The following is a 56047-nucleotide window of genomic DNA, read 5'->3' as shown; positions in this document are numbered from 1 at the left end:
CACGATGTCGAACGGGTAGGCGGCAAGAACGCCTCGCTCGGTGAAATGATCAGCAACCTTTCCAATGCCGGCGTGTCGGTTCCCGGCGGCTTCGCCACCACGGCGCAAGCCTATCGCGATTTCCTCGAACAAAGCGGCCTCAACAAGCGCATTCACGACATCCTGGAAACCCTGGATGTCGAAGATGTGGTGCAACTGGCCGAAGTCGGCAAGCAGATCCGCGAATGGATCGTGGCGACGCCGTTGCAACCGGCCCTGGAAAAAGCCATCCGTGAAGATTTCACCAAGCTGACCGGCGGTGATGAAAACGTGCCGGTCGCCGTTCGCTCTTCCGCCACCGCCGAAGACCTGCCGGACGCTTCCTTTGCCGGCCAGCAGGAAACCTTCCTTAACATCCGCGGCATCGAAAACGTGCTGATCGCCGTCAAGGAAGTGTTCGCCTCGCTGTTCAACGACCGCGCCATTTCCTACCGCGTGCACCAGGGCTTCGAACACAAGCTGGTGGCCCTGTCCGCCGGTGTGCAGCGCATGGTTCGCTCCGAAACGGGCGCTTCCGGCGTCATGTTCACCCTGGACACCGAATCCGGATTCCGCGACGTTGTCTTCATCACTTCGTCCTACGGTCTGGGCGAAATGGTGGTGCAGGGCGCCGTCAACCCGGATGAATTCTATGTCCACAAACCGACGCTGGAGGCCGGTCGTCCCGCCATCCTGCGCCGCAACCTGGGCAGCAAGGCGCAGAAGATGATCTACGGCGCCAGCGGCGCTACCGGCAAGTCCACCCAGATTGTGGATGTCGACAAGGCCGAACGCCTGAAGTTCTCCATCACCGACGACGAACTGGCCGACCTGTCCCGCCAGGCCCTGATCATCGAGAAGCATTATGGCCAGCCGATGGACATCGAGTGGGCGAAAGACGGCGACGACGGCAAGCTCTACATCGTGCAGGCCCGCCCCGAAACCGTGAAGAGCCGCCAGAATGTCGGCACCATGGAACGCTACCTGCTGAAGCAGAAGGGCACAGTGCTGTGCGAAGGCCGCTCCATCGGTCAGCGCATCGGCGCCGGCCGCGTCAAGGTCGTGACTTCCATCAAGGAAATGGACAAAGTCCAGGATGGCGACGTGCTCGTCTCCGACATGACCGATCCGGATTGGGAGCCGGTGATGAAGCGGGCTTCCGCGATTGTCACCAACCGTGGCGGCCGCACCTGTCACGCCGCCATCATTGCGCGTGAACTGGGTGTGCCGGCCATCGTCGGTTGCGGCAACGCCACCGAGTTGCTAGCTGACGGTCAGGAAGTGACCGTGTCCTGCGCTGAAGGCGATACCGGTTATATCTACGAGGGCATGCTGGATTTTGAAATCCAGAAGAACTCGATCGACTCGATGCCCAAGCTGACCTTCAAGATCATGATGAACGTCGGCAACCCCGACCGCGCTTTTGACTTTGCCCAAATTCCCAACCAGGGCATCGGTCTGGCGCGTCTGGAGTTCATCATCAACCGCATGATTGGCGTGCACCCGAAGGCGCTGCTCAACTACGACACCCTGCCGCGCGACATTCGTAACGCCGTTACCGCCCGCGCCGCCGGTTATGCCTCGCCGGTGGAGTTCTACGTCGAGAAGCTGGTGGAAGGCATTGCCACGCTGGCCGCTGCGTTCTATCCGCAGCGTGTCATCGTCCGCATGTCCGACTTCAAGTCGAACGAATACGCCAACCTGATCGGCGGCAAGCTGTACGAACCGGAAGAAGAAAACCCGATGCTGGGCTTCCGCGGCGCGTCGCGTTATGTCTCCGACAACTTCCGCGACTGCTTCGATCTGGAATGCCGCGCGCTGAAGAAGGTCCGCGACGAGATGGGCCTGACCAACGTCGAAATCATGATTCCCTTTGTCCGCACCGTCGGCGAAGCATCCCGCGTCATCCAGTTGCTGGGTGAGAAGGGCCTGAAGCGCGGCGAAAACGGCCTGAAGGTGATCATGATGTGCGAGCTGCCGACCAACGCCTTACTGGCCGAGGACTTCCTGCAGCACTTCGACGGCTTCTCGATCGGCTCCAACGACCTGACGCAGCTGACGCTGGGTCTGGATCGTGACTCCGGTATTGTCTCGCACCTGTTCGACGAGCGTGATCCGGCCGTGAAGTTCCTGCTCTCGCGCGCCATCCAGGCTTGCCGGAAGGCCGGAAAGTATGTCGGCATCTGCGGTCAGGGCCCCAGCGATCACCCGGATCTGGCGAAGTGGCTGATGGATGAAGGCATTGATTCCGTGTCGTTGAACCCGGACTCGGTGCTGGATACCTGGTTCTTCCTGGCGGAGAACCACGGGGAATAACCGGTTTCCCGCTCCATGAAAAAGGCGTCCATCAGGACGCCTTTTTCTTTTTAAAACAAATCATTGGAACTGATAATTAATGCCGAAGGTGAAGATCCCTTCACGTTTGTTCTGGCTGCCATGTTCGTAGCGATAGTCATGATTAACGGTCATCCCAATCACTTTCGTCACATTCTGCCTGAACTGGTTGCTGATACGCGTGACGGTGCTGTCTTCCGCTGATTCGACGGTGCCTTTGTGAGTGAAGCGGGAGACATCACTGATTTTCCAGTCATAGTCCCAGCTGAGCAGGCCCATCGCATTATTCTCGGTCGCCGCTTGGCTCCATTCGGTATGGCGAACCCCCGGACCCAGTTCGATCTTCAAGAAATGGTGGTCCGTCTTGATCAGCTCACGACCCAGCCCCAGCGATACAAAGGCCTGATACTCGCTGGCACTGAGCAAGTCTTTTTCCCATTGGCCGCGAAACGTGAAAAACTCGAGCGGGTTCAAGTAGTGACGCGCCTTGTAGTTCAGCAGGTAGTGCTCGGTGTCATTGGTGGCGGGATACTCGTCACGGACACTGATGCCTTCACCCGAAAAGATGTTGATCCAGTATTCCCCCGTGTTCGTCAGCATGACCTTGCCGCGAAAAGTATCCTTGCTGCCGCTGGTCGTGCCCATGCTGCTGATATAGCCGATATCGACCATGCCGCTCAGGTTGGGAACGGGTTCGTCGGCAGCACTGAACACCGGAAATCCGAGGCACAGCAAGGCAAGGGCGGGGTAACGCATGATTTTCTCCATGATTTCAAGGCCGCGCATGATAGCAGCCGTTTGTCCGATTGACGTTAACGCCGGTCTGGCGCACAAAGGCGGCACGACTTCGGAGAACTGACAATGATGGACTGGCTGCTGGAAAAATCACTGCTGGGCTACACCCGGTTGGGTTATCAATGGCGTCAGCGCCGGGATTGGGAAGAACTGTCGCGACTGGAGGGGCGAGTCGCCATCATCACCGGCGCGACCGGGGGACTGGGCGCGGCGGCGGCAAAGCAACTGTGTGGATTGGGCGCGACGGTGGTCCTGGTCGGGCGCGATGCCGGCAAGCTGGCGGTGATGCGCGAGACGCTGACTCGTCTGCCGAACGGTGGACCGGTGGAGTGCGAAATCGCCGACCTCTCGAACATGCAGGCGGTGCTTGCCTTAAGCGAGCGGCTGCGCCAGCGCGGCAACATCGACATCCTGTTGAATAATGCCGGTGTGCTGCTCAACGAACGCCGGGAAACGGCGGAAGGTCTGGAGGCGACATTTGCCACCAACCTGCTGGGGCATTACATCCTGACCGAGAAACTGCTGCCGTCACTGGCCGGCCGGGTGGACGCGCGGGTGATCAATGTCTCTTCCGGGGGCATGTATACGCAGCACATCCGCGTCGATGACCCCGAAACGCGGCAACTGACGTACAAAGGGCCGGATGTCTACGCGCGCACCAAGCGTGGCCAGGTGATCATGACCGGGCGCTGGGCGGCCAAGTTTCCGTCAGTGGGCGTGTACAGCATGCATCCGGGCTGGGCGGATACGGTGGGCGTGCAAACGGCGCTGCCGGGGTTTCGCAAGCTGACCCGGCCGCTGCTGCGTAATGCCGAGGAAGGGGCGGACACCATGACATGGCTGGCCGCCGCCCGTCGCGACAGGTTGCAAAGCGGGGCGTTTTACCATGACCGGCGGATCTGGCCGGAACACCGCATGCGCGCCACGCGGGAGACACAGGCGGATCGCGAGGCGCTTGAGGCGCTGTTGAGTGATTATGCCCAGCGTTTGCTGGGCAAGGACTGGCTGAACTAGTCAGTCCCGCCTAGCGGTTATCCGCCCGGCCGACTGGCAATTCCCCCAGGGCCTTGAAGCGGCTGACCGTTTCCTCGCAGGCCGCGCGGTGATCCACCATCGGCAGCGGGTAATCCAGCAGGAAGTCGCGCTGCTTCTCGTGCGGGGCATGGATGCGCTTGTTGTCGAGCCCGGCCAGTTCCGGCAGATAGCGCCGCAGGAAATTGCCTTCCGGATCAAAACGTTCGCTCTGTAACTTCGGGTTGAATATGCGGAAATAGGGCGCGGCGTCATTGCCGGTGGACGCGCTCCATTGCCATCCGCCGTTGTTCGCGGCCAGATCGCCGTCCACCAGGTGCTGCATGAAGAAGCGTTCACCCTTGCGCCAGTCGATGAACAGGTCCTTGGTCAGGAACATGGCCGCGATCATGCGCAGACGGTTGTGCATCCAGCCGGTGGCACGCAGTTGCCGCATGGCCGCATCAACGATGGGAAACCCGGTTTTGCCGTCGCACCAGCGCTGGAACGCCTCTTCGTCGTCATTCCAGCGCAACTGCTCCGTTTCCAGGCGGAAGGGCCGGTGCTTGTTGACGCGGGGAAAACCGACCAGGATGTGCTTGTAGAACTCACGCCATCCCAGCTCGCTGACCCAGTGGTCAATGTCCGCGGACGGGCCGTAAGCCGCCAATTCATTGGCTGCTGCCTGCCAGCACTGACGCGACGAAATCGCGCCGATCGCCAGATAAGGCGACAGGCCGCTGGTGGCTTCCGACAAGGCCGGAAAATCGCGCAACTCGCGATAACGGCGGGCATGCTTGTCCGTGAATACCTCCAGCCGCGCCAACGCCGCCGATTCGCCGCCCGGCCACAGCCGTTCCAGCTCCGGCAACGGCACATGTGACTCGAAACCGGGAACCGACGTTGGAACCGGATCAGGCCTGGTCCACGCGGACTGCCGTTTCAACGGCGCAGGGTGCACCCGCACGCCGCGCTCGTATATTTGCGAAAGCCAGTTCCTTTTGAACGGGGTGTAGACCGAATAGAAACGACCGTCACCGGTCAGCACCTCGCCGGGACCGATAATGCATTGGTCGGCATGCATCTCGACCGTGATGCCATTGGCGCGCAACAGGTCAGCGGCAGCCTTGTCGCGAACGCGCTCGTTCCATTCGTACTGCTTGTTCCAGTAGACGCGGTCGATACCTTCGGCCTGACACAGGGACAGCAGCAAGGCGGGAATGGCCGCAAAATCGGGAACCTCGCGGATCAGCAGCGGGATGTTCAGCGCTTCCAGTGTGACGGATAGCTCGCGCAGGGTGCGCAGTTCCAGATCCAGCTGGCAACCGGCCTTGCCATGCCGCCGCCATTGCTCCGGCGTCACCAGCCACAGCGCCGCGACCTCGGCTTCGGGGTCGCGGCAGGCTTCGCTCAAGGCGGTATTATCGATGCTGCGCAAGTCCGCGCGCAACCAGACCAGATGCCGGCTCATGCCGCGCGATTTCCCTTGATGCGCTTCCATTGCACCACGCCCTGACGCACGCTTTGCAGGTCGTTGAATATCTGCACGGCCTCGATGCTGCGCCGGGTGGTGCGCATGCCGCCGCCGCCCGCCCAGATCTGCACGCCCAGCGGCAGGCGGAAACGCAGCTCCTCCAGGAACTCGATGGCGCGGTTGCTGGGGAAGGCGGCGCTGAAGGAGAGGATGACGATGTCCATCTTGTGCCGGGCCACTGCCTGGGCGATATCCCGCACCGGCATCTGCGCGCCGAAGGACACCGCATCCACCTGATCCAGCCGCAACAAGGCTTCCACCATCAGGATGCCCAGCGTGTGATGCTCATCGGGTGCGGTGGTCAGCATGATGCGGGGCGTCGACGAAGCCGGGCGCAAGGAACCGATGGTCTGCCGGATCAGGGCCTGCAATTCCTCGGTGTAGAGATGCTCTTCGAAAATCTCGATCTTGCCGCTCATCCAGGCATCGCCGACGATGGTGTTCGCATGCTGCATCAGATCAAGGATGAACGATTGCAGCCCCATGCGCACCATCTGGTGGTTCAGGTATTCGCGCACCTTGTGCGGCTCGCGGCTGCGCAGGATCTCGATCAGCTCCTGTTCCAGATCAGGGGGTAATATCGGACTGGGATTACCGTGGCTGGAAGCGACCAGCTTTTCCAGTTCCGGCATTTCCAGCGTGATGATCTTGCCGGGACGGAAACCGGCGTCGAGCAGGCGGCGGATGACGCGCAGCTTGTTGATCTGGGCCGGGCCGTAAACGCGGTCGCCCTGGGCGTCGCGGTCGGGATTGGGGAAGCCGTAGCGACGCTCCCACATGCGCAGCAACTCTTTCGAGATGCCGGTTTCACGTTCCACGGCATTGATCGGCAGCAGGCCGGGAGCACCGGCGGCCTCGGACGCTTGCGAATTCAGGAATTCGATCATGATCATACCCTCGGGTCAGGCCAGTTTTTTCAGTTGCCGGATCAGGAATCCGATACCGGGCAGTTTTTCGTAAAGCTCTTCAGCGGCGTCCCAATAATCGCGATGGTATACCACGCGTCCCTGCCCATCGAATTTCAGGTGCGAACAGCCCTTGATGGTCATGGCGCGGCCGCGTACCGCGAAATCAAAATCCCAGACCAGGAAGGCGCCCTGATCCTGACGCACGGTTTCCCGTATCACGAAACGGGGTTCCTGCAATTTGCGGAACATATCGGCAAACAAGGTTTCCACCTGCTCGCGCCGGTCAAACTCGTTGAACGGATCCTTGAAATAACAGCTTTCCGCATAAAAGGTACGGATGGCGCTCAGGGAGTCCGGCGTCAAACGTTCGTACCAGGCGGTCAGGGCGGTCAGGGAGTCAGCGTTCATTTTTCCAGCACCACTTGGCAAACATCGGTGCGGCCGGTCAGGAAACCGGCTTCGCAGTACCAGTAATAGAAACGCCACAGGCGGATGAAGGCGCTGTCAAAGCCCTGGGCGCGGATGGCGGGCAGTTGCCGGTCGAAGGCATGCCGCCACTGCTTCAGGGTTTCGGCGTAGTCCGGGCCGAAGAAGAAACGGTCACGTTCGCTCAGACCGGCATCGGCGATTTCCCGGCCCAGACGTTGCGGCGAGGGCAGCATGCCGCCGGGGAAAATGTATTGCTGGATGAAATCGGTCTTGCGACGGTAATCATCAAAGCGTTCATTGGCGATGGTGATGGTCTGGATCGCCGCGCGGCCGCCGGGCTTCAGCAACTGCTTCACCTGCCTGAAGTAGGTCGGCCACCATTCCTCACCTACGGCTTCCAGCATTTCCACCGAGACAATCGCGTCGTATTGCCCCTTCAGGTCGCGGTAATCGCAGAAACGGAACTCCACCTTGCCTTCGGCAGCAGTGCCGAGCACGCGTTGGTTGGCCCAGGCCAGTTGCTCGGTGGACAACGAAACACCGGTGACGAAGCAGCCATAACGGGTTGCCGCATACTCCGCAAACGCGCCCCAGCCGCAACCGATTTCCAGAATATGCTGCCCCGGTTTCACGTCCAGCGCCTGCAGCAAACGATCGTACTTGGCGGTTTGCGCATCGCTCAGGCTCTGTTCGGGATGCGTGAAAAGGGCCGAGGAGTAGGTCATGCCGGGATCCAGCCAAAGCCGGTAGAAATCGTTACCGATATCGTAATGGGCATGGATGTTGCGACGACTGTTGCGGCGGGTGTTTCGGTTCAGCAGGTGACGCACACGGTAGAACACCGTGCCCAGGAAACTGCCGTGCAACGCGCGATCCAGCACCGCCTCGTTGGCCAGGGCCAGTAACAGCACCTGCAGCATGTCGCTGCTGTCGATCTGGCCGTCGCGATAGGCTTCCGCCACGCCGATGTCGCCGCCGGACAAGATGCGACCTAGGCCAGACCAATCACGTACCTGCAGGTCGGCATGCGGGCCGGGTTGCGGACCGTTGAAATGCAGGATTTCACCGCCGGGCAGGGTCAGCTTCATCGATCCGGCCTGCAGCTTGTCCAGCATGCGGATGAACAGGGCGGCCTTCAACGGCATCGCGGCGGAGGGCATCGTGCTTTGCAGGGTCATGAGGAAATCTCCAGGGTCGGGGGCGACGGTTTGCGATGAAAGACAGCGCCCTTGCGCCAGAGCTTCAGGGCTTGCAGATGAATACGGACGACAACCAGCAGCGTGCTCCAGCCTTGCGCGGCCAGCACCTTCAGCAGCTCCGGCGAAGTCAGCGGCCGCGACTGTCCGGTCAGCACCGTTTTCAGCACGGCGTCACCGGCGCGGTCATAACGGATCGATACGGTCAGGCGGTCGTCGCGGCGGTGGAAACGGAACCGGTACTCGCCGTCCACCGGGAAGAATGGGGACACATGAAACAGCTTGCGGCACTGCAATTCCGCGCCGTCGCCGATCACGCCCTGGTCCGGCGCGGTCAGCAGGTAACCGTGATGCTCGCCGAAGGTGTTGTTGACTTCGGCCAGCACAGCGCGCAGGTCGCCTTGCCGATCGTGGCAGTACCAGAAGCTAACCGGGTTGAAGACAAAGCCGAACATACGCGGTTGCGTTTGCAGCCAGACTTCGCCGTCGGCCAACCGGGCCAATCCCGCTTCGGCCAGCACCTGGCGGATCCAGGCTTCGGCATCGCGGCCGTCGCCGTGGTCGGCTTCATGAAAGCTGAACAGGTTGAAGCGGTTGTAGCCGAACAGGGGATTCGACAACGCCGCGCGACGGCTGAGCGGGAAGCACAGGAACAGCGCCGGATAGCGGAAGGCGTGCGCCGCCAAGCCCAGACGGCGGTGAAAGACTTCCCCGGTATACAGCCAATTGCGCGCGTCGATCGTCATGGCGGGTTTCCTCAATCCAGCACGGCGTGCCAGGGAATGTTCGCTCCCAGGAGTTGCGCCACGCGGATGCCGGACTTCAGCCCGTCCTCGTGGAAGCCGTAGCCGGTCCAAGCGCCGGCGAACCACGTATGGTTTCGGCCCTGGATCGACGCCACGCGCTGCTTCGCGGCATAGGCGGCCTGATCCAGCTGCGGATGGTCATAGTCAAAGCGGCGCAGCACCTTGTCGGCGGCGATCGGCTCCGGCGGATTCAGCGTCACGAAAACCGGCGTGTTGAAGGGCAGGGGTTGCAGCTTGTTCAGCCAATAGGTCACGGCCACCGGGCTGTCCGTGCCTGCGGAAGCCGTCGTGTAGTAATTCCAGGCCGACCAGGCGGCTTGCCGCGTCGGCATCACCGAGGCATCTGTATGCAGCCAGGCGGTATTATGGGCATAACGGATATCGCCCAGGATGGTGCGTTCATCTTCATCGGCATCAGCCAGCAGCGCCAGCGCCTGATCGGAATGGCAGGCCAGCACCACGGCGTCAAAACGCAGGTCTTCGCCGCCAACACGGATGATGGCGCCGTCCGGTTGCCGCCGCACCGACTCCACCGGCGCATTGAGCCGCACGTCACCGATACCGGCAACCAGTCGACGGACATATTCTCGGGAACTGCCCACTACTGTCTTCCACTGCGGCCGGTTGCTGATTTGCAGCAGGCCGTGGTTCTGGCAGAAACGAATGAAGGTGGCGGCGGGGAAGTCGAGCATGCCGCTGACCGGCGTCGACCAGATGGCCGCGCCCATCGGCAGCAGGTACCAATGAGCAAAGGACTCGCCAAAGCCTTCGGCGGCGATCAGTTGACCCAGCGTCAGTTGCTGCTGTTCCGCCTTCAGCCGCAAAGCTTCCGCCTGACGGTTAAAGCGAAGGATGTCGGCAATCATCCGCCAGAAGGCCGGACGCAGCAGGTTGGACTTCTGCGCAAAAAGACTGCCGAGGTTGCTGCCCGCCCACTCCAGGTTTTCTGCGGGCAGCTTCACGCTGAAGCTCATGTCACTGTTGAACTCGCTGACGCCGATCTTCTCGAAGAGGGCGATCAGGTTGGGATAGGTGCGCTCGTTGAACACCAGGAATCCGGTGTCCACCGGATGGGTATGACCGTCCAGCGTCACGTCCACGGCGTTGCTGTGGCCACCGGCATAGCTGCCGGCTTCGAACACCGTGACCTGATGCCGGTTCGCCAGCAGCCACGCGGCGCTAAGACCTGAAATTCCCGAACCAATAACGGCGATCTTCATTTTGTATAGTACATAAGTGGCGATGTGGTCAATTTAGACCAATCCTTGCCCCATATCAATACTTTGTACTGTACAAATCTGTAAATCAGTTCCGCTGACCGTATTTGCTCCGGCGGGGTGGCCTGAATGGTTCTGGACAGTTTTACGGGCTTGGCGCAAAGTGCGGTAATCCTGAACTAACGTGCCAGATTGATCATGACCGACGCCAAGACCGTACACGCCTTTTGTGATGACGCCCTCGGCGGCCTGGATGCCACCGCCATCGCCACGCTGATTGCCCGCGGCGAGCTGAGTCCCCGCGAGGTGGCGGAAGCCGCCATTGCCCGCGCCAAGCGGCTGGAGCCGTACATCAACGCCATCGAACTGCCGCTGTTCGACACTGCGCTGGATGCCGCCAGCGCAGCGGCCAGCGGCGCCTTCGCCGGGGTGCCCACCTTTATCAAGGACAACACCGACCTGAAAGGGCTGCCCACCAACCAGGGTTCAGCAGCGGTCAACGCCCGTCCCGCCAAGGAGGATGGCGCGTTCGCCAAACAGTTGCTGGCGCAGGGCTTTGTCACCTTGGGCAAGAGCCGCATGCCGGAATTCGGCTTCAACGCCAGCACCGAATACATGGGCCTGAATCCGGTGCGCAATCCCTGGCATCTGGATTATTCCAGCGGCGCCTCTTCGGGCGGGGCGGCGGCGCTGGTGGCGGCCGGGGTGGTGCCGATCGCGCACGCCAATGACGGCGGCGGCTCCATCCGCATTCCGGCGGCGGCCTGCGGGCTGGTCGGCCTGAAACCGACGCGAGGCCGCTTCATTGATGCCGAGGCGTCAAGTTCGTTGCCGGTGAACATTGTCGGGGAGGGCGTAGTCACCCGCACCGTGCGCGATACCGCCCGCTTCTTTGCCGGGATGGAGCAGGTCTACCGCAACCGGCGTCTGCCCGGCGTGGGCGCGGTAGAAGGGCCGGGCAAGCGGCGGCTGCGGGTCGGACTGGTGCTGGATTCGATCAACGGCGCCCCCACCGACGCCGCCACGCGCGAGACCGTGCTGCAAACTGCCAGGCTGCTGGAAAGCCTGGGCCACCGCGTTTCGGAAATGCCGCTGAACATCAAGCCCAGCTTTGCTGACGACTTCAGCATCTACTGGGGCATGCTGTCATTTCTGGTGTCGACCTTCGGCAAGCAGTTGATGAGCCCGGACTTCGACAAGCGGATGCTGGACAACCTCAGCGTCGGGCTGGCACGCCATTATCGCAAGAACGCCTTGAAAACGCCGGCGGTGCTGTACCGGCTGAAGAAGTCGCAGGATGACTACGCTCGGAATTTCGGCGATTACGATGTAGTGCTGTCGCCGGTGTTGTCGCACACAACGCCGAAACTGGGCTGGCTGTCGCCGGAACAGGATTTCGACTCGCTGTTCGAGCGATTGCTGCAATACGTCAGCTTCACGCCGCTGAACAACGCCACCGGCAGTCCCGCCATTTCCCTGCCATTGGGCGCCACCGCCGAGGGCCTGCCCATCGCGGTGCATTTCTCCGGCGCGCACGGCGATGAAAAGACCTTGCTGGAGCTGGCCTTCGAACTGGAACAGGCGAAGGGCGGTTTCCGCCGCATTGAAGACTTCGCCCGGGCCTGATGTACCGGAGAGGGGAAACGTTCACAGTTTCCCCGTGTCATGGAACTGTCAATATTTCAGCAATGAGGTATGCTGTCTTTCTTATCATCGCCGAGTCTCTTCGATGTCTGACATCCCCCCCTTGCTGGGCCGGGACGACCCCTCCGTTTTCGACGTTGAACGCCCGGCGGGAACGTCTCCCTTCCTGCTCATCGCCGATCACGCCGGTCGCCACATTCCCCGCCAGCTGGGACAGCTCGGGCTGACGCCGGCCGACCTGCAGCGCCATATTGCCTGGGACATCGGCATCGCCGGTCTGGCCGGTCAGATGGCGGCGCGACTGGACGCCTGCCTGATCCGCCAGAATTACTCACGGCTGGTCATAGACTGCAACCGGCCGCTGCTGGCGCGGGACTCCATCGCCGCCCATAGCGAAAACACCACTATCCCCGGTAATCAGGATCTGACGCCAGCCGATGGCTCGGTAAGGGCCCATGCCATCTTTCATCCCTATCACAACCGCATCCGCCAGGAACTGCAGGCACGGAAGCAGGCGGGGCGGGTCACCATCCTGATTTCGCTCCACAGCTTCACGCCGGTCTATAAAGGCGTCAACCGACTGTGGCATGCCGGAGTGCTCTACCACCGCGACACCCGCCTCGCGCTGCCGCTGCTGGACCTGTTGCGCCGCGAACCGGGACTGGTCATCGGCGACAATGAGCCTTACGCCGTCAGTGACGCCACCGACTACAGCATTCCGGTACACGGTGAGCGCAACGGCCTGCCGCATGTCGAACTGGAAATCCGCCAGGACCTGATCAGCACCGCCGCCGGTCAGCGCGCCTGGGCCGATCGTCTCATCCGGTTGCTGCCGCTGGCGGCGGAAATCGCCTTGTCGCAGAACGCCTGATCCGCCGTCACGCCATCCTTTCCGGTTGCAATGGCCGGAAACTGGCCCCGTTCTTGCTTTCTTCTTGATGATCTTCCGTCTTTCCCGCATCCATCGCCCCCGAGGTTTTCCCCATGCAGCTTCGCGTTGGTTACGAATTGGTCTACCAATGTCCCCAGCCTACTCCCATGATCCTGATGCTGAACATTCATGACAGCCGTTCCGGGGACATTGTCATCCCGGATCAGCTGATCACCGAACCGGCCATTCCCTTCACCAGTTACCGTGACGGCTTCGGTAACCGTTGCACCCGCATCGTGGCCCCCGCCGGACGACTGCGGCTGACCACCGAAGCCCTGGTCAACGACACTGGCCTGCCGGATACCCTTGTGCCGCAAGCCATTCAGCACCCCATTCAGGATCTTCCCCAGGAAACGCTGGTCTATCTGCTGGGCAGCCGCTATTGCGAAACCGACGTACTGTCCGCCACCGCCTGGCAACTGTTCAGCCAGACGCCGCCAGGCTGGGCGCGGGTGCAGGCCATCTGCGATTTCGTCCATCACCATATTGCCTTTGGCTACGAACACGCCAGCGCCACCAAGACCGCCTTGCAGGTCTTCCACGAGAAGCGGGGCGTCTGCCGCGATTACGCGCATCTGGCGATTGCCTTTTGCCGGTGCATGAACATACCGGCGCGCTACTGCACCGGCTATCTGGGCGATATCGGCATGCCGCCGCCCTACGGACCCATGGATTTTGCCGGCTGGTTCGAAGCCTATCTGGGCGGCCGGTGGCATACCTTTGACGCCCGCAACAACGTGCCACGCATCGGCCGGGTGCTGATGGCGCGCGGCCGCGACGCCTCCGATGTCGCCTTGACCACCACTTTCGGTCCCAATGTGCTGGAACGGTTCATCGTCCGCACCGATGAGGTGCTTCCCACGGCTGTCGCCGCCATCGCCTGACCGTTTTTGCGATTTGTCCGGCCTCCGGCGAGCAGCATTTATGCTACATTCGCCGGATTCCCGCGACCGAATCCATCACGATGCTGCATCCCGAACTTGAACGCTCGCTGCTGATCCTGCCGGAAGACAAGCCGGTGATCCTGCTGACCCGGCACTCGCTGCGCGAAACCACCCAGGATCCCAACGGGGTGCCCGGTTACGACCTGCCGCTTACCCCGGAAGGCGTCGCGCTGGCGGAAAGCTGGGGCGGGCGGCTGCCGCGACCGGTCTCCGCCTTTCACAGCAGTCCGGTCGGACGCTGCGTCGATACCGCGTTGGCGATGGCGCGCGGCGCCGGCATCGCGGAACCGGAGGTGAAAACCACTTTCCTGCTGGTGGAACCGGGCTGCTATGTGCAGGACATCCGCCGCGTCGGACCGCTGTTCCTGAAACTGGGGCCGCTGGCCTTCGCCAACCATCACATCAGCACCCCGCAGGAAGGCCTGCTCAGTCCGCAGGAAGGCGCGGCGCGGCTGATCCGCCATCTGCACGAACATCAGTCCGAACCCGGCGAACTGACGGTTCATGTCACCCATGACACCATCCTCGCCGCTTTCATATATCATTTGCTCGGCCGCGACGAACTGCGCGACGAAGACTGGCCCTGGATGATGGAAGGGGCCTGGCTCTGGTTCGATGACGAGCAATTGCACTGGATCTGGCGCGGCCAACCCGGCTCCCGCGCCCTCGACCTTTATCTGTGAGACCCGTATGACCGAGGCCCTGATCCTCCGCGACCTCAGCAAGACCTACCGCAACGGCTTCCAGGCCCTGAAGGGCATCAACCTGACGGTGCAGGAAGGCGACTTCTACGCCTTGCTCGGCCCCAACGGGGCGGGCAAGTCGACCACCATCGGCATCATCAGCTCGCTGGTGCAGAAGACCACCGGCTCGGTGAAGATCTTCGGCCACGACATCGACACCGACCTGTCGTTGGCCAAGCAGCAACTGGGCGTGGTGCCGCAGGAATTCAACTTTGGCATGTTCGAGAAGGTGATCGACATCCTGATCACCCAGGCCGGCTATTACGGCATTCCCGCCAAACTCGGCCGCGAGCGCGCCGAGAAATACCTGCACAAGCTGGGATTGTGGGAAAAACGCGACGCCGCGGCCCGCATGCTGTCCGGCGGCATGAAGCGCCGCCTGATGATCGCCCGCGCCATGGTGCATGAACCGAAACTGCTGATCCTGGACGAACCCACTGCCGGGGTGGATATCGAACTGCGCCGCTCGATGTGGGATTTCCTGACCGAGCTGAACGGGCAGGGCACCACCATCATCCTGACCACGCATTACCTCGAAGAAGCCGAGATGCTGTGCCGCAACATCGCCATCATCGACAAGGGCAGCATTGTCGAGGACACCGACATGAAGTCGTTGCTGGGCAAGCTGCAGGTCGAGCACTTCCACCTCGACCTGCGCACGCCGCTCAGCGCCGCGCCGGTGCTGGACGGCTATGACGTGCGCCTGCTAGACGAGAACACGCTGGAAATCGCCGTGGCCAAGAGCCAGTCGCTGAACCGCGTGTTCACGTTGCTGAGCGAACAGAACATTGAAGTATTGAGCCTGCGCAACCGCGCCAACCGCCTGGAGGAACTGTTTGTCTCCATGGTGGAAAAGAACCTGAAGACGGCCTGAGTTTCCATGAATCGCGACCAAACCCTGATTGCCCTGCAAACCATCCTCGTCAAGGAAGTGCGGCGTTTCACCCGCATCTGGCCGCAAACGCTGCTGCCGCCAGCCATTACCATGACGCTGTATTTCGTCATTTTCGGCAACCTGGTCGGCAGCCGCATCGGCGAGATGGGCGGCTTCCACTACATGCAATACATCGTGCCCGGCCTGATCATGATGGCGGTGATCACCAACTCGTACTCGAACGTGGTCTCCAGCTTCTACAGCGCCAAGTTCCAGCGCAGCATCGAGGAACTGCTGGTATCGCCGGTGCCGCACCATGTCATCCTCTGCGGCTACGTGCTGGGCGGCATCGCGCGCGGGCTGGCGGTCGGCGCCATTGTCACCGTACTGTCGCTGTTCTTCACCAGCCTCGACATCCACCACCTGTTCGTCATCATCTACACCATCCTGCTGACGGCGGCGCTGTTCTCGCTGGGCGGGTTCGTCAATGCAGTATTCGCCAAGTCCTTCGATGACATTTCCATCATCCCGACCTTCGTGCTGACGCCGCTGACCTACCTCGGCGGCGTCTTCTATTCGATGGACCAGCTGTCGCCGTTCTGGCAGACGCTGTCACTGCTCAACCCGATCGTCTACATGGTCAACGCCTTCCGCTACGGCATCCTCGGCGTCAGTGATGTCAATGTCTGGGTATCGCTGGCGATGGTGACACTGGTGACCGTCGGGCTGTACATCTACTCCTACCGCCTGCTGAAAAGCGGCCGCGGCATGCGGGAGTAAGTCATGGCCTGGTATGAAAAGACCCAGCTGGGCGTCAAGACCGACTACATCCATGCCTACGATCCCGGCCTGCTGTGCCCGCTGGAACGGCGCGAAGGGCGCGAGGCTCTGGAACTGACGGGAGCGCCGTTGCCATTCCACGGCGTCGATATCTGGCACAACTACGAAGTGTCCTGGCTGGACCCACACGGCAAGCCGCAGGTCGCCATCGCCCGCATCACCGTTCCCGCTGACTCGCCGTGCCTGATCGAATCCAAGTCGATGAAGCTGTACTTCAACTCGCTGAACCAGCATCGCTTCGCCGACCGGCAAGCGGTCATCGACTGCGCCGCCGCCGACCTCAGCCACTCAGCAGGAGCATCCGTCCGTGTGGAACTGCTGCCGGTCAATGCCGCCTGCAGCCTGACGACGCTGGAAGGAACATGCCTGGACGACCTGCCGCTGGAGGACTGTGACTTCACACCCAATCCCGGCCATCTGAAAGCGGATCAGGCGGAGCATGTGGAAGAAACCCTGCATTCCAACCTGCTGCGCAGCAACTGCCCGGTGACCGGCCAGCCGGATTGGGGCAGCGTACAGATCCGTTATTCCGGCCCGAAGATTAACCGGGAAGGGCTGCTGCGCTACCTGATTTCCTTCCGCGAGCACAATGATTTCCATGAGCAGTGCGTCGAGCGGATTTACCGCGACATCCTGCGTCATTGCACTCCGGAACAACTGACCGTTTTCGCCTGTTACACCCGGCGCGGCGGGCTGGACATCAATCCGTGGCGCAGCAACGCCGAAGCCTTGCCGGACAGACTGCCGCGCCTGTCGCGGCAATAAAGAAGAACGATTGAGAATACTTGCCATTAGCGGGTACAGCCGCCACAATCACGCCTGACAATTTAACTGAAGCAACACTCAACAGGGAGAACGCCGCATGACCGCCTACCTCGGTTTTGTACCCAGCGAATCGCTGCAAAACGACATCCGCACCTTGCTGGGCAATCTGGACCGCAAGGTTTCCGATCCGCAATTCCATCTGGCGAACGGCATTGCCGCCAAGATGACGGATGAAATCATCGACAACCTGCTGTTGAACATGGTCAACAACATGGGCAGCGGCGAAGGCAGCAACATGATCAACTTCCTGGGCGGCTTCCTGAAGAAGACCATGCATGTCATGCTGAAGATGATGCTGGGCAAAGCCAGCAATGGTGAAGTCGCCAAGCGCGCCGTTTTCATCCGCGCCCGTTTCCTGAACCTGCCGAATGATACCCCGCGCCTGGGCTTCCCGCTGCCGCACGACCTGTATGACGAGTTCCAGAAGCATTTCGCCGCCGTGGACGCCGGGCAGGGCCGTGAACATATCGAAGCCATTGTCCAGGCCATGATGCGTTTCTCCGACCTTTCGCTGGTGCACTACTACGACGAGTTCATCGCCACCCTCGACCTGGGCATGATCCTGCGCAAGACCACCGAAATGACCCGTTCCGCCCTGCACAAGGAACTGCACTCGGTGCTGCCGAAAATGGTGCGCGCCCTCAAGAACGAAGAACTGAAGCATCTGGCCGACTACATCCGCGGCATGCTGGTTGAGCGTTAAGGAGCCGCCATGACAACGTATTACGCGATTCCCTGCCCGGACAAACTCCGTGACAATTTTGCCCGGCTGATTGACCATCTGGATCAGGGAACGCGTGATCCGCTGGCTCCGTTGCTGATTGAGGTCGCCAACGACTACACGGACGTCATCGTGCAGGTCATGGTGCTGGGCAACAGTGAAATGATGCCGCACGGCAGCATGGCGCGCAAAGTCCTGGAAGGCGTGGCCTCCATCATCAAGGGCACGTCGCACACCATGAACCGTCAGGTGCTGCACAAGATGTCCAACAGCGACATGACGCCGGTCGCCAACCAGATCCGCGCCCGGCGACTGGAAGTGGACGGGAAAACCTATATCAGCTTCCCGATTCCGACCGACCTCGCCGCCGCTTATCGTCGCTGCTTCGCCGCGATCCGGCAGGGCGATATCTCCGTGCAGCACGATTTTACCGAAGCGGTGTTGCGGTTTTCCCGACTGGCGCACCAGCATTTTTATGTGGAATCGATGCACTCGCTGAAACTGGGCATGATCGCCCGGAAACTGGTGGATATTGGCGGCGCCGGCATTGAAAAAGCCTCCGAGGCCGCCGTTCGCAAACTGGTTCCCGCCCTGAACGCTCAGGAATTGCTGGAGTTCGTGGACTATCTTGAACCCCTGTATATTGATGTTTGATATCAGGTCGCGGCAATAACCCTCGGCCATCGATCGCTGACATGGCGATACGCTGCCGGGGTATCCACGGTCACCACATAAACCCGCACCTCATCGCCAACCCTGGCCGCCAGGCCCTGTAAATATTCCCCTTCATTCAACCGCACCCAATACGGCTTGTTACGGGCATTACGCTCCATATAGCGCCGTACCGGCAGTTTTACAGGGACCGGCTGGTAACGATCCCATTTTCCCGCCTGGATGCTGTCCAGCCGCGCGCAGGGCCCGGCGATCCAGGGTGATGGGACGCCATGACGTTCACCCCAGCGCAGCCACCGAACATCACCATTTCTCAGCAGTACCGGCAAGATTTTGTGGTCGCCGAAACTGATAATATGATCATTTACTTCTATCGCCGAGCACATGATTTTATGTTTGCCCCCACGCCCCAAAAATCGATATCGACTTGCCGCTCAAGGCTCCGGTTTCCTGCATCATATTGATGCATCTTCAACAATATAAATAATGAAGTCAGGCCCATGTATATCACTTTCGCAATCCCCTTCCGAAAGAATGTGTTTATGCCTATAATTTGAGAACTCCATCATAAAACATATTCAGGATTCGCTTATGAGCCGTGAAAATCCCTCCCGGTTTGGCCTTGAGGAACTGTCCTATTCCGAATTGCAGGACATTATTGTTGAGGCCCGGGAAATGATCGGCCTGAAACAGCAGGCTGAAATTCGCAAAGCGTATATTGATGCATTACAAGCCGCATCCCGTGTTGGTCTGGGAATTGATGAATTGATTGCCTGGGGACGGAAAGACCATCGCAAGCGTGGCTCAAATAAATAAATCGCCGACGTATTCAAAACGTAAAGGGATTTACATAGGCGGACGCCGGCCCAGTCTTCACAAGGGCTGGAAAGCGCGAATCAGGGAAAGGGCAGGGATGGCGGATGGTGCCTGGAGCCGGAATCGAACCGGCACGACGGTCACCCGTCGAGGGATTTTAAGTCCCTTGTGTCTACCGATTTCACCATCCAGGCAGGAGGGGCGCAGCAGAATAAGTGGAGGCTGGGACCGGATTCGAACCGGTGTACGCGGAGTTGCAGTCCGCTGCATGGCCTCTTTGCTACCCAGCCAAGAGACGGTGAATAATAGTAACGCCTCTTTGTCCCGTCAAGAAAAAATCGTTTTTTCAACAATCAATTGCATAGGATTTGGCCCCTGACGGCCGGTTATGCGACAATCCGCCCCCATTGCCGAAACCGGTTGTATTTCAGGAACCTCCCATGTCACCACTCATTCTTGACGGAAAAAAGCTGGCCACTCTGGTTGAACAGGATTTGTCCGCCCGCGTAGCGGCCTTGAAGGAGCGTACCGGCCGTACGCCGATTCTCGCCACCATTCTGGTTGGTGACGATCCGTCGTCCGCTACCTACGTCAAAATGAAGGGCAATGCCTGCCGTCGCGTGGGTATGGACTCGCTCTCGGTGGTCATGCCATCCACCACTACCACGGAAGAACTGCTGGCCCGCATCCAGGAACTGAATAACGATCCGCTGGTGCAGGGGATCCTGCTGCAACACCCGGTCCCGCATCAGATTGATGAGCGTCAATGCTTTGATGCCATCTCCATCGAGAAGGACGTGGACGGTGTAACCTGTCTGGGCTTCGGGCGGATGAGCATGGGCGAACCGGCCTACGGATCGGCCACACCGCAGGGCATCATGACCATCCTCAAGCACTATGGCATCGAGATGTCCGGCAAACATGCCGTGGTGGTGGGCCGCAGCCCCATTCTGGGCAAGCCGATGGCGCTAATGTTGCTGGCGGCGGACGCCACCGTCACGGTCTGCCATTCGCGCACCCGCAATCTGGCCGACCATGTCCGGCAGGCCGACATCATTGTCGGGGCTGTCGGCAAACCCGAGTTCATCAAGGCGGAATGGATCAAGGATGGCGCCGTGGTCGTTGATGCCGGCTACCATACCGGCGGCGTCGGCGACATCCAGTTGTCAGCGCTGGGAGACAGGATCAGCGCTTTTACCCCGGTTCCCGGCGGCGTCGGCCCGATGACCATCGCCACACTGATGACACAAACAGTCATGGCGGCCGAGAAGCAGTGGAAGTAAGCAAACCGGCGGCATAAAAAAACGGGAGCCTTGGCTCCCGTTTTTTTATGCCGCGCAAATCAGCTCCAGAAGTAGCTGTTCGAGCGGCGGATAATGTTGTCGGCAATATAATGCGCCATCGCCGCAACAGTCAGGAGCGGATGCTGCACGACAATGGACGGCAGAATACTTGCGTCCGAAACAAACAGACCGCTGATCTCGTAGGTTTCGCCATAGGGATCGACAATCGCCGTGGCGCTGTCCGCACCCATCCGGCAACTGCCTTGGGCATTCAGCGACAGCAGGCGCATCGAGAAAATGCCCAGCGAACCATAATCGATTGAGTCAACCACCTGATCCAGCTCTTCAAGCGAAGTTACCTGGGTGCGCTGGTAGGTCGGCATGTAAACGCGTTCCGCACCGGCGGCAAAGAAGATCCGTCCAGCGCGCTTCAGGCCGATCTTGAATTGTTCGAACTCTTCACGGGTCATGTTCCATTCAATACGGCGGGAACCGCCGCGCACCGGACCGCTCCAGTGCACAAAACCGTGATTGTTGTCCGGAACCAGAATGTTCAGGGCGGAGAGATATTTGAACTCTTCAATGAAGCGGATGTGATCCACACCCATCGACAGCTCATTCTGCGCCATCAGCTGCACCGGCGCGGCCAGACCGGACTCCATCAGCATCCGGCCTTCTTCCTCGGAGAGGAACTCATCGACGTGCATCCCAGCGAAAGCGCCCCGGAATCCATAAATCGGAACAGGGAACTTACCCAGCACGACAACGACGGGGTGGAGCGCCAGATTCCGTCCAAGCTGGTTGCTCTTGTTCGGTAAGCCACTGCGCTGCAACAGCAGGGGCGTCTGGATAGCGCCGGCGGACGAGACCACCAGCTGCGCGTTGACCTTGATATTACAGACAATGTCGTTATTGTCCGGATCACGGATGACCCCTGTCACGCCAACGGCGCGGCCGTTACGGACAATGATCTGCTCGACATAGGTATCCGCATAAAGACGCGCACCGGCGGCAATCGCCCAGGGCAGATAACTCACCTGCATGGAGGTCTTGCGGTCAGACGGGCAGCCCGCCAGGCAGTGGCCTGTCAACGCGCATTGCTTCACGTTGCGGGACTGCGGTCGCCATGACCAACCCAGCGACTCGCAACCGCGAATGATGGTGTTGGCCGTATCGTTGATTTCGTGCGGTTCATTCAGGTGGACATGCAGCCGCTTTTCCACTTTTTCATAATATTTAGCCAGATTTTCGGGAGAAACCCCCGGAATGCCGTGCTTCGTGGCCCAGTCCTGCAACACATAATCGGGAGCGCGGGTGGCGATCGCAGCGGAAATCACCGACGAACCGCCGACGCAGTTGCCTTCCAGCACCACCATATCGCCAATCGTGTTCGTCTGGGTGCCAACGTCCTTGTAGAGATTTTCAAGCGACCAGGCCATGTCTTCAGTGAACTGGCTGCTGGGAATATATTTACCCGCTTCAAGGATGACCACGCTTTTGCCTGTGGCGGCCAACTCATGGGCGATCACCGCGCCGCCGGTTCCCGAACCAACCACCACAACGTCGACGTTAAGCACAATATCGTCATTGTTACGGATATCGCGGGCCTGGATCACATCCAGACCTTCTTTGGGCATTTCTTTGTAAATCATATTATTCCGGTTCCTTCTTGATCGGGACCATCAAACGTTCAGATCGGCTTCCGTTTCCAGCGGCAGGGGCAGGTTGCCCAGACGACGGATGCCCCATTTGGCGGAAACGGGACCGTCATAATCCAGAGCCGCCCAGGTGCGGGGATCGCGCCAGTAAGCGATACCCATCAGGGTCTTCATGGATACCACGAGTCCGCCCTGGAAAGAAATGCCGGACTGCCAGGCGCGCACCTGATTAAGGGCCTGTTCATCATTCAGGCTGGAAAAGCGGCGCATTTTGTAAAGAGTCGCGTATTCCAGCGTCCGGGCACCCAGCGACAACAGGAAACGGGTATCGCCATTCAGGCGTCCCACCATCCGGTCCAGGTTTTCCATCACCGGAACGGTCGTGGTGCTTGGCAATTGTTCAAAACGCTGGGTCGGCAGGAAAATGGTGCGCAAGCGATCGAAAACCCGGTATTCCAGCAGGCTGAGATGATGGATGCCGATAGGCAGGGCATCATCGGCCAGAGCGCGAACCGGGAATGTCAGGGCAGAGGCGGCGGTCGTTCCAAGCAGCAGGCCGGATTTCAGGAAACGGCGTCTGGAAAGACTCGCAAGCTGGTTTTCAAGCTGGGCAAGCGCGGGATCTTGCTGCGACATGGTCGTCCTCGACAATTGGGACTGCCGGAGGGCAGTAAATTTCTAGTTATTCAAGCCGGGTTTCCAAGTCTAGCCCAAACCGATCAACTATTTAAGCCTTGGCCCGGTAATTTCGGGCGCGATTATGTCGTCTTTCGGTTGCCGGACTCTTGCAGTACGACCGGGAGCGCATTCATTTCGCCGCTGTTGATGCTGATCTGCGGGAACGGGATTTCAATCCCCTGTTCGTCGAATGCCCGCTTGATCGCTTCCTGCATCGAGTCGCGGACATCGGAATACGTTTCCTTGCGCGTCCAGACAGTGAACTGCAGATCCACGGAAGAGGGCGCGAACGCCTGCATGGTCACCTGCGGCGCGGGTTCGTCCAGCACCAGCGGATGGCGGTCCGCCAGGGCCAGCAGCACGCCGCGAACCTTGCCGATATCTTCACGATATGCCACGCCGATCGTAATCGGGATACGGCGAATGGCAAAACGGGTCAGGTTGCGAAGCTCCGACTTGATCAAGGATTCGTTGGGAATGCGCACAAACACATTGTCCGGCGTCCGTAATTTCACGGATAACAGGTCAATCGACATGACCTCGCCCTGGGTCGCGCCCACCTGGATGGTATCGCCGACCGAAAAAGAGCCCTCGCCAATCAGGAACAAACCGCTGATCAGGTTCGACGCGGAGGTCTGTGACGCAAAGCCGATGGCAACAGTAAATACGCCCGCAGCCCCCAACAGGACGCTGATCCGGAAGCCCATTTCATGCAGCGCCGAAATGGCGAACAGCAGGAAGAGAAAATAAAAAATGCCGCGCCGCCAGACCAGCAACTGATGCGCCGTCAGACGGAAACGCATGGTGCGCACAAAAGCGCTGGTCGCCAGCCAGGCCAGCAGGTATCCCAAAACCAGCAGTATGCCGCCAATGATGAAACCTTCGGTGCGGTCACTCACCGGCAAGTTGATCAGGCGATCCAGAAATGTTTCTTTGACAGCCATGACGGCAGGCACCTTTTTATTTCAAACCGGCAAACGATCAACCGAGGAAATGCTCAAACATGCGCGACAGTGTATCCGCATCATGTTCCCGGGCGCGGCTTAACAGGCGCACCACGCCGGCCGCCTCATGCATGCGCGTATCCAGCCGCACCCGTATCTGGCGACTGCCGGGCAAACGGTCCACCAACAGGCCCGGCGTCCATAACCGGCCATCTGTCGCGCTGTAAATATCCAGCGAAGGCACCGGCATGCACAAGCGCTCCACCTGCATGGTTTCCGGCGAATCATTGGAAATGGCCACCGGGGTCATGGCGCGAAACGGACGCACCGGCAGTTGCCCCAGGTCCGTCCGGCCGAACACCTTGGTGGAGTAGCACAAGCGGCCCTGCGCCGGCGTTGGGCCAAACCAGGTGTCGCTGGGACGGATCACCGGCAGATCCAGCAGCGGCACGGTACCGGCGTCATGACGAATCTGCAGCCAGACCGGCGTGCTGACAAAAAGCGTGGCGGACTGACCGGCGGGAATATAGAGCGGCGTCACCGGCTTGATGACGACCGAACGGTCGGCGAGCGAGGGCAGGACGCGCAACCGCGGCGTGGTCCGGGTAAACAGGTAACGACTTGGCGAAGATCCGGCCAGCGGGGTCGGCGAGGGCGCTTGCAGCTCCCAGTCCTGGACATCTTCATGCTGGGAGGACGACCTCAGGGTTTCGATCACCCATTCCGAATCACTGCGGGTAATGCGCACATCCAGCCCGGCCAAACGCCATAAACGCGACTCATCCGGCTCAAAATCGAACTCGCCCCACCAGAATGGATGTTCCACGTCATACACCTGCAACCGATTTCGGCCAAGACTACGCATGCCGACCGAAAAAACAAGGCCGTTTGCCGGTTCCCCCAACAAAAAGCCACGATCCCCCGATTGAGGCGCGCAGGCTTCATCCAGTATGCTTGAGTGCTGCGCATGTCGTAAAACTATGAGAACGAAGCCATGTCACGTCAGGGTCAATTACCCTACAGCTTTGCCAAACGTCACGGTGTACTGCTGGTAAACCAGCCCGACCAGCCTCCCACCCTGCTGGTGCGCGAGGATGCCCGTCCCGCCAGCCTGATGGAAATCCGCCGCGCGCTGGGCACCGCCTTCAGTTATGAAACCGTCAGCGCCAATGATTTCAATACCCGTCTGGCAGGCGCCTATCAGGGCGACGGCGGTGAGTCGCAGCAAGTAGCCGCCGGTCTGGAGGATCACCCCGACCTGGAAAGCCTGGCGGAGTCGGTCCCGGAAACCGAAGACCTGATGGAGCAGGAGGATGATGCTCCGATCATCCGGCTCATCAACGCCATGCTCAGCGAGGCTATCCGTCTCAACGCCTCCGACATCCACGTGGAATCATTCGAAAAACGCTTGTCCGTGCGGATGCGCGTGGACGGACAGCTGCGCGAGATCGTCCAGCCCCGACGCGAGCTGGCCCCGCTACTGGTTTCCCGGATCAAGGTCATGGCCAAGATGGACATTGCCGAGAAGCGTGTTCCCCAGGACGGCCGCATCTCCCTGCGCCTGGCCGGTCGGGAAGTCGACGTTCGGGTTTCGACCATGCCAGCCAGCCACGGCGAACGGGTGGTCATGCGCTTGCTGGATAAACAGGCCGGGCGGCTGGATATCGGCCATCTGGGCCTGCTGGGCCACGATCACAAGCGGTTGCGCGAGCTGATCTACAAACCCCACGGCATCATTCTGGTGACCGGCCCCACAGGGTCCGGCAAAACCACCACCCTTTATGCCGCCTTGACCGAACTGAATGACCAAAGCCGGAATATCCTGACGGTTGAAGATCCGATTGAGTATCAGCTGGAAGGTATTGGCCAGACGCAGGTCAACGCCAAGGTCGACATGACCTTCGCCCGCGGCCTGCGCGCCATGCTCCGTCAGGATCCGGATGTCGTGATGGTGGGCGAAATCCGCGATATCGAAACGGCTGAAATCGCCGTGCAAGCCTCGCTGACCGGTCACTTGGTCTTGTCCACCCTGCACACCAACTCGGCGGTCGGCGCGGTCACGCGTCTGCAGGACATGGGGATCGAACCGTTCCTGCTGTCGTCCTCGCTGCTGGGTGCGCTGGCGCAGCGGCTGGTCCGCGTCCTATGCACGCACTGCCGCCAGGCCGTGACAGCCGATGCCGAAGAATGCGGTCTGATGGGCGTCAACCCTGACCATCCGCCGACGATTTATCGGGCGGTCGGCTGCGACAAGTGCAACTTCAGCGGCTATCGCGGCCGCGTCGGCATTTATGAATTGATGGTGGTGGATGACAAGATGCGCCGGCTCATCCACAGCCACGCCGGGGAACACGAACTGGAGGCACACGCCCGCACCATGGGGCCCAGCATCCGGGCGGACGGCCTGCGCAAGGCGATCATGGGCGTCACGACGCTGGAAGAAGTTCTGCGCGCCACGCGGGAAGGGTGATGAACGATGCCCGCTTTTGATTTTATCGCGGTAGATACGGAAGGGCGCCGGCAGAAGGGCGTCCTCGACGGCGACAGCGCCCGCCAGATCCGCCAGCAGATCCGGGACAAGGGTTGGCTGCCGGTTTCCGTCGAGCCCGCCGCCAATGAACAGACCCGTGAGGAAAAAACCGGGCTGATGCAGTCCCGCAAGGGGCTGGGCGCCTACGAGCTGGCGCTGGTAACCCGTCAGTTGGCAACATTGATCCAGGCCGGCATTCCCCTTGAAGAAACGCTCAAGGCCGTTGCCCGGCAGACGGAAAAGCCCGCGACCCAAAGCCTGCTGCTGGCCGTGCGCGGCAAGGTGCTGGAAGGCTACCCTCTGGCGCAGAGCATGGCCGGTTTTCCACGGGCCTTTCCCGATCTCTACCGGGCTACGGTTTCCGCCGGTGAAAAATCGGGCCATCTGGACCTGGTGCTGCAACAGCTGGCCGACTACACCGAAAGCCGGTACACCACGCAGAAACAGATTCAGGGCGCCATGATTTATCCGGTCATCCTGACCACGCTGGCCATCCTGATTGTGGTCGGACTGCTGGCTTATGTCGTGCCGGATATTGTCAAGGTCTTCAAGAATTCCCACCACGAACTGCCCGCGTTGACCCGTGGCCTGATTTCACTCAGTAATGGCGTCAAGAGCGCCGGGCCCTACCTGCTGGTGTTGATGATCATCGGCGGGTGGTTGGGCAAACGTTTCGTCAAGACCGATCGCGGCCGGTATGCGCTTGATCGCCTGTTGCTGAAACTGCCGCTGGTCGGCCGGATGGTCAAGGGAGCCAACTCGGCCCGTTTTGCCAGTACGCTCAGCATTCTCAGCAAAAGCGGCGTACCCTTGGTCGAAGGCCTGCACATTTCAGCATCCGTCAGCAGCAACTGGCTGATCCGTGACGCCATCAAGGAGGCCGCCATCAAGGTTACCGAAGGCGGCAGCCTCAGTCACTCCATCGAAAAATGCGGATACTTCCCGCCCATGATGGTGCAGATGCTGCGCAGCGGGGAAACCGGCGGCGAGCTGGATGAAATGCTGGGTCGCTCGGCGACGATGCAGGAAAAGGAACTGTCATCACTGATCACTACACTCGTCGGCCTGTTTGAGCCGATGATGCTGCTGGTCATGGCCGGCGTAGTGCTGATGATCGTACTTGCCATCATGCTGCCCATTGTCAGCATGAACAACCTGGTTCACTGAATCAACAACTCCGTTCAGACCGGAACACGGTTCCGGCACGGATATTCGAGGTTAGCTATGTCGTCTTTGCAACGCGGTTTCACCCTGATCGAAGTCATGGTCGTTGTCGTCATCCTGGGCATTCTGGCGGCGGTGATTGTCCCCAACGTGATCGGTAAGGATGAACAGGCCCGGATCACCACCACCAAGTCCAGTCTGGCCAGTATCGCCAACGCCCTTGAGATGTACCGGCTCGACAACCATAAATATCCGACCACGCAGGAAGGGTTGGAAGCACTGGTCACCAAGCCCGCTTCGGCCAAGGTTTTCCCGGACGGCGGATACCTGAAGAGCCTGCCTAACGATGCCTGGGACAATCCGTTCCAGTATGTCTCCCCGGGCCATGGCGGCAAGAAATATGACATCTATTCCTTCGGCCCGGATGGCCAGGAAGGCGGAGAAGGCGAAAACGCCGACATCTACCAGAAATGAGTCGCCAACGTTGACTGCTTCCCGCGGAAGTCCGGCATTCCCGGCCATACCCTCCCGGGGTTTCACCCTGATCGAGGTGCTTCTGGTTGTATTGCTGATCGGGATTGTCAGCGGTCTGGTATTGATGGCGGCCAGTCCTTCCGATCCGGCGCGTCTGGTTGTGGGCGAAGCAGACCGTCTGGAAGAAGCCATCAGCCTGGCTCAGGACACCGCCGTCAGCGACAACCTGCAAATCGGTCTGACAAGCACGGATGATGGCTACACGTTTCTGGAATACGATGACGCCAGCCAGCAATGGATGCCCAGCCCGAATGAGGCTTTCCGGGACTATCACATGCCGGCCGAGATCCGGGTTGAAATCACGCCGGCGGAAGTGCGGCGAGAGAACGGCGCCCCCGCACCCGCCATCCCCGTCAAGGACGGCGACAAGAAGGGCACGCTGAAACCACAGGTCCTGCTGCTTTCCAGCGGAGAATCCACCCCGGCCCAAATACGCGTTTCCGCCGACAAAGTCCCGACGGAAGTGCTGCAACTTGACGATATCGGCAACCTGAAACGCAACCCGGAAGCCGGAGCAAAACCATGATCCGCCGTCAATCCGGGTTCACGCTCCTCGAAGTCCTGGTCGCCCTGGCGGTCTTCGCCGTCGCCGCCGTCTCGCTGATGAGCATCAGCGAATCCCAACTGACCCTGAGCCGGCAAATTGAGGACAAGACCTTTGCACATTGGGTCGCCCTCAATCAGATTACCGAAATGCAGATGCGTCAGGCCTGGCCTGAAGCAGGGGAAGTGCGCAGCCGGTCGCCGATGGCGGGCAGGCAGTGGGATGTCGCTGTCAAAACCTCTCCCACAACCGCCGCCGCCATGCGGCGCATTGAAGTCACGGTCAGCGAGGCTTCCGATGACAGTACCCGGCCAATGCCGGTATTAACGAGTCTGACCGGTTTTCTGGAACGGCCCAAGACCGGAGGCGGGAGTTGATGGCTATACGGTCACGGGGTTTTACGCTGCTGGAATTACTGGTTGCCGTGGCCATTTTCGCCATGCTGGGCATTGGCAGCTATCGCTTGTTGGCGACGACCATCTCAACGCGCGATGCCGCCCGGGAACACGACAGTAACCTGATTCATCTGCAAAAGGTTTTCACGGTTCTGAACCGGGATATTTCCCAGGCCATCGGCAGGCCGGTACGAAACGATTTCGGTGATGCCGAACCCGCTCTCAAGCTCAGCAACAACAGCCTGGAGTTTTCCCGGCAGGGCTGGCCAAACCCCATGCAATCCAGCCGCAGTGAATTGCAACGTATCCGTTATGAACTGAATACCAAGGGCGAATTGTGGCGGCTGGCCTGGTCACAGCTTGATCGCGAACGAGGCATGGAGCCCAACCAAAGTCTGCTGGCTGACCACGTGCAAAGCCTTCAGATACGGGTTGTGGCCGCCAGCGGGCAGATCGAGACCGATTGGCCGCTTCAGCAAAACAGTTCTAACGCCGCTAACGGCGGCGCCAACAGCGATGCTCCCCTGCGCGAGATGCCCGTGGGCGTGGAAATGATCCTGAACATCAAGCCCTGGGGAGAAATCCGCCGGGTCTTCCGCATGCCCGATAACCAGGAGGCCGGATCCGATGCCCAAGGCAGCTGAGAACCAGCAAGGAGTGGCATTGCTGACCGTACTCCTGGTCGTTGCCATGGCCAGCATGCTGGCCGTATCCATGATCAAGGCCCAGCAATCGCTGTTGCAGCGGTCATCCAGCGTCTTTACCCAGGATCAGGCCTATCTCTACACCCTGGGAGCGGAAACCCTGGCGAGAACGGTATTACAGGACGATACGGATCGCGACAAGCAAAAGAATCCGTCGCAGGATGCCTTGGGCGAGGATTGGGCGCGGCGTGTTCCGCCATTTCCGGTGGAGGGCGGGGCCGTGCAGGCCAAGCTGGATGACCTGCAAGGCCGCTTCAATGTCAACAGCCTGTGGCAGGACAATCAGGTCAACCCGACCGCCCTGAAGGTTTACCAGCGTTTGCTGGCGCAGGTCGGCGTTTCTCCGGGACTGGCATCGCCGCTGATCGACTGGCTGGACCCCGACAGTCTGCCCTATGACAGCGAGGGCGCGGAGGAAGATTGGTATCTGCGGCTCAAACCCGCTTACCGCACGGCAAACCGGGCCATGGTCAGCACTTCGGAGCTGGCCCTGCTGCGAGGCTACACCCCGGAAGTCATCCGGAAAATCGCTCCCTATGTATGCGCCTTGCCCGCCAATACCGCCATTAACATCAACACGGCCGACCCGATGCTGATAGCGTCATTAAGTGATAGTATCAGTTTCAACATGGCCAAGGAGATGGTGAAGGAGCGCCCCTCGGACGGCTACGGCAGTGTCGAACGTTTCCTGCAGCTTCCCGGCTTCAGCGCTTTATCGAGTGATGACCGGCAGGCGCTGACCAAACTGCTGGATGTCCGGTCGCGTTTTTTTGAGGTCCGGGCCGAAGCCGAAATTGATGGAAAGCGGCGCGTGCTCTCCGCCCGGCTGATGCGGACGGAGTCCGGCATCCGCACGCTGGACCGGGACTGGAGCCGCCAGTGGACCGTTGCCACAACCACCGAAACAGCCAACAAGAAAGATAACCCGTGATGGAAACCCTGTTTATTCGCATTGCTTCATTGGGCGGCCGCTGGCAAGGCTGGTTGCATAAGGCCGCCGGCATCATTCCGCTCACCGAATCGGATCTTGAGTCCCTGATGTCGGGCGGGGCCGACGGGCGGCAAGTAGTGCTGCTGACTCCCACCACGGCCTGCCTCATGGCGACATTGCCTGTCTCCCGGCAGCAACTTCGCCAGATTGGTGAAGAAGAAGTCTTGTACATGCTGGAAGACCAGTCGCTGACGCCGGTCGAGAAGTTGCATGGCGTCTTCCATCCGGTCAGTGATACGCAGGTACAAGTCGCCGCCATTGATCAATCGCAACTGCTGTCCCTGCTGGAACCGTTCAAGGCCGCCAACTGCCGGCTGGTCGCCGCAATTCCCGATATTTTTCTGGTTCCCCATAACCCTGATGGTTGGTCGCTGGTCGTGGATGCGCTGGATTGCTGGGTCCGACTGTCGGCTTTCAGCGGCATACGCCTGGAGGCCGTCAATGCGGTCAGCCTGTTGCATGCCGCCTGGCTGGAAGGTGCGCCGTCCTCGGTAAGAGTCTATGGCGACCTGCCCGGCGAAATTGAAAGCTGGTTGGCCGAAAAGGGTGAGGCGCTTGTCGTGGAGCGCCTTCCGCATCTGGAATGGACCGAAGAACTGGCGCAGTTGAACAACCGTCACCCCTTCAACTTCCTGCAAGGGGAACACGCTGTCAAGACCGCGACCTCGCTCTCCGGTCACTGGCGCTACGCCGCCATTTTTCTGGCGACCGCCATTGGCGTGCAGCTGATGTATGACGGACTGCGCCTGGGGCATTTCCACAAACTGGAAGCCCGAAGCAAGGCTGAGTCCGCCCAACTTTACAAGACCTGGTTCCCCGAAGAGCCCCGTATCGTCAACCTGAGGCGGCAAATCGAGGAACACCTGGCTGAGCGCGAGCGCCACAAAGCCGGATTTATGCCCTTGATGACACGGGTGGGCGAGGTTTTGAACAAAGGCAGCTGGCAAACACGCCGCATCGACTTCGATGAAAACGGCCTGTTGCTGGAAGTTGACGCCCTCAGTCTGAGTGAGCTTGACCAATTACGCCAGCAGTTGAACGCCCAAGGGGTAAACAGCGAAACCCTGAGCGCCAACAGCCAGGGAGGCGGCATTCGCGGCCGCCTGCGCATCAGTGAGAACACCTGACCATGCTTAATGACATTCAAAAATACCTGGACGGGTTACCGCCCCGTGATCGTCTGGCGCTGATTGCCATGGGAGTATTCCTCATGGTTTCTGTCATCGGACTGGGCGGCCTCAAGCTGCATCGCGCCGCGAACAAGGCGGAAGATCAGGCGGTTCAGGAACAGGCCACGCTGTCCTGGCTGCAAAGCCTGGCCCCACAGTTATCGGGCGGCGGGCTGGCCGGAGGCACCTTGTCCGTCCTGGACATCGTCAGCAGCGCGGCGGCGGGTCAGGGAATCACCATGCAGCGTTTCGAGCCGGACGGCAACCGGGTGCGGGTATGGCTGGAAGGAGCCGATTTCGCCAAGGTGGCCGCGTGGATGGATATGCTGGAGCGGCAGGGGGTAAAGTCGCAGGAAGTGCACTTCGAACAATCAGAAAAGGGCCTGAACGTCCGTCTGGTGTTCGGTCGCTAGATTGAAAGGGCGGAGGCATCCCATCCGCCCCCGCCAGCTGCCTCAGACAGCTGTCTTTATCAATTGCGGCAGATCCGTCTTGGGTATCGCCGCCCAGAAATCCCCGCGCCGCACCATGATGGCGTCCAATCCCTGCTCCTGCACTATCCTGACCACCTGCGCACCCGTCATCCCCACGGCAAAAAGGTCCGGCAACGCCTGCTTCAGTGATGCCTCATCGCAAAAAGTCACCAACGCCCGACTGCCATCTTTTGCGGTCGCGGAAATGAAAGGCACCTTCAGGTCAGCCGATGCCTGGCCGCCGGCCTCCTTGAGCCACGCCTCCGGCAACGCCGGCGCCGCCAGAAACACTTTTACTCCGGGAAAAATGGCGTAAAGGGCGTCACGCCCCGGTTGGCCCGCCCCGTTTTGCAAGCTGTCCAGAATATCCGCCAGGCTATGGTCTTCTTTCACAATTACGGTTTTCATAAACCTATTTCCTCTCGTTAATCACCACACGCTAATCCACGGGGACAATCGGCGTCAATCAAACCCGTACCGCCAGGCTTTCATTCGCATTCACAATTTTGCCTCAATACTGTCATGGCATGTTCATTGCTAAAGATTTAGATATACCTGTCAACCAACCAGAGGAAAAAGTGATGGAAATTATGGAATGGCGTGAAGAGCAGCTGAATGACGAGCTGATTCTGGCCGACGATTGTGACTACTACGTGGATGATGCTGTTGAGCTGTAAACATCCCTGTTGACCCTTGGGCAGCGCGTTTGCCGAACGCGAATGGAATGCGAACCTGTTGTGCAGGTTTCCCCCTTGTCTATCCGGGTCGATGCGGATATTGTCGGACAACCCGAACAAGCGCTTGCCGAGGTTTCCGATGTCGCAATTCCCGCACCTGCTCCAACCCCTTGACCTGGGCTTTGTGACCCTGCCCAACCGCGTGATCATGGGCTCCATGCATACCGGCCTTGAGGAGTTTCCGCCCGAGCGCCAGGCGGCCTTTTTCGCCCGCCGTGCGGAAGGTGGCGTCGGTCTCATCATTACGGGCGGCATCGGCGTATCGGAGCTGGGCGTGCTGGGTCCCGGCATGTGCAAGATGACCAACGAAGACGAAGCGAAAAAGCATAGCGTCATCACCCGGGCGGTACATGATGCCGGCGGTCGCATTTGCATGCAGACACTGCATGCTGGTCGCCAGTCCTACCACCCGATGAACGTTTCGCCCTCCGGCAAGCCCTCTCCGATATATCCTTTTCCGCCGCAAAAAATGACGGCGGAAATGATCGAAAGCGAACTGGAAAGCTGGGTCAATTCCGCCGCCCTGGCGCAACATGCAGGTTATGACGGCATCGAAATCATGGGCTCGGAAGGCTACCTGATCAACCAGTTCCTGACCACGCGCGGCAACGAACGCGATGATGAATGGGGTGGCGACTTCCAGCGCCGCATGCGCTTTCCGCTGGAGCTGATCCGCGGCATCCGCGCCCGCGTCGGCGAGAAATTCATTCTGGTCTACCGCCTGTCCATGTTGGATCTGGTGCCGGACGGCCAGACCTTTGATGAAGTCATCACCCTGGCCCAGGAAGTGGAAAAGGCCGGCGTCAACATCATCAACACCGGTATCGGCTGGCACGAAGCCAAGATTCCCACCATTGCCACCATGGTGCCGCGCGGAGCGTTCACCTGGGTGACCCGCAAGGTCAAGGAGGCGGTGAACATTCCGGTTTCCGCCTCCAATCGCATCAACATGCCGTCCCATGCCGAGGACATCATTGCCCGCGGCGATGCCGACATGATTTCGATGGCGCGTCCGATGCTGGCCGATCCCGACTGGGTAAAGAAAGCAGCCGCCAATCATGAGGAAGAGGTCAATACCTGCATCGGCTGTAATCAGGCTTGCCTGGATCATACCTTCCAGCTCCTTCAATCCACCTGCCTGGTCAATCCGCAGGCTTGCTACGAAGACCAGCTGATCTACGTGAAGACCGATAAGCCGAAAAACATCGCTGTCATCGGCGCCGGTCCGGCGGGGCTTTCCTTCGCCACGGTGGCGGCGGAGCGCGGCCATCAGGTCACGCTGTTCGATGCCGACACCAAGATCGGCGGCCAGTTCAACATCGCCAAGCAGGTTCCGGGCAAGGAAGAGTTCAACGAGACCCTGCGTTACTTCGGAGCGATGCTCACCAAGCATGGCGTCAAGCTGGCGTTGGGCAAACGTGTCGGCGCTGACGACGTGAAGGATTTTGATGAAGTGGTGCTGGCGACCGGGATTATCCCGCGCAAACTGGATATTCCCGGCCTAGATCATCCCAAGGTGATGAGCTATCTCGATGTGCTCCGCGACAAGAAGCCGGTCGGCAAGCGCGTGGCGATTGTCGGCGCGGGCGGTATCGGCATGGATACCGCCGAGTATCTGGTGCATGACCACAGCCACGTTCCGTCCAGCCTGGATATCCGGGAATTCTGCAAGGAGTGGGGCATTGATATGAATCTGGTGGCCCGCAGCGGCATTGAAGGCATCCAGTCCTCGGTCAGCCCCAGCCCGCATCAGGTTTGGCTGCTGCAGCGCAAGGCCAAGAAGATTATCGGCCCGGGCAAAACCACCGGCTGGATTCATCGCGAGGCCCTGCTGAAAAAGCAGGTACAGATGGTGACAGGTGTCGAGTACCGCAAGATAGACGACGAGGGGCTGCATATCCGCGTCAACGGCGAGGATCGCGTTCTGCCTGCCGACTCCATTGTCATTTGCGCCGGACAGGAACCCCAGCGTGAATTGCAGGCGGCGCTGGCAGGCATGGGGAAAACCGTGCATCTGATTGGCGGCGCGGATGTGGCCGCCGAACTGGATGCGAAGCGGGCTATCGGGCAGGGCGCCCGACTCGCTGCAACGGTATAACCGAATGATCCGGCCGGCCGCAGGGAGTGGCGGCCGGATCATGACTCAGTTTGCCGGTTGTCCTCGCCGAAAATGTCGCGCGGCTACCGCCAGAGCGATCAACTGCAAGGCCGAACACAGGAAGAAGGTGGCGCCGATGCGCCAATCTCCCGAACCCAGATGCCCGACCTTGGCCAGAATGGTGGTCCCGACCAGGGGGGCCAACACGATGACAATACTGTTCAACCCGTTCAATGAACCTTGAACCACGCCTTGCTCATTGGCGGCGGCGGCACGCGAGATCAGGGCTTGCAGGGACGGTGTGACGGCGAAAGACAGGAAATTGGCCAGAATGACCGGATAAAGCAGCAAATCACGGGTAATCAGGCCGTAACAAAGATAGGCCAGGGCCGACGATCCCAATCCCAGCATGATCAGGCGATGCTCGCCAAACCGGCGCAGCAACTTCCCCATCAATACGCCCTGCACCACGGCGGACATCATGCCCACCACAAACAGCGCCAGCCCGTTTTGCCACGGCTTCCAGTGAAACCGGAACTCGGTGTAAAGCACCCAGGTGTTTTGCAGGATGAATTGCGCAAAAGAAGACAGGACAAAGACCGCCACCAGCGCGGAAACTCCCTTTAACTCCGCCAGATGATTCAACGCTCCCAAGGGGTTTACACGCTTGAACGTCAGCGGCGAACGGCGTTCGGGAGGCAGCGATTCCGGCAATACCAGCCAGCCGTAAAGCACATTTGCCAACGACAGACAGGCCGACACCACAAAGGGCAGACGCAAATCCACCGAACCCAGCATCCCGCCCACTACCGGTCCGAAGACAAAACCGACGCCGAAAGCCGCGCCGATCGCACCGAATGCCTTGCCGCGCTTGTCCGCCGGGGTGATATCGGCGACATAGGCGTTGGCAACCGAGAAACTGGCCCCGGTCGCGCCGCTGACCAAGCGCGACATCAGCAGCAAGGTGAGCGACGTCGTGAGGGCGCTGACGACATAACTGAACCCCAGGCCCGCCATGGACAGCAGCAACACCGGACGACGGCCATAGCGATCACTCAGGGCGCCCAGCAAGGGGGAAAACAGAAACTGCATGACGCCATAGGTGGTAGCCAGCGCCCCGAACCAGGCCGCCTGCGAGTCGGGCGAGTGCGCCATGGAGCCCACCAGCGTCGGCAAAACGGGAATCATCAGGCCAATGCCAAGAACATCCAGAAACACCGTGAACAGGATGAAGCGCAGACTGGCCTGGCGGGCGGACATAGGAATTCCTAAAGCGTGAATTTATCACCGAGATAGACTTTGCGGACGACTTCATTCGCCAGCACTTCCTGCGGCGAGCCTTCGGCGATCATGACGCCGCTGTTGACGATGTACGCGCGCTCGCAGATATCCAGCGTCTCGCGCACATTGTGATCGGTAATGAGTACGCCGATACCGCGCTGCTTCAGATGCGTGATGATGCCCTTGATGTCCGATACCGAGATCGGATCCACCCCGGCAAACGGCTCATCCAGCAGAATGAACGCAGGCTCGGCCGCCAGCGCGCGCGCGATCTCGGCGCGGCGGCGCTCGCCGCCTGACAGGCTCATCCCCAGGCTTTTACGGATATGGGTAATATGAAATTCCGCCAGCAAATCTTCCATTTTTTGCTGCCGCTGCGCCTTGGTCAGATCCTTCCGGGTCTGCAGGATCGCCATGATGTTTTCTTCGACCGTCAGCTTGCGGAAGATCGATGCCTCCTGGGGCAGGTAGCCAATGCCCTTGCGCGCCCGGCCATGCATCGAGAGCAGGGAAATATCTTCGCCACCCAGCGAGATCCGGCCTTCATCCATCGGCACCAGCCCGACGATCATGTAAAAACTGGTGGTTTTACCTGCGCCGTTGGGGCCCAGCAAACCGACAATCTGCGCTTGCTCGACCGCCAGGCTGACATCCTTGACGACAGCACGGCCTTTATAGCTCTTGGCCAGCTTTTCCGCTTTCAGCACCATCATGGCGCGCTGTCTCCCAGTTTTTTGCTGATGCGGCTTTCACGCGGCGGAGGTGGAAAGACCAACTGGACACGGTTCTGCTTGTCGCCCTTGGCCTCGATTTCACCACGCTCCAGACTGTAGCTGATGCTTGCCCCCTGGAAACTGGCGCCTTCCTGCTTCAGCTTGGCCTTGCCATTGAACGTCAGGAAGCCTTCCACCGCCTGATAGATCACTTCCTGAGCCTCGGCAACAGCCGGACCGTACTCGGGCCGGGTTTTCTGCTCAAACGTTGCGGGGTTGCCCCGCGCCACCGCCGTAATCACCGTGCCCTTGGCGTCGGTAGTGACCACCAGTTCGTCCGCGGCAATACGGATGGTGCCTTGCTGAATGACAATATTGCCGCTGTATAGCGCCGTACCGGTTTTTTCATTGAAGCTGGCCTTGTCCGCCGAAACGCTGATCGGCTGATCGCGATCCCCCGGCAATGCCAACGCAGGCGCGGCAACGCCCAGCAGCAACAGCAGGCTAATGTGACGGAAGTACATAGATTCCCCTGACTTGTGCCGGCAGTTCCAGAATCCGCCCGCGAATATCCACATGAAGGCCCAGACTATCCAGGATGTTGTTGCCGCTGCGTATCGCCACCGCGGAATCGGTGCGCAGGACTTGTTCGTCACGGTCAACCTCGAGCATATCCGTCTCCAGACTGACGGATTGGCCTTCGCCCAGCGTTTCGGCCTGAACCTTGCCGTTCAGTGAAATATTGCGATTGTCGTTCAACCCGACCGCCTGGGCGGCGCGAAGCTCCCAGCGCTCGTTTCCATCCTCAAAAAAACGCATGACGGGCCTGCGTATTTCACTGCGGTCACTCTCGGGATAATGACGGATGGATTGCGCCGAAAAAAGCTCGACCACCTGACCGGATTGATTCGTACGGACTCCTTCTATGCCTGTCACCTCATAGTCCGGCAGTCCGGTTGCGCTTACATGCGCTACGGACAATGGTGATTTCCCGAAACCGCCCCAGTAGTAACCAACCGCGCCCAGCAGCAGAAAGCCCGCGGAAAGGCTGACGACATTGCGGATATCCATGAGCCTACTCCAGATAAGGGGCCAGCGCCTCTTCATACCGACCCTGAGCCTCCAGGATCAGGTCGCAGATCTCGCGTACCGCGCCGCGACCGCCGCCGGCCAGGGTCACGAAGTCGGCATAACGACGCACCTCGCGATGGGCGTTCGCCACGGCGACGCCCAGTCCGGCGGCGCGAATCGCGGGCAGATCCGGCCAGTCATCACCGACATAGGCCATTTCGTCCAGGGGGATATCCAGTTGGGCGGATAATTCCCGCAGGGCCACCAGCTTGTCTTCACGGCCTTGCAAGAGCAAGGTGATGCCCAGGTTCCCGGCGCGACGCTCGACCAAACGGGTCGTACGGCCGGTAATGATGGCGCACTGGACTCCCGCCTGCTGCAGCAGCTTGATGCCGTGGCCGTCCTGGGTATCGAAGGTCTTGATTTCCTGACCGTCTTCCGTGAAATACAAGCGGCCGTCTGTCAGGACGCCATCCACATCCAGCGCCAACAGACGCACATGGCGCGCTTTTTCAGTAATACGTACAGACAGCATCAGACCACCCCGGCTTTCAGCAGGTCATGCATGTTGAGCGCGCCGACAGGCCTGCCGTCCGCGTCGACCACAATCACGCCGTTGATTTTCTTTTCTTCCATCAGCGCCACCGCCTCGACCGCCAGCAAGTTCGGCGTGATGGTCTTGGGCGTGGCGTTCATGACTTCGCGAATCAGGATATTGCGGATATCGGTATCCCGATCCAGACAACGGCGCAAGTCGCCGTCCGTGTAAATCCCGCTCAGACGGCCGTCCGCATCGACCACAGCGGTCATGCCCAGCCCCTTGCGGGTCATTTCCAGCAGGGCGTCGCGGATCCGGGTGTCCTCAGCCACCAACGGCACGCCGTCGCCCTTGTGCATCAGGTCGGAAACCTTGAGAAGCAGCTTGCGGCCCAGTGAGCCGCCGGGATGGGAGAGGGCGAAGTCTTCCGCCGTGAATCCGCGGGCCTCCAGCAGGGCGACGGCGAGGGCGTCGCCCAGCACCAGCGTGGCGGTTGTACTGGAAGTCGGCGCCAGCCCCAGCGAACAGGCTTCCTCGCTACGTCCAATCTCCAGACTGACATCGGCCAGCTGCGACAGGCTGGAATTGCCGTTTGCCGTGATGCTGATCAGGCGGGCATGCATGCGTTTGATGAGCGGAACAATGGTCAGCACTTCTCCGGTTTCACCGGAGTTGGAAATGGCGATCACCACGTCCTGACCCGTGATCATGCCCAGATCGCCATGGCTGGCTTCGCCGGGATGCACGAAGAAAGCAGGCGTGCCGGTCGAGGCGAGAGTGGCGGCGATCTTGCTGCCGATATGCCCGGACTTGCCCATGCCGGTGACGACAATCCGCCCCTTGCAGGCCAGCATCAGCTCACATGCGCGGCGAAACTGTTCATTGATCTGCGGCTTGAGGATCTCCAGCGCAGCCATTTCAACCTCGATGACCCGCAAACCCGCCGCCACGAAATTAAACCCGGACATATTCATGTATTTCCTGCTTGCAAGCCGACAATTATCACCCAGCCTTATCGTGGATGGTAGTACCGCTGCACGGCTCTCATCTATAATTCGCGCAACTGGGTCAAGGCAACCTCCGGAAGTAACAGCATGTTAATGATTTTCAACACCGAAACCCGTCAAAAGGAAGAATTCCGGCCGATTCACGCCGGACACGTCCGCATGTATGTCTGCGGCATGACGGTTTACGATTACTGCCATATTGGCCACGCCCGGGTGCTGGTTTCCTTCGATGTCATCACGCGGCACTTGAGAAACTCCGGATATCATGTTGATTATGTTAGAAACATTACCGACATTGACGACAAGATCATCAAGCGCGCCCAGGAAAACGGCGAATCCATTGAGGCCTTGACCCAGCGTTTTATCGACGCCATGGATGAAGACGCCGCCGCACTGGGCGTCGCCAAGCCGGACATGGAGCCGCGGGCAACCGCGCATGTGCCGGATATTATCGACATGGTGGAACAGCTGGTCGACAACGGACTGGCTTACAGCGCCGATAACGGTGACGTTTATTTCGAGGTCGCCAAATTTCCGAGTTACGGCCGTCTTTCCCGCCGCAACCTGGACGACCTGCAATCCGGCGCCCGCGTTGAAGTGGAGGAAGCCAAGCGCTCGCCGCTGGATTTCGTTTTGTGGAAGGCCGCCAAAGCCGGGGAACCGTTCTGGGCCTCTCCGTGGGGCAACGGCCGTCCCGGCTGGCATATCGAATGCTCGGCCATGTCCACCTGCTGCCTCGGCAAGCATTTCGACATTCACGGCGGCGGCGGCGACCTGCAGTTTCCCCACCATGAAAACGAAATTGCACAATCGGAAGGCGCAACCGGCGTGAAATATGTCAACACCTGGATGCACGTCGGCTTTGTCCAGGTCAACGACGAAAAGATGTCGAAGTCCCTGGGCAACTTCTTCACCATCCGCGATGTGCTGCAGCATTTTCCGGCGGAAGTGCTGCGTTACTTCATTGTCTCCAGCCACTACCGCAGTCCGCTGAATTTTTCGGATGACGCCCTGAATCAGGCGCGCAGTTCACTGGAACGCTTCTATCACACCATCAAGAATCTGCCGGTGGCTGAAGCGGAAGGGGGCAAGGAATACGCGGAGCGCTTCCGCATCGCCATGAACGATGACTTCAATACCCCGGAAGCTTTGGCGGTTCTGTTCGATCTGGCCCGCGAAATCAACCGCTCCGAAAAGGCCGGCCAGCCGCAGGTCGCTGCGGGTCTGGCCGGACGGCTGCGCGAACTGGCCGCTGTTCTGGGCCTGCTGCAGGATGATCCGCACAAGTTCCTGCAAGGCAAATCGGAACACGGACTTCTCCCCGAAGATATCGAAACCCTGATTGAAGACCGCCGTATCGCCAAGAAGGAGGGTAATTACGCCGAAGCGGATCGGATCCGCGCCTACCTGCTGGAAATGGATATCGTGCTGGAAGACACCCGTCAGGGCACCAGCTGGCGCCGTCAGTAAAGCCGAATGCTGAAAATACCGGCAACCGGTTATACGCACAGCTTGACAGTGCTGTGCGTATAACTAGAATAGCACCCAACAAATCTTCTTTAGATTTTAAAGATTTGCGGGAATAGCTCAGTTGGTAGAGCACGACCTTGCCAAGGTCGGGGTCGCGAGTTCGAGTCTCGTTTCCCGCTCCAGATACAAAAAAACCGGTCCCTGCAGGCCGGTTTTTTTATGCCCGCGATTTTGCCAGCCAAACCGGCCCTGGGCTATGATGACCGGACTTGTCCCGTTGGAACCCCCCCATGACACTTTCCTCAGCGCCCGGCCCGATCGGGGTATTTGATTCCGGATTTGGCGGCCTGACGATTCTTCGGGAGCTGGTGCAGACCCTGCCGGAGTACGACTACCTTTATCTGGGCGATAACGCCCGCGCGCCCTATGGCACCCGTTCCTTTGAGACCGTCTACCGTTTCACGCTGGAATGCGTGCAATACCTGTTTGATCAGGGGTGCCAGCTGGTTGTCCTGGCCTGCAATACGGCCTCAGCCAAGGCGTTGCGCACCATCCAGCAATACGATCTCCCAGCGATTGATCCCGATCGCCGGGTGCTGGGCGTCATCCGCCCCAGCGCCGAAGCCATCGGCCGGGTCAGCCTCAGCAACCGCATCGGGGTTCTGGCCACTTCAGGCACGGTCAAATCCGAATCCTATTTGCTGGAAATCGCCAAGCTGTACCCGCAAATTCAGGTTTTCCAGGAGGCCTGTCCGATGTGGGTGCCGCTCGTGGAAAACGGGGAGTACAACAGCCCTGGCGCTGACTATTTCGTGAAGCGCCACGTGGATGCCCTGATGCGGCAATGCGCCGACATTGACACCGTCATCCTGGGCTGTACCCACTATCCCTTGCTGGCCGAAAAAATCCGGCAATATCTGCCTTCGCACGTCACGCTGCTAAGCCAGGGTCAACTGGTTGCCGACAGCCTGGCGGATTACCTGGAACGGCATCCGGGCATGGACTCGCGACTGACGCGTCAGGGATCACTGACATTCCTGACCACGGACAGCACCGACTTGTTCAATCAACCGGCATCACGTTTCTTTGGCCGTCCTGTTTCGGCACAATTTGTCACGCTGAGTTGATTTTTTACTGAAAATGTGAAGAATTTCACTGTTTTCAAATCGTTATGGATCGTTTTTCAATCTGCTTGGAGCATCAAAATCGCCTGGCCGCACCCGGTCAGGCTGGTCAATGACTGCCTCGAGTGGTATTGTCTGGCGAAAACTACTATACCCATTCGGGTCGATTGGCCGAATTCCGCCATCGCCTGTGTAAATAATTCAGGAATGACTGCCAGTGACAGACAAGCGCTACCAGGTCTTCATCAGTGCCACCTTCTCTGACTTGCGGGAAGAGCGAGCCGTTATCACGCAAACATTGCCAGCATTGCACTGCTTGCCGACGGCGCTTGAGCAGCACAACCAGAGTCTGGGCACCATGGTGGCCATTCGCCGCCAGATTGATGAAAGCGATTATTACCTGTTGCTGCTGGGCAGCCGCTACGGCTCCCTGATGCCATCCGGCGTCAGTTACACGCACATGGAATATGTCTACGCGGCGACCAAGCAGAAGCCGATGCTGATCCTGATGCACGAGAACCCTGACAGCCGTCCGGCGGAATTCCAGGAAAAAACCCCGGAAGGCCGCCTCAAGTTCGGTGATTTCCGCAAGCTGCTGCAACGCGAGCGCGAATCGATCCTGTACTGGCGCGACGCCCGTGATCTGGAAATGCTGTTGCAACAGTTCACCCCGGAACTGATCCGCAAGCACCCGACCTCCGGATGGGTGCGGGTAGGCAAGCAGGGCGCCGATAAGACCCTAGACCTGCAAAAGGAAAATGAAAGCCTGCGCAAGCGTGTGCTGGAGCTGGAACAGGAGCGGGAGAAATGGCTGAAGGGCAATGCCCTCAGCAGCGAGAACCTGGCCAAGGGCGAAGATCCCTTCGAAGTCCAGTACAAGTGCCGCGCCTACGCTGGCGGCAATTGTCAAGATATATACGCGAAGAGCCGCCTATCATGGAATGAATTGCTGGTGAGTTTCGGTCCTCACCTGTTGCAGCCCCAGCCCGAAGACATCATCCTTTCCAAGATCAATGAACGCCTGCAAAGCGGTGCCTTGCAGGAGGTTCAGCGTGAGTATCCCAAGACCCACGCGGTTGTGGATATCCAGGTGACGGCGCTGTGCTTCAACACCATCAAGATGCAGTTCCTGTCTCTCGGACTCTTGCAGAAAGTCAGCAAGCCGGGCGACCAGCGCATCTGGTGGCAACTGACCGCGCCGGGAGAACGTTACCTGGCCAACGTCCTGAACGTACGCAGGATCACCAGCAGACCAGCCAGTTAACTCCCTTACCATGAGGCTGATATGCGCCAATGGAACAGCTGGGGTGATAGCCGTGTTTCCATGGCCGTCCACCCTAACGCCCGTGTTTTCCTCGAAGAATTGCTGGGGCCCGGCACCCCGCTGAAAGACGCCTTGCTGTCGGACGTGCTGGCCACGGTCCCGCCCAGCCGCCTCCCTGAACATCCCCTGATTTCCACCGATGCCGAAGTTCGGGTGCGCCATGCGCGCGGGCAAAGCCTGCCCGATTGGCTGGCGATGCGGTCGGGCCGGTTTGAACTGTTCCCGGACGGGGTGGCGCTCCCCACCAGCAGCGCGGAAGTCGCCGAGTTGCTGGCGCTGGCCAAGCAACACGACTGGACGGTCATCCCCTATGGCGGGGGCACTTCGGTAGTCGGCCACATCAACCCGCTGCCGGACTCCCGGCCGGTGTTGACCTTGTCGCTGGCGCGGCTGAACCACCTGATCAATCTGGATCGCGGATCGCAACTGGCCACGATTGGCGCGGGCGCCAGCGGTCCGCAACTGGAAGCCTTGCTGAAACCGCATGGCTATACCCTGGGCCATTTCCCGCAATCTTTCGAACTGTCCACCCTCGGCGGCTGGATCGCCAGCCGTTCCAGCGGCCAGCAGTCGCTGCAATATGGCCGCATCGAGCAGCTGTTTGCCGGCGGCCGTGTCGAAACCCTCAACGGCAGTCTGGTCATGCCGACCCTGCCGGCCTCCAGCGCCGGTCCGGATATCCGCGAAATCATCCTCGGCTCGGAAGGCCGTTTCGGCGTGATTACCGAAGCGACGGTCCGCATCAGCCGCCTGCCCGAGCGTGAAGAGTTCCGTGTCTACTTCCTGCCTGATTTCGCCAGCGCTGAAGCCGCCGTCCGTGAAATCGCCCAGCAGAAGCTGCCGTTGTCGATGCTGCGCGTCAGCAATTCTGAAGAAACCCGCACCCAGCTGATTCTGGCCGGACACAAGCTGGCCATCGCCAGCCTGGAAAAAGTACTGAGCTGGCGAGGGGCGGGCGAGGGCAAGTGCATGTTGACGGTCGGTTTCACCGGCTCCAACGACAAGGTACGTTACGCCTTGCTTGAAGTTGGCCGCCTGCTCAAACAGTACGATGCCGTTCCTACCGGTAAAACATTGGGAACGCGCTGGCTGCAGAACCGCTACAAGGCCCCTTATCTGCGCGAAGCGCTCTGGAAGCTGGGCTATGCGGTTGACACGCTCGAAACCGCCATTGACTGGCCCAAGGTCACGTCCTATACGCGCGATGTCGAACAGGCCTTGCGTGACGGTTTGAGCGCCGAGAAAGAAAGCGTGCTGGCCTTCAGCCACCTTTCGCACCTGTACGCGCAAGGCTCCAGCATCTATACCACCTATGCCTTCCGCGTGGGACGCAGCTACGAGGATACCCTGGCGCGCTGGAACAAGCTGAAGGCTGCCGCGTCCAAGGAAATCGTCCGTCACGGCGGCACCATCAGTCATCAACACGGCGTTGGCCGCGATCATGCGCCCTATCTGCCTGCTGAAAAGGGCGAACAGGGCATGGCGGTTTTGCGCGCCCTGGCCAACCATTTTGACGCCGACAAGCGGCTCAACCCCGGCAAATTGCTGATTGACTGAAGATAGCGGCAGAGACATGACTGATCAACGAACAACGCTCTGGCAGAAACTGCCCGAGACTGACTGGGACATTATTGTCGTCGGCGGCGGCATTACCGGCGCCGGCGTGGCGCGTGAGGCCGCCCGCACCGGCAGCAAGGTATTGTTGCTGGAACAACGCGATTACGCTTTTGGCACCTCCAGCCGTTCCTCCAAGATGGTGCACGGGGGACTGCGCTACATCGCCATGGGTGATATCCGCCTGACCTGGCACTCACTGGTGGAACGCGAGCGGCTGCTGAATGAAGCGCCGGGACTGGTCGACCGCATGAGCTATTTCTTTGCTCACTACGACGGCGGCGGCATCAAGTCCAACCGCTGGGCCTTCTATATCCTGCTGATGGCTTACGATTTCCTGGCCGGTATTCACGACCGGGGCTTCTTCAACGCCAAAAAGTTTCTTGACCGCGTGCCGGGCTACCGCAAGGAAAAGCTGCAAGGCGCTTCCCGCTACACCGATGCCGTCACCGATGACACCCGCTTGGTGCTGCGCGTGTTGGATGAAGCCCGTCGCGATGGCGCGGTCACGCTGAATTACGTGAAGGTCGAAAAGACGCTGACCCCGGGCGATCAGGTTGCCGGACTGCAAGTGCGCAACGAAGAAACCGGCGAAGTGGCCCTGCTTCGCGCCAAGGTGGTGGTCAATGCGACCGGTGCCTGGGTCAACCGCATGCGCTCGGATGTTGCGTCGGAAACTGTCTCTGTGCGTCCTCAGCGCGGCAGCCATCTGGTTGTTCCATCCGACCGTCTGCCACTGAACGATGCTGTAATCCTTTTCCATCCGGACGACGGTCGCGCCATGTTCATCTACCAGTGGGAAGGCCGAACCGTTATCGGCACGACCGATCTCGATCACAAGGAAGATCTGGACGATGAAGCGGCCATCACCGCCGATGAGGTCGAATACCTGTTGCGCGCGGCAAACCATGAATTCCCGAATTCCCGACTGACCGAAAAAGATGTCATCGCCACCTGGGCCGGTGTTCGTCCGATCGTCAGCAGCGGCAAGGGCCTTGATCCGTCCAAGGAACGCCGTGATCATGCGGTCTGGGCGGAAAAGGGCATGATCAGCGTGTCCGGCGGCAAATTGACCACCTTCCGTCAGATTGCGCAGGATGTGCTGACCGCTGCCGAAACATGGCTGCCCGCCCTGAAAACCCGTGACCGCAAGGCCGGCATTTTTACCCAGCCCTCGGCCGCCGTCGCCTTGCCCAATGCCGATGATGATCTGTACCGGCGCTTTACCGGCAAGTTCGGTTATCTGTCCGAACGCTTTGTTCAGGAAATGCCGTCCTCGGAACTGGTTGTCATTCCCGGCAGCAAGACCTTGTGGGCCGAATTGCGTTGGGCGCTGCGCTATGAACAAGTACAGCATCTGGACGACCTGATGTTGCGCCGTACCCGTCTCGGCCTGCTTTATCCGGAAGGCGGAGCGGCTTTGCTGCCCACCATCCGCATGATGGCGCTGGACGAGGACTGGACGGAAGAGCGCTGGGCTTCCGAGCTGCAACGCTATCAGGACATTTGGGCACGTTATTACAGTCTGCCTGAAGCCCGGAAAGTGGCGGCGGCCGCCTGATCCCCGCCCTTTGACCCCGCCGCTCCGGCGGGGTTTTCATAACCATAAGCCGTCTCCGACGGCAACAAGACTTTCGGTTGGCAACCATGAGTTCGGCACGTTTTCTCAGCATCGACTGCGGCACCCAGAGCCTTCGCGCCTTCGTTTTCGATGCCGACGGCGAAATGCTGGCGCGCAGCCAGATTACCTTCGAGCCGCCTTACCGTTCGCCGGAAAAGGGGCAAGCCGAACAGGATGCCGATTATTATTGGGATTGCGTGGTCCAGACCTGCCAGAGCCTCTGGCAGCAAGGTATTGATCCCGCCACCTTGAAGGCCGCGACCGTCACGACCCAACGCGGTACGGTCGTGGTGGTCGATAGTCAGGGGAAACCCTTGCGCCCGGCATTCCTGTGGCTGGATGAGCGCCAGACCGCCGAAATGCCGCCCTTACCCGTGTATTGGGAAAAACTGCACCAGCTTAGCGGCCATCAGACCACCATCCACAAACTGCGCCGCCGCGCCCAGGCCAACTGGCTGGCGATGCATGATCCGCAAACCTGGCAGCGCACCCATAAATTTCTCTTGCTGTCCGGTTATCTCAGCTTTCGCCTGACCGGGCAGTATCGGGACTCGGTGGCCTCCCAGGTCGGCTACATTCCGTTTGACTACAAGAAGCACCAATGGCATGCCGCTTGGGACTGGCGCTGGCAGGCCCTGGGGGTTCCGCGTCGAATGCTGCCCGAATTGACGCCGCCTGGCGGACTGCTGGGCCGCATCAGTGAGGCTGCCGCCCGTGAGACCGGTCTGCCGGTTAATCTGCCGGTGATTTCCGCCGGCGCCGACAAGGCCTGTGAAGTACTGGGCGCCGGCTGCATCTCGCCCTGGCAGGGCGCGCTCAGTTTCGGAACCACGGCCACCTTCAACACCGTCAGCCGCAAATTTGTCTCCATCAATCCCCCCATGCCGCCTTATCCGGCGGCCGTGCCGGGAGAGTACTGTCTGGAGAGCCAGATCCCGCAGGGATTCGCGCTGGTCCGATATTTCCGCGACCAGATCGCCGGCCCGGAAATTGCGGCGGCGGTGGAGTGGGGCAATGACTGGTTGTCGGTTCTGGATGAATGGCTGGCGCAGACACCGGCAGGGGCCAACGGCCTGATGTGGCAACCCGGACTGAGCGTTCAATCCAGCGGCGAAAGCCTGTCGCGCGGCGCCTTGCTGGGACTGGGCACGCAGCATAGCAAGGCGGATTGGTACCGGGCGCTGGTGGAAGGACTGCTGTATGCGCTTCGGGACGGACAATTGCATGTCGCCCGTTATACGCATCAACCGGTCACCATGATGTTTGCCGCCGGGGGCGGGGCGCAATCCGACGCCGTCATGCAAACCGCCGCCGATGTGTTCGGCATGGCCATTCACCGACCGCACACGCATGAAACCTCCGGGCTTGGCGCCGCCATTTGCGCCGCCGTCGGCACCGGCGTCTATCCGGACTTTCCGGCTGCAGTCAAAGCGATGAGCCGGGTCACCCGCATCTTCTACCCCCGCGCCGACCGCGCCGCAATCCACGAACAGCTGTTCCAGCAGGTGTACCGCCCCTGGATACGCAGCTTGGCCGAGCTGTACGCCCACTTGCGCGATTAACCTTTCTCAACATCGCGATCGGGACTGATGCGTTACACTTTGCGCAACCGAGGCATGAAACGAGACAGAACATGAACTGGCGTAAATGGCTGGCTGTTCCAACCCTGATAATCCTGACCGCATGCACCAGCAGCACCCAGCAAGGTGCTACCGGCATTACCCGCAAACAACTGTTGTTACTGCCCAGCGCCCAGGTTGACGCCATGGCATTGCAGTCCTACCGGGGCGAACTGGATGATGCCAAAAAGAAGAACTCCCTGAACACGGACAGGGCGACGCTGGAACGAATCCGGCGCATCGGCGACCGGCTGGTGCCGCAAACGGCGGTTTTCCGTCCCGATGCCGTGCGCTGGAGCTGGGAAGTGAACCTGCAGACCAAGGCCGAACTGAACGCCTACTGCGCACCCGGCGGCAAGATCATGTTTTTCACCGGCATTATTGATCAATTGAAGCTGACGGATGACGAAATCGCCGCCATCATGGGCCATGAAATCGCCCACGCCCTGCGTGAACACGGTCGAGAACGGATCTCGGAAGCCTATGCCCAGCAAGCCGGCATGACCCTGCTGGCCGTCCTGACCAACATGGACTCGCGCAAGGCGGCATTGCTGCAAACGGCCACGACGTTGGGCCTGACGCTGCCGCACAGTCGGGGACAGGAGTCGGAGGCTGATGTGATGGGCGTCGAATTGATGGCGCGCGCCGGATATGACCCGCGCGCCTCGATCTCCCTCTGGAAGAAAATGGCGACGGCAAGCAAGGGAGCGCCGCCCGCTTTTCTGAGCACGCACCCGTCAGGATCGCAACGGATTGAAGAGTTGCAGGCACGGATGGCAACGGTGCTGCCGTTGTATGAAGCGGCGCGCAGCAATCCTCCCAAAGTGACGCCGGTCATCCCGCGCACTTAACAAAACCGGCCCTTTGCGGCCGGTATTCTCTTCAACTCATCACGCCGCCAGGAAAGGCGGCTTTCGCCCCACCAACGCCTCAAGCATCACCAACTCTTCATCGGTATGGTTCACCATGCCGCCCGGGGCAATCTCGCCATTGCCGCCAATCACGCGGCCCTCATGATGGGTGGCTGACACCGGCTGCAGCGCCTCGGGGCGGGTGTTGGCGTTCAGGTCGATCGCGCCATAGCAGAGGCAGACATAACTGGATTCGGGCCGGTTCTCGAAATAAACGCCGGTGCCGCGTATGCCGATGGTGGCCGTGCTGGTCACCAGCTTCTTGGGACCGGGGCCAAACACGCCCAGGATCGCCCCCGTGATCAGCCGGAACCCCGATAACGCGGCTGAATGCTTCGACTGGCGCACCAACTGCACGGAAGAGCCCGGCCGGATCAGAAAGGCGTTATCTCCAAGAATGAAACTGGCGGGAGCCGCTCCGGTCTCGATGCGCGCTCCGGCATGAATACGCGTCCCGGCCGAGGCCTTGCGGCCGTCCACCCGGACAATGCCGCCGAATTCCTGGAAACGGCCGGCCGCGTCGCTGACCGCGGGCAACAACAATCCAATCCCCAACGCCATTCCGGAGCCGATAAAACGGCGGCGACTGAGGCAATGCGGGCAGGCAGGTGAGGTAGGGTGTTCCATGGATGTCTCCGGCAGGGTCTGTTGTTATACATGTTTGACCGCTTTCAGTAGAGACTGTTACAGCTGGATTGTAAAGAAAGTGATAACCGGGGAAATCCCCTCCCGGACGGGAGGGGACGAGATGCCAAACGAGACTCTTATTTCTCGACGAAGGCGCGTTCGATCACGTAATCGCCCGGCGCATGGCTGGTGCCTTCGACAAAACCGCGCGCTTCCAGGATCTCGACCAGATCCTTCAGCATCGCCGGGCTGCCGCAGATCATCACGCGGTCGGTTTCCGGGTTCAGCGGCGGCAGGCCGATATCCTCGAACATCTGGCCGTTCTGGATCAGGTCGGTCAGGCGACCCTGACGCGCAAACTCGTCACGGGTCACGGTCGGGTAGTAGATCAGCTGCTCACGCACCAGATCGCCGAAATGCTCGTGTTCGGGCAGGTCTTCGGTAATGTGCTCGAAATAACCCAGCTCGCTCTTCCAGCGCACGCCATGGGTCAGGATGATCTTCTCGAAAGCCTCATAGAACTCGGGATCACGCACCACGCTCATGAACGGCGCCAGGCCGGTGCCGGTGGACAGCAGGTACAGGTTCTTGCCCGGCTTCAGGTTGTCCATGATCAGCGAGCCGGTGGGCTTGCGAGAAACCAGCAGCTTGTCGCCTACCTGCAGGTGCTGCAGGCGGGACGTCAGCGGGCCGTCCTGGACCTTGATGCTGTAGAACTCCAGATGATCCTCGTAGTGGGCGCTGACCACGCTGTAGGCGCGCATCAGCGGCTTGCCCTCGACCATTAGGCCGATCATCACGAACTGGCCGGTCTTGAAGCGCAGGGCGGGGTTGCGGGTCGTGGTGAAACTGAACAGCGTGTCATTCCAGTGATGCACGCTCAGGACGGTTTCCTCATTGAAAGCAGACATGGATTTACTCCGCGAGGTCAAGGACGCCGGGTTCGAGGCTCCCGGTTTTCGACGCGGATGATAGGACGGGATTGACCCTAAGAAAAGTGATATTGCTTTATTGCAATCATCATTTTTAGTGATGATTGCAATAACGTCGATCATGACCGGAATTCAGGCAGCCTTTGCGGGCCCGGAGGCGGGATAGAGCGGGGCGGACAGGGTCGCCCAGTCGATATCGCCGTCACTGACCAGGTTCTCGTATTCCAGGATGCCCAGCGCCTCGAACTTCGGCCGCACGCTGTCGGTCAGCAGGCCGATGCGCGCCAGGTTCGGGACAATGCGCGTGAACAGCAGCTTGCTGAAATACTGCATCACCGTCGCGTCCAGCATGTGCTTGCGCGCCGCTTCCACATCCCAGCCGAACTCGGCGAAGACTTCGGTGGCGATCAGGCGTTCACGCATCACCACGCAGGCCTCGTAGGCGAACTGCGCCCGCTCCTCGATTTCCTCCTGCGTCAGGTGCTGGACGATGTATTCCAGATAATTGACGCCGAAAGTGACGTGCCGGGCTTCATCGCGGGTAATCAGGTGGATGATGTCCTTGAGCAGCGGGTCCAGGCAGGTCAGCTGCATGGTGTTGAAGGCCGCCAGCGCCAGACCCTCGATGACGATCTGCATGCCGATGAACTTCAGGTCCCAGCGCGGGTCGGCCAGCACCTTGTCCAGCAGGGCCTTCAGGTTGGGATTGACCGGATACATGACGCCGATCTTTTCCTGCAGGTAGCGGTTGAAGGTTTCGACATGACGGGCCTCATCAAAGGTTTGCGAGGAGGCATAGAGCTTGGCGTCGAAACTGGGCGCGCAGGATACCAGTTGCGAAGCCACCAGCAAGGCTCCCTGCTCGCCATGCAGGAATTGCGACAACGTCCAGGACTGGTAGTGCCAGCCGAAGCGCAGTTGCTCCTCCGGCGTCAGGCGTTGAAACGGTTCGTAGTCCTGGAAGGGGTTGTAGGCCATGTCGCTGGGCGGCAGTTCCTTGGAATAGGTGCGGTTCCAGTCGAGGTCGGTATCGGCGTTCCAGTTCAGTTCCTTGCCCAGTTGGTAGAGCTTGCGGATACGGCCATCGGCGGTGGTGTAATCCCAGTTGTAGGAACCGGAGAGCGGCGTCTTGAAGATTTCGATCAGGTCATCCACCTGCTTCGGCGTCATGCGTGCGGCCGGGTCGTCGGCCTCGGGGAAATAGCGGACCTGGTCCGGGGTCTGGGGCAGGGTGCGGATGGCCATGCGGTCTACCTCATCTTGTTATTTAAGTACGATAGTGCCAATTACCTGTCTGATTCTTATACGCCGGGCGGCGGCGGAGCGCAAAAGCTTTTGTGATACGATGAGTCACTTTTTCAGGAGACGTCCATGTCGCGCCAACAGACCATCCGGGAGCGCCTTTCGGCGGCCATTGCCCTGGATCATCTTGATGTCATCAACGAATCCCACATGCACAGCGGTCCGCCCAACCGCGAGACCCATTTCAAGGTGGTGCTGGTTTCCCCGGACTTTGAAGGCAAGCGCGCCGTGCAGCGCCATCAGGCGGTGTACGCGGTGCTGGGAGAGGAGCTAAAGAGCGGCCTGCACGCGCTGGCGCTGCACACCTACACGCCCGCCGAATGGGCCGAGACCGGCGCAGCTCCGGCCAGCCCGGCCTGCCAGCACGCACCGAAGGAGTGACCATGGACGCTTACACGGGTTTGAAACACCTGCACATGACGCTGGTCGCGATCAGCGGCCTGTTCTTTCTGGTGCGGGGAGGCTGGTTGCTGCAGGCGCCGGAGAAATTGCAGGCGAAATGGGTGCGGATCAGCCCGCATGTCATCGATACTTTCCTGTTGCTGTCGGGGATCGGCATGCTGGCGGTTAGCCACAGCTTTCCGCCGTTCGTGCACGTCAAGCTGGCGCTGCTGGTGGTGTATATCGGTCTGGGAGTTATGGCCTTCCGCAAGGCGAAGACCGCCGGTCAGAAGGCGGGCTTCCTGCTGGCGGCCGTGGCGGTATTCCTGTTCATGGTCAGCGTGGCGATCACCAAGTCGCCATTGGGCATTTTTGCCTGATCATTCGTCCTGTTCCGCAGCGGCCGCGCGCCGCTGCGCTTCTTCCCGCTTCGCGTCGTCAATCGCCGCAAAGATGCTGACCAGATCCACCAGGGTATCGTCTTCCTCGGCCTGGCCGGTGAGGTGCGTTTCCGGGGTCAGCTCACCGCTTTCGTAGATATCCCAGATTTCCTTCTCGTACTTGGTGTCCAGCAATTCCGGCGCGTACTGGCCGAAATAGACCGCCAGGTTGCGCACGTCGCGCTCCAGCATGCCGCGCGCATGGGCGTTGGCGGCGGCGTCCACCGCCTGCGGCAGGTCTATGATCACCGGGCCTTCCGCATCAAACAGGATGTTGTATTCCGAGAGGTCGCCATGAACCAGACCGGCGCAGAGCATGCGCACCACTTCCTGCACCAGCACGGCGTGAAAATGCACGGCCGCTTCGGGCGTGAAGTCAAGGTCACCCAGGCGCGGGGCCGGGTTGCCTTCGCCGTCGTCCACCATCTCCATCAACAGCACGCCTTCGTGAAAACCGTAAGGCGTCGGCACGCGCACACCGGCGTCGGCCAAACGGTACAGGGCGTTGACCTCGGCGTGCTGCCAGCTGTCCTCCAGCTCGTCCTTACCGTGCTTCGACCCCTTGGCCATGGCGCGGGCGTCGCGGCTGCTGCGGGTCTTGCGGCCCTCGCGATAGACGGTGGCTTGTCGGAAGCTGCGGTGATTGGCGTCCTTGTAGACTTTGGCGCAACGCAGTTTCTCGCCGCAACGGACAAGATAAACCGTGGCTTCCTTGCCGCTTTTCAGTTGCGCGACCACTTCGTCAATTAAACCATCTTCGAGCAGGGGTTCGAGGCGTTTCGGGGTTTTCATCAGCGGAGCAGCGGCCTTGCTTGGAATAAGAGAACGGCATCTTACCACTGCACAGGAGGTGTGGGGGAGGTGACGAAAAAAAGGGGCGCATCCGCGCCCCTGAAGTTTCCAACCGGAAGAAAACTTACCAGTGCTGACCCGGCAGCACGTTCGCCAGTGCAATGGCGGCGGCGCTCGGTTTCTCTTCCTTGATGCCCTTGGCGGCGGCCGACGACGGGAACAGCTTGAAGCCCAGGCTGAGGATGCGGTCGTTCAGCTTCGGCCACAGAGCGTAGGAAATCTCGGCGGTCTGGCCCAGCGAGGTCTTGATGCGCTTCGGCTTGTCGACGATGGCCTTGATCACCAGGTTGGCGGCCTGGTCCGGGGTGTAGGTCGGCACATAGTCGTACATCTTGGTCGGCGCGATCATCGGCGTACGCACCAGCGGCATGTAGATCGCGGTGGTCTCGATATTGTAGGCCTTCACTTCCGCCGACAGGCAACGGGTGAACGCGTCCAGCGCCGCCTTGCTGGCCACGTAGGCCGAGAAGCGGGGCGCATTGGCCAGACAACCGATCGACGAGATGTTGATGATCTGGCCGCGCTTGCGTGCCTGCATCGACGGCAGCAGCGCCATGATCAGGCGGATGGTGCCGAAGTAGTTCAGCTGCATCGTGCGCTCGAAATCGTGGAAACGCTCGTAGGACTCGACCACGGCGCGGCGGATGGAACGACCGGCATTGTTGATCAGGATGTCGACGTGGCCCTGATCCACCAGCACCTGCCGCGCCATTTCATCAATGGCCTGCAGGTTGGTCAGGTCACAAGGATAGATATAGGCTTCGCCGCCGACGGCGCGGATCATTTCCGCGGTCTGTTCCAGCTTCTCGACGCCGCGCGCCACCAGCAGCACGCGGGCGCCGGCTTTGCCCAGCTTCTTGGCCACGGTCAGGCCGATACCGCTGGACGCACCGGTGATCAGCACGGTCTTGCCGCGCACCACGCGCAGCGCCTTGCCGGACGCAAAAGCGGTGTCGTCCAGATACCATTCCCAGTATTCAAACAGCTTCTCGGCATAGGTATCCAGCGTCGGGCACTTGATGTTGCTGCCGGCCAGCGCCTTGCGGGTATGGGTGTCGTCGTACTCCGCCTTGTTGAAGACAAAGCCGAGGGCCGACATCGGAATGCCAATGGATTTCGAGATGGCGGTCGCCAGGCTGGAGCTGCCCAGCTTGCCCAGCAGTTCGCGGGCCTTGCCCGGAATTTTCACATCACCCAGCGGCAGGTTCCTGGCAAACTCGGGGCCGTGCGCGGCGGTAAAGAGGATTTGCATCATCTCGCCGACGGTCGGGGCCGGGTTTTGCACCAGACAGAACACCTTGCGGTCCAGTCCGTCCTTGTGGGCAATGTGATCCACCGCATCCGCCACGTAATCAACGGGGCAAACGGGCATTTGGCCGCCGTCAATGCCCAGCAGGGGTAACCACTTGGGAACATTGTCGCGGATGCGCTGAATCAACTTGAAGAAATAGTAAGGGCCGTCAATCTTGTCCATGACGCCGGTTTGCGAATCGCCCACCACCACGCCGGGACGGTAGATGCGGTAGGGCACCTTGCTCTCGTCGCGCACGATCTTTTCGGAGGTGAACTTGCTGCGGTAGTAGGGGTGCGTCAGGTTCTGGCCTTCGTCGAAATGGGTTTCCTTGAACACGCCTTCCCATTCCGTGCCGGCCACGGCGATGGAACTCATGTGGTGCAGCTTGACCTTGCCGCCCAGGCGGTTGACGAAATCGACGACGTGCGCGGTGCCCTGGTTGTTGATGGCTTCGCCGGTGGCGTCATCCATGTTCATGTCATAGACGGCGGCCAGATGGAAAACATGGTCGATCTTGCCCGCCAGCGCAGCGGCATCTTCCGGGGAAATCAGGCCGGGCTGGGAAATGTCGCCGAACACCGGAATCAGTTGCTGGTCGGTGGCGCCCAGCTCGTCCATCAGTTCTTCGAATTTGTGCTGCGAGGACTTGCGCACCAGCACGTGGACCACGGCGCCTTCACGACGCAGCAAACGGGCCAGCAGGAAACGACCGATAAAACCGGTGCCGCCAGTGACGAAATAGTTCATGTGAATTACCCCTCTTTTA

The 56047-nt window shown here is 60.1% G+C and carries 56 protein-coding genes and 3 tRNA genes (1 of these 59 cut by a window edge); 33 read left to right on the top strand and 26 right to left on the bottom strand.

The features are described from left to right. On the top strand, positions 1-2334 hold the 3' portion of the coding sequence (gene ppsA / locus EV700_RS10030) for a phosphoenolpyruvate synthase (protein WP_130413305.1). The gene continues 39 nt to the left of window position 1, outside the view; 2334 of the gene's 2373 nt are visible here — the last part of the coding sequence; the start codon falls outside the window, past its left edge; the stop codon is at positions 2332-2334. A 60-nt stretch (positions 2335-2394) separates the two neighbouring features. On the opposite strand, the gene EV700_RS10025 is transcribed toward ppsA, so the two are convergent. Further along, positions 2395-3138: a DUF481 domain-containing protein gene (locus EV700_RS10025; RefSeq protein ID WP_130413304.1), complete on the bottom strand. Its 744-nt coding sequence runs from the start codon at positions 3136-3138 to the stop codon at positions 2395-2397. Between the two features lie 75 nt (positions 3139-3213). Here EV700_RS10025 and EV700_RS10020 point away from each other — a divergent pair, with 75 nt between their 5' ends. After that, positions 3214-4161 (top strand): SDR family NAD(P)-dependent oxidoreductase, encoded by a 948-nt coding sequence (locus EV700_RS10020; protein WP_130413303.1) that lies wholly within the window; start codon positions 3214-3216, stop codon positions 4159-4161. Positions 4162-4171: 10 nt separating this feature from the next. Here the strand turns inward: EV700_RS10020 and phrB are convergent, their stop codons facing one another. From phrB to EV700_RS09990, 6 genes are read right to left on the bottom strand one after another with little or no spacing between them, the layout of a single operon-like run. Then, on the bottom strand, positions 4172-5629 hold the full coding sequence (phrB, locus tag EV700_RS10015) for a deoxyribodipyrimidine photo-lyase (protein ID WP_242610237.1): 1458 nt from the start codon (positions 5627-5629) through the stop codon (positions 4172-4174). After that, complete coding sequence (locus EV700_RS10010) at positions 5626-6579, bottom strand: MerR family transcriptional regulator (RefSeq protein WP_165391416.1); 954 nt, start codon at positions 6577-6579, stop codon at positions 5626-5628. Before EV700_RS10010 ends, phrB begins: the two co-directional genes overlap by 4 nt. 15 nt (positions 6580-6594) lie before the next feature. Next, positions 6595-7008 (bottom strand): nuclear transport factor 2 family protein, encoded by a 414-nt coding sequence (locus EV700_RS10005; RefSeq protein WP_130413297.1) that lies wholly within the window; start codon positions 7006-7008, stop codon positions 6595-6597. Then, positions 7005-8207 carry an SAM-dependent methyltransferase gene (locus EV700_RS10000; RefSeq protein WP_130413295.1) on the bottom strand — a complete coding sequence of 401 codons (1203 nt, stop codon included), beginning with the start codon at positions 8205-8207 and terminating at the stop codon, positions 7005-7007. Before EV700_RS10000 ends, EV700_RS10005 begins: the two co-directional genes overlap by 4 nt. After that, complete coding sequence (locus EV700_RS09995; protein ID WP_130413293.1) at positions 8204-8971, bottom strand: DUF1365 domain-containing protein; 768 nt, start codon at positions 8969-8971, stop codon at positions 8204-8206. Before EV700_RS09995 ends, EV700_RS10000 begins: the two co-directional genes overlap by 4 nt. 11 nt (positions 8972-8982) lie before the next feature. After that, complete coding sequence (locus EV700_RS09990; RefSeq protein ID WP_130413291.1) at positions 8983-10251, bottom strand: NAD(P)/FAD-dependent oxidoreductase; 1269 nt, start codon at positions 10249-10251, stop codon at positions 8983-8985. A 195-nt stretch (positions 10252-10446) separates the two neighbouring features. Here EV700_RS09990 and EV700_RS09985 point away from each other — a divergent pair, with 195 nt between their 5' ends. From EV700_RS09985 to EV700_RS09945, 9 genes are all read left to right on the top strand, one after another. Continuing rightward, a complete protein-coding gene (locus EV700_RS09985) occupies positions 10447-11874 on the top strand; it encodes an amidase (protein ID WP_130413289.1) in 1428 nt (475 codons plus the stop codon). 103 nt (positions 11875-11977) lie between these two features. Next, on the top strand, positions 11978-12763 hold the full coding sequence (locus EV700_RS09980; protein ID WP_130413287.1) for an N-formylglutamate amidohydrolase: 786 nt from the start codon (positions 11978-11980) through the stop codon (positions 12761-12763). Between the two features lie 113 nt (positions 12764-12876). Further along, positions 12877-13707 carry a transglutaminase-like domain-containing protein gene (locus EV700_RS09975; protein WP_130413285.1) on the top strand — a complete coding sequence of 277 codons (831 nt, stop codon included), beginning with the start codon at positions 12877-12879 and terminating at the stop codon, positions 13705-13707. A gap of 80 nt (positions 13708-13787) precedes the next feature. Beyond that, positions 13788-14450 (top strand): histidine phosphatase family protein, encoded by a 663-nt coding sequence (locus EV700_RS09970; RefSeq protein WP_207224633.1) that lies wholly within the window; start codon positions 13788-13790, stop codon positions 14448-14450. Between the two features lie 7 nt (positions 14451-14457). Then, entirely contained in the window at positions 14458-15384 is a 927-nt protein-coding gene (locus EV700_RS09965; RefSeq protein WP_130413281.1) for an ABC transporter ATP-binding protein, read from the top strand. Positions 15385-15390: 6 nt separating this feature from the next. Further along, positions 15391-16164: an ABC transporter permease gene (locus tag EV700_RS09960; protein ID WP_130413279.1), complete on the top strand. Its 774-nt coding sequence runs from the start codon at positions 15391-15393 to the stop codon at positions 16162-16164. A gap of 3 nt (positions 16165-16167) precedes the next feature. Further along, a complete protein-coding gene (gene queF, locus EV700_RS09955) occupies positions 16168-16989 on the top strand; it encodes an NADPH-dependent 7-cyano-7-deazaguanine reductase QueF (protein WP_130413277.1) in 822 nt (273 codons plus the stop codon). Between the two features lie 97 nt (positions 16990-17086). After that, positions 17087-17752, top strand: coding sequence for a hypothetical protein (locus EV700_RS09950; RefSeq protein WP_130413275.1), 666 nt, complete (start codon positions 17087-17089; stop codon positions 17750-17752). A 9-nt stretch (positions 17753-17761) separates the two neighbouring features. Continuing rightward, entirely contained in the window at positions 17762-18424 is a 663-nt protein-coding gene (locus tag EV700_RS09945; RefSeq protein WP_130413273.1) for a hypothetical protein, read from the top strand. Positions 18425-18426: 2 nt separating this feature from the next. On the opposite strand, the gene EV700_RS09940 is transcribed toward EV700_RS09945, so the two are convergent. Then, positions 18427-18771, bottom strand: coding sequence for a hypothetical protein (locus EV700_RS09940; protein WP_130413271.1), 345 nt, complete (start codon positions 18769-18771; stop codon positions 18427-18429). Positions 18772-19033: 262 nt separating this feature from the next. On the opposite strand from EV700_RS09940, the gene EV700_RS09935 reads away from it, so the two are divergent. Next, on the top strand, positions 19034-19258 hold the full coding sequence (locus EV700_RS09935) for a hypothetical protein (RefSeq protein WP_130413269.1): 225 nt from the start codon (positions 19034-19036) through the stop codon (positions 19256-19258). A 105-nt stretch (positions 19259-19363) separates the two neighbouring features. Here the strand turns inward: EV700_RS09935 and EV700_RS09930 are convergent. Both EV700_RS09930 and EV700_RS09925 read right to left on the bottom strand, forming a co-directional pair. Further along, positions 19364-19452, bottom strand: a tRNA-Leu gene (locus tag EV700_RS09930). Between the two features lie 22 nt (positions 19453-19474). Then, positions 19475-19548, bottom strand: a tRNA-Cys gene (locus EV700_RS09925). Positions 19549-19698: 150 nt separating this feature from the next. On the opposite strand from EV700_RS09925, the gene folD reads away from it, so the two are divergent. Then, a complete protein-coding gene (gene folD / locus EV700_RS09920) occupies positions 19699-20541 on the top strand; it encodes a bifunctional methylenetetrahydrofolate dehydrogenase/methenyltetrahydrofolate cyclohydrolase FolD (RefSeq protein ID WP_130413267.1) in 843 nt (280 codons plus the stop codon). Between the two features lie 59 nt (positions 20542-20600). On the opposite strand, the gene EV700_RS09915 is transcribed toward folD, so the two are convergent. From EV700_RS09915 to EV700_RS09900, 4 genes are all read right to left on the bottom strand, one after another. Continuing rightward, positions 20601-22193, bottom strand: a complete 1593-nt coding sequence (locus tag EV700_RS09915; RefSeq protein WP_130413265.1) for a GMC family oxidoreductase — start codon at positions 22191-22193, stop codon at positions 20601-20603. Positions 22194-22223: 30 nt separating this feature from the next. Further along, positions 22224-22835, bottom strand: coding sequence for a transcriptional initiation protein Tat (locus EV700_RS09910; protein ID WP_130413263.1), 612 nt, complete (start codon positions 22833-22835; stop codon positions 22224-22226). Positions 22836-22957: 122 nt separating this feature from the next. Continuing rightward, positions 22958-23821, bottom strand: coding sequence for a mechanosensitive ion channel family protein (locus EV700_RS09905; RefSeq protein WP_130413261.1), 864 nt, complete (start codon positions 23819-23821; stop codon positions 22958-22960). A gap of 37 nt (positions 23822-23858) precedes the next feature. Next, positions 23859-24647 (bottom strand): hypothetical protein, encoded by a 789-nt coding sequence (locus tag EV700_RS09900; protein ID WP_130413259.1) that lies wholly within the window; start codon positions 24645-24647, stop codon positions 23859-23861. Between the two features lie 168 nt (positions 24648-24815). Here EV700_RS09900 and gspE point away from each other — a divergent pair, with 168 nt between their 5' ends. The 9 genes from gspE to gspM are packed head-to-tail and all read left to right on the top strand — an operon-like array spanning position 24816 to position 32265. Continuing rightward, the gene (gspE, locus tag EV700_RS09895) at positions 24816-26291 is read left to right on the top strand and encodes a type II secretion system ATPase GspE (RefSeq protein ID WP_130413257.1); all 1476 of its coding nucleotides are present in this window, start codon (positions 24816-24818) and stop codon (positions 26289-26291) included. Between the two features lie 6 nt (positions 26292-26297). After that, positions 26298-27518, top strand: coding sequence for a type II secretion system inner membrane protein GspF (gene gspF / locus EV700_RS09890; RefSeq protein WP_207224632.1), 1221 nt, complete (start codon positions 26298-26300; stop codon positions 27516-27518). Between the two features lie 57 nt (positions 27519-27575). Next, positions 27576-27989 (top strand): type II secretion system major pseudopilin GspG, encoded by a 414-nt coding sequence (gene gspG, locus EV700_RS16925; protein ID WP_207224631.1) that lies wholly within the window; start codon positions 27576-27578, stop codon positions 27987-27989. A 10-nt stretch (positions 27990-27999) separates the two neighbouring features. Further along, complete coding sequence (gene gspH, locus EV700_RS09885; RefSeq protein ID WP_165391415.1) at positions 28000-28575, top strand: type II secretion system minor pseudopilin GspH; 576 nt, start codon at positions 28000-28002, stop codon at positions 28573-28575. Further along, the gene (gene gspI / locus EV700_RS09880) at positions 28572-28970 is read left to right on the top strand and encodes a type II secretion system minor pseudopilin GspI (protein WP_130413253.1); all 399 of its coding nucleotides are present in this window, start codon (positions 28572-28574) and stop codon (positions 28968-28970) included. Before gspH ends, gspI begins: the two co-directional genes overlap by 4 nt. Further along, entirely contained in the window at positions 28970-29632 is a 663-nt protein-coding gene (gene gspJ, locus EV700_RS09875) for a type II secretion system minor pseudopilin GspJ (RefSeq protein WP_130413251.1), read from the top strand. Before gspI ends, gspJ begins: the two co-directional genes overlap by 1 nt. Further along, entirely contained in the window at positions 29616-30623 is a 1008-nt protein-coding gene (gene gspK / locus EV700_RS09870; protein ID WP_130413249.1) for a type II secretion system minor pseudopilin GspK, read from the top strand. Before gspJ ends, gspK begins: the two co-directional genes overlap by 17 nt. After that, positions 30623-31810, top strand: coding sequence for a type II secretion system protein GspL (gene gspL / locus EV700_RS09865; RefSeq protein WP_130413247.1), 1188 nt, complete (start codon positions 30623-30625; stop codon positions 31808-31810). Before gspK ends, gspL begins: the two co-directional genes overlap by 1 nt. 2 nt (positions 31811-31812) lie before the next feature. After that, positions 31813-32265 carry a type II secretion system protein GspM gene (gspM, locus tag EV700_RS09860; RefSeq protein WP_130413245.1) on the top strand — a complete coding sequence of 151 codons (453 nt, stop codon included), beginning with the start codon at positions 31813-31815 and terminating at the stop codon, positions 32263-32265. 42 nt (positions 32266-32307) lie between these two features. On the opposite strand, the gene EV700_RS09855 is transcribed toward gspM, so the two are convergent. Next, positions 32308-32733 carry an SseB family protein gene (locus EV700_RS09855; protein ID WP_130413243.1) on the bottom strand — a complete coding sequence of 142 codons (426 nt, stop codon included), beginning with the start codon at positions 32731-32733 and terminating at the stop codon, positions 32308-32310. 408 nt (positions 32734-33141) lie between these two features. Here EV700_RS09855 and EV700_RS09850 point away from each other — a divergent pair, with 408 nt between their 5' ends. Beyond that, positions 33142-35160 (top strand): NADPH-dependent 2,4-dienoyl-CoA reductase, encoded by a 2019-nt coding sequence (locus EV700_RS09850; protein WP_130413241.1) that lies wholly within the window; start codon positions 33142-33144, stop codon positions 35158-35160. A gap of 45 nt (positions 35161-35205) precedes the next feature. On the opposite strand, the gene EV700_RS09845 is transcribed toward EV700_RS09850, so the two are convergent. The 6 genes from EV700_RS09845 to EV700_RS09820 are packed head-to-tail and all read right to left on the bottom strand — an operon-like array spanning position 35206 to position 39731. Continuing rightward, positions 35206-36420: a TCR/Tet family MFS transporter gene (locus EV700_RS09845; protein WP_130413239.1), complete on the bottom strand. Its 1215-nt coding sequence runs from the start codon at positions 36418-36420 to the stop codon at positions 35206-35208. A gap of 8 nt (positions 36421-36428) precedes the next feature. Then, entirely contained in the window at positions 36429-37154 is a 726-nt protein-coding gene (gene lptB, locus EV700_RS09840; protein ID WP_130413237.1) for an LPS export ABC transporter ATP-binding protein, read from the bottom strand. Continuing rightward, on the bottom strand, positions 37151-37678 hold the full coding sequence (gene lptA, locus EV700_RS09835) for a lipopolysaccharide transport periplasmic protein LptA (RefSeq protein ID WP_165391414.1): 528 nt from the start codon (positions 37676-37678) through the stop codon (positions 37151-37153). Before lptA ends, lptB begins: the two co-directional genes overlap by 4 nt. After that, positions 37659-38225 carry an LPS export ABC transporter periplasmic protein LptC gene (lptC, locus tag EV700_RS09830; RefSeq protein WP_165391413.1) on the bottom strand — a complete coding sequence of 189 codons (567 nt, stop codon included), beginning with the start codon at positions 38223-38225 and terminating at the stop codon, positions 37659-37661. The genes lptA and lptC overlap by 20 nt, the downstream gene beginning before the upstream one ends. 4 nt (positions 38226-38229) lie before the next feature. Beyond that, entirely contained in the window at positions 38230-38760 is a 531-nt protein-coding gene (kdsC, locus tag EV700_RS09825) for a 3-deoxy-manno-octulosonate-8-phosphatase KdsC (RefSeq protein WP_242610236.1), read from the bottom strand. Further along, positions 38760-39731 carry a KpsF/GutQ family sugar-phosphate isomerase gene (locus EV700_RS09820; protein WP_130413231.1) on the bottom strand — a complete coding sequence of 324 codons (972 nt, stop codon included), beginning with the start codon at positions 39729-39731 and terminating at the stop codon, positions 38760-38762. Before EV700_RS09820 ends, kdsC begins: the two co-directional genes overlap by 1 nt. A gap of 126 nt (positions 39732-39857) precedes the next feature. Here EV700_RS09820 and cysS point away from each other — a divergent pair, with 126 nt between their 5' ends. The 8 genes from cysS to EV700_RS09780 all read left to right on the top strand — a co-directional run bounded on the left by cysS (position 39858) and on the right by EV700_RS09780 (position 49393). Then, complete coding sequence (gene cysS, locus EV700_RS09815) at positions 39858-41240, top strand: cysteine--tRNA ligase (RefSeq protein ID WP_130413229.1); 1383 nt, start codon at positions 39858-39860, stop codon at positions 41238-41240. A 106-nt stretch (positions 41241-41346) separates the two neighbouring features. Continuing rightward, positions 41347-41422: transfer RNA gene (locus tag EV700_RS09810), tRNA-Gly, on the top strand. 108 nt (positions 41423-41530) lie between these two features. Continuing rightward, positions 41531-42367 (top strand): glutamate racemase, encoded by an 837-nt coding sequence (murI, locus tag EV700_RS09805; RefSeq protein ID WP_130413227.1) that lies wholly within the window; start codon positions 41531-41533, stop codon positions 42365-42367. A gap of 214 nt (positions 42368-42581) precedes the next feature. Then, positions 42582-43628, top strand: coding sequence for a DUF4062 domain-containing protein (locus EV700_RS09800; RefSeq protein WP_165391412.1), 1047 nt, complete (start codon positions 42582-42584; stop codon positions 43626-43628). A 21-nt stretch (positions 43629-43649) separates the two neighbouring features. Next, positions 43650-45245 (top strand): FAD-binding oxidoreductase, encoded by a 1596-nt coding sequence (locus EV700_RS09795; RefSeq protein WP_130413223.1) that lies wholly within the window; start codon positions 43650-43652, stop codon positions 45243-45245. A 16-nt stretch (positions 45246-45261) separates the two neighbouring features. Next, positions 45262-46863 (top strand): glycerol-3-phosphate dehydrogenase/oxidase, encoded by a 1602-nt coding sequence (locus EV700_RS09790; protein ID WP_130413222.1) that lies wholly within the window; start codon positions 45262-45264, stop codon positions 46861-46863. Positions 46864-46949: 86 nt separating this feature from the next. After that, positions 46950-48485 (top strand): FGGY-family carbohydrate kinase, encoded by a 1536-nt coding sequence (locus EV700_RS09785; protein WP_130413220.1) that lies wholly within the window; start codon positions 46950-46952, stop codon positions 48483-48485. 71 nt (positions 48486-48556) lie between these two features. Continuing rightward, positions 48557-49393, top strand: a complete 837-nt coding sequence (locus tag EV700_RS09780; protein WP_130413218.1) for a M48 family metallopeptidase — start codon at positions 48557-48559, stop codon at positions 49391-49393. Between the two features lie 39 nt (positions 49394-49432). Here the strand turns inward: EV700_RS09780 and EV700_RS09775 are convergent, their stop codons facing one another. From EV700_RS09775 to EV700_RS09765, 3 genes are all read right to left on the bottom strand, one after another. After that, positions 49433-50080: a FecR family protein gene (locus EV700_RS09775; RefSeq protein ID WP_130413216.1), complete on the bottom strand. Its 648-nt coding sequence runs from the start codon at positions 50078-50080 to the stop codon at positions 49433-49435. A 137-nt stretch (positions 50081-50217) separates the two neighbouring features. After that, positions 50218-50991, bottom strand: coding sequence for a ferredoxin--NADP reductase (locus EV700_RS09770; protein WP_130413214.1), 774 nt, complete (start codon positions 50989-50991; stop codon positions 50218-50220). Positions 50992-51144: 153 nt separating this feature from the next. Beyond that, complete coding sequence (locus EV700_RS09765; RefSeq protein ID WP_130413212.1) at positions 51145-52257, bottom strand: ferritin-like domain-containing protein; 1113 nt, start codon at positions 52255-52257, stop codon at positions 51145-51147. A 126-nt stretch (positions 52258-52383) separates the two neighbouring features. Here EV700_RS09765 and EV700_RS09760 point away from each other — a divergent pair, with 126 nt between their 5' ends. After that, complete coding sequence (locus EV700_RS09760) at positions 52384-52695, top strand: BolA family protein (RefSeq protein ID WP_130413210.1); 312 nt, start codon at positions 52384-52386, stop codon at positions 52693-52695. A 2-nt stretch (positions 52696-52697) separates the two neighbouring features. Next, positions 52698-53075, top strand: a complete 378-nt coding sequence (locus EV700_RS09755; RefSeq protein WP_130413208.1) for a SirB2 family protein — start codon at positions 52698-52700, stop codon at positions 53073-53075. Here EV700_RS09755 and EV700_RS09750 read toward each other — a convergent pair whose 3' ends face one another. Further along, a complete protein-coding gene (locus EV700_RS09750; RefSeq protein WP_130413206.1) occupies positions 53076-53927 on the bottom strand; it encodes a PA4780 family RIO1-like protein kinase in 852 nt (283 codons plus the stop codon). 124 nt (positions 53928-54051) lie between these two features. Then, positions 54052-56028 carry an SDR family oxidoreductase gene (locus EV700_RS09745; protein WP_130413204.1) on the bottom strand — a complete coding sequence of 659 codons (1977 nt, stop codon included), beginning with the start codon at positions 56026-56028 and terminating at the stop codon, positions 54052-54054. Between the last annotated feature and the right edge of the window lie 19 nt (positions 56029-56047).

The sequence above is a fragment of the Fluviicoccus keumensis genome (genome assembly GCF_004217445.1).
Lineage (GTDB): Bacteria > Pseudomonadota > Gammaproteobacteria > Pseudomonadales > Moraxellaceae > Fluviicoccus > Fluviicoccus keumensis.
This window is presented reverse-complemented; position numbering and strand designations above follow the sequence as displayed.

Excerpts from the sequence above, each read along its gene's own strand:
- gspG (WP_207224631.1), top strand. The coding sequence starts at position 27,576 with ATGTCGTCTTTGCAACGCGGTTTCACCCTGATCGAAGTCATGGTCGTT.
- EV700_RS09965 (WP_130413281.1), top strand. The coding sequence starts at position 14,458 with ATGACCGAGGCCCTGATCCTCCGCGACCTCAGCAAGACCTACCGCAAC.
- queF (WP_130413277.1), top strand. The coding sequence starts at position 16,168 with ATGGCCTGGTATGAAAAGACCCAGCTGGGCGTCAAGACCGACTACATC.
- EV700_RS09980 (WP_130413287.1), top strand. The coding sequence starts at position 11,978 with ATGTCTGACATCCCCCCCTTGCTGGGCCGGGACGACCCCTCCGTTTTC.
- EV700_RS09905 (WP_130413261.1), bottom strand. The coding sequence starts at position 23,821 with ATGGCTGTCAAAGAAACATTTCTGGATCGCCTGATCAACTTGCCGGTG.
- EV700_RS09995 (WP_130413293.1), bottom strand. The coding sequence starts at position 8,971 with ATGACGATCGACGCGCGCAATTGGCTGTATACCGGGGAAGTCTTTCAC.
- EV700_RS09910 (WP_130413263.1), bottom strand. The coding sequence starts at position 22,835 with ATGTCGCAGCAAGATCCCGCGCTTGCCCAGCTTGAAAACCAGCTTGCG.
- phrB (WP_242610237.1), bottom strand. The coding sequence starts at position 5,629 with ATGAGCCGGCATCTGGTCTGGTTGCGCGCGGACTTGCGCAGCATCGAT.
- kdsC (WP_242610236.1), bottom strand. The coding sequence starts at position 38,760 with ATGCTGTCTGTACGTATTACTGAAAAAGCGCGCCATGTGCGTCTGTTG.
- gspF (WP_207224632.1), top strand. The coding sequence starts at position 26,298 with ATGCCCGCTTTTGATTTTATCGCGGTAGATACGGAAGGGCGCCGGCAG.
- EV700_RS09950 (WP_130413275.1), top strand. The coding sequence starts at position 17,087 with ATGACCGCCTACCTCGGTTTTGTACCCAGCGAATCGCTGCAAAACGAC.
- EV700_RS10005 (WP_130413297.1), bottom strand. The coding sequence starts at position 7,008 with ATGAACGCTGACTCCCTGACCGCCCTGACCGCCTGGTACGAACGTTTG.
- EV700_RS09745 (WP_130413204.1), bottom strand. The coding sequence starts at position 56,028 with ATGAACTATTTCGTCACTGGCGGCACCGGTTTTATCGGTCGTTTCCTG.
- gspM (WP_130413245.1), top strand. The coding sequence starts at position 31,813 with ATGCTTAATGACATTCAAAAATACCTGGACGGGTTACCGCCCCGTGAT.
- EV700_RS10020 (WP_130413303.1), top strand. The coding sequence starts at position 3,214 with ATGATGGACTGGCTGCTGGAAAAATCACTGCTGGGCTACACCCGGTTG.
- EV700_RS10000 (WP_130413295.1), bottom strand. The coding sequence starts at position 8,207 with ATGACCCTGCAAAGCACGATGCCCTCCGCCGCGATGCCGTTGAAGGCC.
- EV700_RS09970 (WP_207224633.1), top strand. The coding sequence starts at position 13,788 with ATGCTGCATCCCGAACTTGAACGCTCGCTGCTGATCCTGCCGGAAGAC.
- lptB (WP_130413237.1), bottom strand. The coding sequence starts at position 37,154 with ATGATGGTGCTGAAAGCGGAAAAGCTGGCCAAGAGCTATAAAGGCCGT.
- EV700_RS09845 (WP_130413239.1), bottom strand. The coding sequence starts at position 36,420 with ATGTCCGCCCGCCAGGCCAGTCTGCGCTTCATCCTGTTCACGGTGTTT.
- EV700_RS09765 (WP_130413212.1), bottom strand. The coding sequence starts at position 52,257 with ATGGCCATCCGCACCCTGCCCCAGACCCCGGACCAGGTCCGCTATTTC.
- gspK (WP_130413249.1), top strand. The coding sequence starts at position 29,616 with ATGCCCAAGGCAGCTGAGAACCAGCAAGGAGTGGCATTGCTGACCGTA.
- EV700_RS09915 (WP_130413265.1), bottom strand. The coding sequence starts at position 22,193 with ATGATTTACAAAGAAATGCCCAAAGAAGGTCTGGATGTGATCCAGGCC.
- EV700_RS09945 (WP_130413273.1), top strand. The coding sequence starts at position 17,762 with ATGACAACGTATTACGCGATTCCCTGCCCGGACAAACTCCGTGACAAT.
- EV700_RS09855 (WP_130413243.1), bottom strand. The coding sequence starts at position 32,733 with ATGAAAACCGTAATTGTGAAAGAAGACCATAGCCTGGCGGATATTCTG.
- EV700_RS09770 (WP_130413214.1), bottom strand. The coding sequence starts at position 50,991 with ATGTCTGCTTTCAATGAGGAAACCGTCCTGAGCGTGCATCACTGGAAT.
- EV700_RS09850 (WP_130413241.1), top strand. The coding sequence starts at position 33,142 with ATGTCGCAATTCCCGCACCTGCTCCAACCCCTTGACCTGGGCTTTGTG.
- EV700_RS09935 (WP_130413269.1), top strand. The coding sequence starts at position 19,034 with ATGAGCCGTGAAAATCCCTCCCGGTTTGGCCTTGAGGAACTGTCCTAT.
- EV700_RS09790 (WP_130413222.1), top strand. The coding sequence starts at position 45,262 with ATGACTGATCAACGAACAACGCTCTGGCAGAAACTGCCCGAGACTGAC.
- EV700_RS10025 (WP_130413304.1), bottom strand. The coding sequence starts at position 3,138 with ATGCGCGGCCTTGAAATCATGGAGAAAATCATGCGTTACCCCGCCCTT.
- EV700_RS09985 (WP_130413289.1), top strand. The coding sequence starts at position 10,447 with ATGACCGACGCCAAGACCGTACACGCCTTTTGTGATGACGCCCTCGGC.
- gspJ (WP_130413251.1), top strand. The coding sequence starts at position 28,970 with ATGGCTATACGGTCACGGGGTTTTACGCTGCTGGAATTACTGGTTGCC.
- EV700_RS09975 (WP_130413285.1), top strand. The coding sequence starts at position 12,877 with ATGCAGCTTCGCGTTGGTTACGAATTGGTCTACCAATGTCCCCAGCCT.
- gspI (WP_130413253.1), top strand. The coding sequence starts at position 28,572 with ATGATCCGCCGTCAATCCGGGTTCACGCTCCTCGAAGTCCTGGTCGCC.
- EV700_RS09820 (WP_130413231.1), bottom strand. The coding sequence starts at position 39,731 with ATGTCCGGGTTTAATTTCGTGGCGGCGGGTTTGCGGGTCATCGAGGTT.
- EV700_RS09780 (WP_130413218.1), top strand. The coding sequence starts at position 48,557 with ATGAACTGGCGTAAATGGCTGGCTGTTCCAACCCTGATAATCCTGACC.
- gspL (WP_130413247.1), top strand. The coding sequence starts at position 30,623 with ATGGAAACCCTGTTTATTCGCATTGCTTCATTGGGCGGCCGCTGGCAA.
- EV700_RS09775 (WP_130413216.1), bottom strand. The coding sequence starts at position 50,080 with ATGGAACACCCTACCTCACCTGCCTGCCCGCATTGCCTCAGTCGCCGC.
- EV700_RS09960 (WP_130413279.1), top strand. The coding sequence starts at position 15,391 with ATGAATCGCGACCAAACCCTGATTGCCCTGCAAACCATCCTCGTCAAG.
- EV700_RS09795 (WP_130413223.1), top strand. The coding sequence starts at position 43,650 with ATGCGCCAATGGAACAGCTGGGGTGATAGCCGTGTTTCCATGGCCGTC.
- EV700_RS09755 (WP_130413208.1), top strand. The coding sequence starts at position 52,698 with ATGGACGCTTACACGGGTTTGAAACACCTGCACATGACGCTGGTCGCG.
- lptC (WP_165391413.1), bottom strand. The coding sequence starts at position 38,225 with ATGGATATCCGCAATGTCGTCAGCCTTTCCGCGGGCTTTCTGCTGCTG.
- lptA (WP_165391414.1), bottom strand. The coding sequence starts at position 37,678 with ATGTACTTCCGTCACATTAGCCTGCTGTTGCTGCTGGGCGTTGCCGCG.
- EV700_RS09760 (WP_130413210.1), top strand. The coding sequence starts at position 52,384 with ATGTCGCGCCAACAGACCATCCGGGAGCGCCTTTCGGCGGCCATTGCC.
- EV700_RS10010 (WP_165391416.1), bottom strand. The coding sequence starts at position 6,579 with ATGATCGAATTCCTGAATTCGCAAGCGTCCGAGGCCGCCGGTGCTCCC.
- EV700_RS09990 (WP_130413291.1), bottom strand. The coding sequence starts at position 10,251 with ATGAAGATCGCCGTTATTGGTTCGGGAATTTCAGGTCTTAGCGCCGCG.
- EV700_RS09785 (WP_130413220.1), top strand. The coding sequence starts at position 46,950 with ATGAGTTCGGCACGTTTTCTCAGCATCGACTGCGGCACCCAGAGCCTT.
- gspE (WP_130413257.1), top strand. The coding sequence starts at position 24,816 with ATGTCACGTCAGGGTCAATTACCCTACAGCTTTGCCAAACGTCACGGT.
- murI (WP_130413227.1), top strand. The coding sequence starts at position 41,531 with ATGACACTTTCCTCAGCGCCCGGCCCGATCGGGGTATTTGATTCCGGA.
- cysS (WP_130413229.1), top strand. The coding sequence starts at position 39,858 with ATGTTAATGATTTTCAACACCGAAACCCGTCAAAAGGAAGAATTCCGG.
- EV700_RS09750 (WP_130413206.1), bottom strand. The coding sequence starts at position 53,927 with ATGAAAACCCCGAAACGCCTCGAACCCCTGCTCGAAGATGGTTTAATT.
- folD (WP_130413267.1), top strand. The coding sequence starts at position 19,699 with ATGTCACCACTCATTCTTGACGGAAAAAAGCTGGCCACTCTGGTTGAA.